Raw genomic sequence first — 56,526 nt, 5'->3', positions numbered from 1 at the left:
ACTCTCGGAGACGACGCCGACGACGCGGTCCTCGTCGTCGACCACGGGCAGTCCGCTGATGTCGTGCTCTGCGAGCAATTTCGCGACATCCTTGAAGGAGGTGGCCCACACCACGGCGACAACCTCGTCCGTCATCAGGTCTCCCACCTTGATGTGCTTCATGGAGGCACCTCCTGCCATCTATCGCCGCCCGGGGCGGCCCCGCAGTCTGGGGATTCGCAGTCAACTTTCCGCTGCGTCCGGCCACGGTGAGGAGGGCCGAACGGTCCTCTGTGGGGACCGTTCGGGGCACCTCCGGCCGGCGGACGAGGTCGGGAGAAGCCCCGTGAGGACCTTTGGCCCCGAACGTGGCCTTGAGAGCGGCTCTCTGGGAGAGGGGAGCCCGGCGCCGGCGTGGTACCTGCCCTGACTGGCTCGGCGAGGAGGAACCATGGAAGGGACCATCCGGTACCCGGACATCGGCTCGGTCATCGTCGGTGTCGACGGGTCCGATCACGCGCGCGCGGCAGCGCTGTGGGCGGCAGCGGAGGCGGCACGCCGCGACCGCCCGCTGCACATCGTCCACGGGGCTGACATCGACGGGAGGGCCCTGTACCTGTCGGCCGACACCATTGAACGGGTCCGTCATGCCGGTAGCGGACTGCTCCGGGAAACGGCCTCGGAGTGACGGGCAGCGGTCGCGCCGGTCAGGCGCTGGTACCGACCGAACCCTCCAGCGCCATCTGGACGCTCACGACGCCCTCGACCGCACGGATCGCCCGGGCGAGCAAGGGCACCAAGGCGCGGTCCGTGAGCGGACCGTGCAGGGTGACGACGCCGTCGAGCACCGAGAACTCGATGTGGGCGGGCAGTGGCAGCTCGCCGAGGACAAGCTGGCGGATCTCTTCCTCGATCTCCTCGTCGGGACGCAGGAACACCTTGAGCAGGTCGCTTCGGCTCACGACGCCTTCGAGCATGCCGACGCTGTTGACGACGGGCAGCCGTTTGACGCGCTTGCGTGCCATGATGCGCGCGGCCTCGGCGAGCGTGGCATCCGGGTGGACGGTGACGGCGGGGCTCGACATGAGTTCGCCGGCCAGGAGGGCGCCCGCCTTGGAGGCCTCGTCGAGCTGTTCGGGCAGCTTCGGGTCGTCCCGCCGGAACTCCTCCTTGGCAAGGAGGTCGGCTTCCGAGACGACACCCACCACGCGGCCCTCGCCCTCCAGTACCGGCAGGGCGCTGACCTTCCACTCGTGCATCAGTTCGACGATCTCCTTGTAGGAGGCCTCGCGGCCGATGGCGACCGCCGTGTGTGACATGACGTCGCTGACGGTGTACTGGGGTGCGGGCATGATCGGCTCCTCGGGCGGTGCGTCGCGTGCAGGGTTCAGACGGTGCTTCCGCTGCCGTGGGGGGCGTAGAGGTCGAGCAGGCGTATCCGTGCCGCCTGCAGGCGGTGTGCCAGGACCTGGGTCACCCAGTTCCCGACGGCGGAGCCGAGGGCCGGGTCGGCGTCCATCAGCATCCGGACGGTAACCGCGTCGAACTGGTAGGCGCGTACGGGCGTCATGGCCTCGGCGCCCAGGTGCCACTGGTGCGGTTTGATCATCCACGACCAGCCGACCAGTTCGCCGGAGCCGAGGCTCTCGACCACGGCGGCCTGCCGACCGGGAACGTGCAGGTCCAGCGCGACGACACCGGACTTCACGATCCAGAAGCGGTCGGCCAGACCACCCTCGTTGAACAGACGGGTGCCTTCGGCGAAGTTGACTTCCTGGGCGTGCTCCATGAGGCGGGCACGGTACTCCGGGGGCAGGGCGGTGATCTGGGTGGGCGGACGGGCGTGCATGGCGGCCTCCCTTCGTGTCCGTTCCCAGTCTGTGCGCGATGCGCGGGGGCGAGGAGGGCCGACCGGCCCCAGGCGCAGAACCGTACGGCCCATGTCCGGACGGAGCTCCGGACGGACGCTGGTGACGGAAGGCATCCTGCCGTCGGATCACGACGACAGGCCCGGTTCGGAAGCGGGTGCAGTCATGTACTGGAACGGTCACGGAATGAGTGGGTGGGGCTGGTTCGCCATGTCCCTCAGCTCGATTTTCCTGATACTGCTGATCATCGCGGTCGTGTTCCTTGTCCTGCAGACAGCCGGACGCGGCGCCGTGGGCCGCCAGGATCCGGCAGCGCCCTCCGCCGAGCAGCTCCTCGCCGAACGGTTCGCTCTCGGAGAGATCGACGACGAGGAATACGAACGGTGTCTGGCGGCGCTGCGCAGGCATGGCCCCGGCCGGACCGGCCGGTAGCGGCTCACCCCGGAGAGCTGTTGCGCGGGGCCGTCAGTACGGCCAGGACCAGTCCGCGATCTCCGGGAGGTCGCTCCCGTTGGCGCGGATCCAGTCGTGGTGGCGGATCCGCTGGTCGGCCATGGTCTGGCGCACGGCCCCGGAGTGTTCGGCCAGGCCGGGGACACGGTCGATGACGTCCATGACGAGCCGGTACCGGTCCAGGTCGTTGCGTACCACCATGTCGAACGGTGTGGTGGTGGTGCCCGACTCCTTGTAGCCGCGCACGTGCAGGTGCGGGTGCCCTGCCCGGCGATAGGCGAGCCGGTGGATCAGCCACGGGTAGCCGTGGTAGGCGAAGATCACGGGCGTGTCCCGGGTGAACAGGGCGTCGTACTCGACGTCCGTCATCCCGTGCGGGTGCTCCTCCCGCGGCATGAGCCGCGCGATGTCGACGACGTTGACGACCCGGACGGCCAGCGACGGCAGGTGCTCGCGGAGCAGCGCCGCCGCGGCGAGCACCTCCAGGGTCGGAACGTCACCCGCGCAGGCCAGCACCACGTCGGGCTCACGCGTGCCGTCGTCCGTCCCCGCCCAGTCCCAGATGCCGGCGCCGCGGGCGCAGTGGATCCGGGCCTCGTCCATCGGCAGCCAGTCGAAGCACGGCTGCTTGCCCGCGACGATCACGTTGACCTGGTCGCGGCTGCTCAGGACGTGGTCGGCTACCGTGAGCAGGGTGTTCGCGTCGGGCGGGAAGTAAGCGCGCACGACCTCAGGACTTTTGCTGAGGACGTGGTCGACGAACCCGGGGTCCTGGTGGGAGAAGCCGTTGTGGTCCTGGCGCCAGACGTGCGAGGTCAGGAGGTAGTTGAGGGAGGCGACGGGGGCCCGCCACGGCAGTGCACGGGCCGTCCTCAGCCACTTGACGTGCTGCGCGACCATCGAGTCGACGATGTGCGCGAAGGCCTCGTACGTGGAGAAGAGTCCGTGGCGGCCGGTGAGCAGGTACCCCTCCAGCCAGCCCTGGCAGGTGTGCTCGGAGAGGATCTCCATCACCCGGCCGCCGCGCGCCAGGTGCACGTCGGCGGGCTCGGTCGCCTCCTGCCACGCTTTGCCCGTGACGTCGAAGAGGTCATCGAGCCGGTTGGAGGCGGTTTCGTCGGGTCCGACGACGCGGAAGTCCCGCCTCTCCTCGGTCGCCTTCATCACGTCGGCGAGGAAGGACCCCAGGACTCGGGTGGGCTCGTGGAGCGAACTGCCGGGCTTGTCCACCGCGACCGCGTGGGCGTCGAGGTCCGGTAGCGGGAGTGGGCGCAGCAGCCGCCCACCGTTGGCGTGTGCTGTTGCGCCGAGGCGCAGGCCGCCCGGCGGAACGCAGGCCAACACCTGCGCTGTGGGACGCCCCTCGGAGTCGAAGAGTTCCTGCGGGCGGTACGAGCGCAGCCACCGCTCCAGCATCCTCAGGTGCTCGGGGTTCTCCCGTACGGCGGCCAGCGGGACCTGGTGCGCTCGCCAGGTGCCCTCGACGGGGTCACCGTCCACCCTGGCCGGCCCGGTCCAGCCCTTCGGGGTCCGCAGGACGATCACCGGCCACGGACGGCGGCCCGAATCGCCCTTCGCGGTACGGGTCTCGCGCCGGATCTCGGCGATGCGGTCCAGGGCCTCGTCCATTGCCTTGGCCATGGCCCGGTGGACACTGCGGGGGTCGTTGCCGGTGACGTGCAGCGGTTCGTGGCCGTAGCCGCGCAGGAGGGCGTCCAGCTCCGCTTGCGGGATCCGGGACAGGACGGTGGGGTTGGCGATCTTGTAGCCGTTGAGGTGCAGGATCGGCAGGACCGCGCCGTCGCGGACCGGGTCGAGGAACTTGTTCGAATGCCATGAGGCCGCGAGCGGTCCCGTCTCGGCCTCGCCGTCGCCGATGACGCACGCGACGAGCAGGCCGGGGTTGTCGAAGGCGGCGCCGTAGGCGTGCGCGAGCGAGTAGCCGAGTTCGCCGCCCTCGTGGATCGATCCCGGAGTCTCGGGCGCCACGTGGCTGGGGACCCCGCCGGGGAACGAGAACTGCCGGAACAGCTTCCGCATCCCTTCGGCGTCCCGGCTGACGTCCGGGTAGGTCTCGGTGTACGAGCCCTCCAGCCAGGAGTTCGCCAGCACGGCGGGCCCGCCGTGCCCCGGGCCCCAGATGCACAGGGCCTCTTGGGCCTGCTCCCTCACCACCCGGTTGAGGTGGGTGTGCACGAGGTTGAGGCCGGGGGAGGTGCCCCAGTGCCCGAGCAGCCGGGGCTTGATGTGCTCGGGCCGCAGCGGCTCGGCCAGCAACGGGTTGTCCATCAGGTAGATCTGGCCCACGGCCAGGTAGTTCGCGGCGCGCCAGTGGGCGTCGAGCTCGGGGATCGGGTACTTCGTCATCTCCGCTCCTTCGTGCGGCAGACCGAGGCGTGCGTCGACTGAGCCGATGCCACAACGGTGCTCCTGTCGGTAGTCGGCCGGCAGGGGAGTGTGGGCCCTCGCCGAGGGACCATCGGCCCCTTCTGGCGGCGCCGCGACGAAGACGACGCTGAAGGCCGACGGCGCCAGTGTCCCGTTCCGACGCCGGATCCCCGCTCGAACCACGCGCCCCGACCTGGGGCAGTACGGAGGACAGACCAGTGACCGAAACCATCGTGGTGGGAATCGACGGATCCCCGGAGAGCCTCGCCGCATCCGACTGGGCCGCACAGGAGGCCGTACGCCGCCACGCGCGCCTGCACTTGGTACACGCCTGGCTGTGGCAGCCCCTCGCCCACCCGTACATCCCCGACCGGCAGACCGAAAGCGACCGTGCCGACGAGGTCCTCCGCCGGGCCGAGACGGCGGTGACCGCGCAGCATCCGGATCTTCCGGTGTCCGCGTCCGTGGTCTCGGACGCCGCGGTTCCCGCGCTGCTGCGGCTCGCGGAGGAGGCCGGGATGCTGGTGATCGGCACGCGCGGCCACGGTGCGCTGCTCGGCTTCCTGCTGGGTTCGTACGGGCAGCAGATCATCGCCGCAGCCCCCTGCCCGGTGGTCTCGGTGCGCCGCACCGCCGCCGACGCCGGCCTGCCCCGGACCGGTGAGATCGTCGTCGGCCAGCAGGGCGGCGTGGACGAGAGCCGCGCGGTCCTCGGCTTCGCCTTCGAGGCGGCAGCGGCCCGGGGCGCGAGCCTGCGCGTGGTACGGGCCTGGAGCCTGCCGCCGGAGTACGCCTACAGCCCCGGCTCGATGTGGATCGCCGAGCGGTTCGGCGGGCTGGAGCCGTACGAGAAGGCAGCCATGGAACAGGCACTGGAACCGTGGCGCCAGAAGTTCCCGGACGTGCCGGTCACCGAGCAGGTCGAGATGGGCAGCGCGGGTGAGGTGTTGCTCTCTGCCGCCGCCGGCGCGGAACTTCTCGTCGTCGGCCGCCGCGTACGCCACTCCGCCGTCGGCACCCGGACCGGCTCCGTGGCCCACGCGGCCCTCCACCACGCACCTTGCCCTGTCGCAGTGGTCCCCCACGACTAGAGCCCCGTCGGTTCAGCGGTTTCACCAGGATGCTCGACCGGTCCTTCCACCGGCCCCACCGGCCCCGCCGGACCAGAGGGCGGCCGGTTTCGTCAGCCGTGACCGGTCACGTCCGCCAGTACGTACCCGCACGGGAATCGACGTGTACGAGATGCCGGCCGACGCGCACCACCTGATACCCCGTACCGGCCCAGGAGCCGGTGTCGCCGTCGTCGGCGGGCAGTGGGGTCCAGATCTCCAGGAAGGTACTGCCGTCCGTGTTGGTGCCCCACTCGATGAGGTTCGCACCCTCCCACCGGAAGGCGCCCGTGTCCTCGCCGGGCTCGCCCTTCAGGTGATGGAAGTGCACGCGCGAGCCGTCGAAGGACGTGGTGCCGGCAAAGCCCCGGCTGTCGGCGAAGTACGGACCTGCCTGCAGCCACACCACCTCGCGGTCTTCCACCAGGGGCCCGCCGTTCCGGCTGATGCCGCGCCGCAGCCACGCTCCCCGCTCGGGCACCGGGACGCCCGGCCCGCCCGCTGCCGGAAGGGCTCCGAGGGCGCCTGCCGGCTCAGGCATCGGCGGCGGCGGTGTCGTCCACGGCCAGCAGCGAGAGCTCGATGTTCCCGCGGACCGCCTGCGAGTAGGGGCAGACCGCGTCCGCCCGGTGGAGCAGGGGCAGCAGGTCGGCCGCCTTCCACCCCGGCAGGGAGACCGTGAGGCCGACCGCGAGACCATAGCCCGCGGGCGTGTCCGTGGCACCGAGCTGTACCTCGCACGCGACGCGCGCGGCCGATGCATCCGCCCCGAACTCGGCAGCGACCTCGGCCAGCGCAGACGTGAAACAGGCGGCGAACCCGGCCGCGAACAACTGCTCGGGGTTGGTGGTACCGGGCACCTTCTTGCGCGGCGGGGCCAGTCGGACGTCGAGGCGCCCGTCGTCGGTGACCACCGATCCGGTACGGCCCCCGTCGGCGTGTGCGGTCGTCCGGTAGAGGGTGCGGGTCAGCGGCACGGTCATGTGGTCAGCCCATCTGTGCGACGAGGGAACGCCGCCCGGGGCCGGACAGCGCTTCGGCGCCTGCCGGTGGGACGGCGCCTGGCGCGTCGTCGTGCATGACCGGGTACGGCGCGTCTCGTCCGGGGCCCGGGGACCGGGCCGCCGGACAATCTAGCACCGGGGCTCCCGCTCCCTCCGCGCCGCTCCGGGGACGGGGCCGTTGAACACCCCGCCGAGCAGGGTTGCGACGCCGTCGGCGCGCAGCGCCCGGCCGGTGGTTTTCGCCGTCCACGTCTCGCCCGGTGATCTCGCCGATGGCGTACACGTCTCCGGTGGTCCCCACCATCGTGATCATCATGACGACGGCCATCGCCGGTCCTCGTCGGTGCGGCCGCAGGGCCTGCTGCTCCGGCCGGCTCGGTAACGGGAGGCCGCCGAGTGGTCTCGGGCGGGCGTGTCACGGACCGGGTCCGGCCTCTGGTGAGGGATGTTCTCCCCGACGATCGGCGAGTGTGCGGAGGTGTCCCGATGGAGGCGAGCGATGGCGGGCGTGATCAGCCCGAGTCCACACCCCGGCGGCCGGCGGAGCCTCCGAAACGGCCGGCTCCTCTGAGGCGCTTGCCGGCTGCCGTGGGTTCCGTCGTCGCGTCGGGGCCGCCGCCGGGGCCGACGCGTCCGGAGTTCTGGCGCAGCCCGTTGCGGGGGCCGTGGCTGACGGCCGTGTTCGGGCTCGTCCTGCTGGTCGGGATCACGGTGCTGTTCGTGACGGGCCTGCTGTCGTACGCGGCGTACAACCCGGACCTGGCTCCGGTCAACGACCAGACGCCCGACAAGGGGTGGCTCGGCTTCTACCTCTTCTCCTGGCCGACCTCGCCGTACTGGCTCTACCGGCTGACCCAGGGCGTGCACGTGGTCCTGGGCGTCGTCCTCGTACCGGTGCTGCTGGCGAAACTGTGGTCGGTCATCCCCAAGCTGTTCGAGTGGCCGCCCGTGCGGTCGGTCAGCCACGGCCTGGAGCGCCTGTCCCTGCTCCTGCTGGTGGGCGGCGCCGGCGTCGAGTTCGTCACCGGCATCCTCAACGTGCAGCTGCACTACATCTTCCCGGGCTCCTTCTACGTCCTGCACTTCTACGGGGCATGGGTGTTCATCGGCGCCTTCGTGGTGCACGTGGCATCGCGTCTGCCGCGAGCGGTCCGCGCGGTGCGGGCCGGACCGGTGCAGCCGCAGGCCGGTACGGAGGAGGCGGCCGGGCTGGTCTCGCCTCGTCCGGCGCTCCCGACCATCTCCCGCCGGGGTGCCCTGGGCATGGTTGGCCTGGGGTCCCTGGCCCTGCTCGTGGTGACGGCCGGGCAGAGCGTGGGCGGGTGGTGGCGCCGGACCGCGCTGCTCGCCCCGCACGGCCAGGATCCCGGTTCCGGGCCCAACGGCTTCCAGATCAACAAGACCGCGGCATCCGTCGGCATCCGGCCCGGCGACATCGGCCCCGCCTGGCGGCTGACCGTACGGGGGCCGGGCCGTCAGGTCATCCTCACCCGGGAGGAACTGCTGGCCATGGAACAGCACGAAGCGGCCCTGCCCATTGCCTGCGTGGAGGGCTGGTCAACCCCCGACCAGCTGTGGAGCGGCGTACGGCTCACCGATCTGGCAGCCCTCGTCGGACAGGGCACGGACACCCCGCAGGCACTGGTGGAATCGGTGCAGCGGGGAGGGTCGTTCAGCTCGGTCGTCCTGAGGGACAACCAGGTACGCGATGTTCGCTCGCTCCTGGCCGTTCGCGTCAACGGTGCGGTCCTGTCCGAGGATCACGGCTACCCGGCCCGCGTGATCGTCCCCGGCGCTCCCGGCGTCCACAACACCAAGTGGGTCACCCGCCTCTCCTTCGGGGAGCCGGCATGAGCGGCACGACCGCCTTCCGTCGGAGCTACGGAGCCTCCCCGCTGCACCTGCTCCTCGTGCTCGCCTCCTTCGCCCTCGCCGCCTACGCGGGCGTGCGCCTGCTCAAGGGAGACAGCGTGGGCGTGGCGCTGTGGTTCGTGGGCGCGGCGCTCCTCCACGACCTCGTGCTCCTCCCCCTGTACTCGGTCACCGACCGGGCCGTGCAGCTGTTGTTCCGAGGGAGGGCGGGAGCGGGCGAGAGGTCGCCGAGGCCGAGCGTCAACCACGTACGGGTTCCGGCCTTCGTCTCGGGGCTTCTGCTGCTGGTCTGGTGGCCGCTGATCCTGCGCCGGGTCGGCCACTACACCGCTGCCACCGGGCTCCCGGCCGATGTTTTCCTGGGGCGCTGGCTGCTGATCACCGCTGCCCTGTTCGCCGGCTCGGCAGCGACCCTCCTCATCCGCACGTGGCATGAATCGGGGCCTCGACGACGAGCGGCTCGACGCCGGCGGCGAGCACGCAGTGCCACGAAGTGACGGCGCTCGCCGGCGGTCCACCGCCCGACCGCTGTCCGGCCCGGAGCCGCAGCACCCGCTACGGCCCAGGGGCAGGAGCTGTACGCCGCGCCGGCGCAGTCGCCGTACCCCGTCGCCGCGGTCGGTGACTTGAACTCCCTGCCGGTGGATGCGACCGGTCCCCACGGCTCGTTCACGGGCGGCGGCTACAAGGACGCCTGGCATGAGGTCCACCCCGCGAAAGACGGTTTCACCGCATCCCAGGACGCCAGCCGCACCAATGTGCCGTCCGAGCTGGACCACCGTTGACCCTCCCCTTACGTCAGGCTTGAGGCTGTATACCGACGAAAGGGCAGGTGGATGAGCTATTCCGTGGGCCAGGTCTCGGCCTTCGCCGAGGTGACGGTGCGTACGCTGCACCACTACGACAAGGCGGGGCTGCTCTCACCCAGCGGCCGCAGCCCCGCCGGCTACCGGCTCTACAGCGACACCGACCTGGCTCGTCTCCAGCAGATCCTCTTCTACCGTGAGCTCGGCTTCCCCCTCGATGAGATCGCCGCCATCCTCAAGGATCCGCAAGCGAACGCCGTGGAGCATCTGCGCTCCCGTCAGCGGCAGTTGAGTGAGGAGATCGCAAGGCTCCAACAGCTGGCCGAGGCGGCGGAACGGGCCATCGAGGTCCAGCAGACCGGGGTGTCCCTGACTCCTCAGGAACGCTTCGAGGTCTTCGGCGAGATCACCTTCGACCTGAGCTACGCCGCACAGGCGGAGGTGAAGTGGGCGCACTCGGAGGGACAGCACGAGGCGATGGCGCGCGCAGCCGCCCACACCAAGGAGGACTGGCGGCAGCTCATGGGCGAAGCCGCCGTCTGGCGCGGGGAGCTCCTCGCGGCCTTCGACGAGGGCGAGCCGAGTGACGGCCGACGGGCCATGGACCTCGCCGAGGAGCACCGCCTGCACATCTCACGCTGGTTCACCTCCTGCCCGCCCGACATGCACCGGCGCATCGCGGACGACTTCTGCGCCGACCCGCGCGCCTTCGCCCTGGTCGTACCTCCGTCACAACAACGCCCCGGCCTCGCCGCCTACATGTGCAGGTCCGTCCACGCCGACGCGGCCCGCCACGCAGGCGGCCGCACCCACTCCGAGGAGCACCGATGAAGATCCTGATCGCCGCGGCCGGATCGCGCGGCGACGTCGCACCCTATACGGGCCTGGGCGCCGGACTGCGCAGGGCCGGCTACGACGTCGCCCTCGCCACCACGGACGCGTTCGCGCCCCTGGTACGCAACGCCGGACTGGAATTCCGCAGCCTCCCCGCCGACACGCGGATGCGCGGCGGCGGTACGGGCAGACGTGAGCTGATGCGCACCGCGGCGGCGTTCGTCACCGAACTGGGCCAGGGGTTCGCCGACGCGATGGGCGACGGCACGGATCTGCTCCTGCTGTCGGCCACCACGGCCCCGCTCGGCTGGCACATCGCCGAAGCCACGGGCACACCGAGCCTCGGCGTGTACCTTCAACCCACCGCACCGACCGGCGACTTCCCGCCCGTCGTCACCGGCTCCCGATCACTGGGCCGCCTCGCCAACCGTGCAAGCGGACGCTTCGCCCTCCGCATGACCGACCGGATCTTCGAGCCGGCGGTCGCAGAGCTGCGCCACCGGCTCCGGCTGCCCCCGGCTTCTCCCTCCGAGATGCGCCGACGGCAGGAACAGGCGAACTGGCCCACCCTGTACGGCTTCAGCACGGCACTCGTGCCACGCCCCGGCGACTGGCGTTCCGGTCTGCAGGTCGTGGGCACCTGGTGGCCCCACCTCGACGCGGCCGAACGGCTGTCCGCGGACCTGGAGGACTTCCTCCGCGCCGGACCCCGGCCCGTCCTCATCGGCTTCGGGAGCATGGCGGCCGGCCAAGGGGAACGCCTGAGCGGGATCGCCGTACGAGCCCTGCGTCGCGCCGGGCTGCGCGGCATACTCCAGGGCGGCAGTGCCGGGCTCGCGGCCGACGCTGACGACGTCCTCACCATCGGGGACATACCGCACGCCCTGCTGTTCCCGCGGCTGGCCGCGGTGGTCCACCACGCCGGGGCCGGCACCTCGGCCGCCGCGTTGCGCGCCGGAGTCCCGGCGGTCACCGTGCCGGTGACCGCGGACCAGCCGTTCTGGGCCGGCCGACTCGCCGCCCTCGGAGCCGCCACCGCCCCGATTCCCTTCCGATCCCTCACCGTTGACGGGCTCGCCGACGCGCTCGACCACGTCGTGAACCGACAGGCATACACACGAGCAGCCACGAGAGCCGCGCAGCACATGGAGACCGAGGACGGCGCGGGCCAGGTCCTCAAGGCCATCCGGCAGCTGACCGGCGGCTGATGCCCGGTCGACGCCGGTCGGCAGACGGCCGCTGCGCAGGACCGCGCGCCGACGCCGGGCCCGGGGCGTTCTCCGGTATCCGCACATTCCGGTACGAGAGCGGGACGTTGTCGTCACGTCACCGGGCTGGACCGCGTGGCCGAAGAGTGGCTGAGTATGAACAGCCTCTTTGTCACGGGCCGTGTCCGTGGCAGGGAGACCTGTCAGGGCCGCCCGTCATGTGACCACAGGGGGATTTCGCGCCATGAGCAACGGCAGAGCTGAGCCGGACGTGCCTCGTCCGGAGAACGGCGAAGCGGCACACGCGCACGCGGAGGGCACGGACTCGCCCGCGACGGACCGTATCGGCGACCAGCACGCGTCGAGCATGTCCCACGGCACCACGCCGGGCGCCGAAGGAGGCTTCACCGACCCGACCCCGGTCCAGGACGGCATCATCGTCCAGGGCGGACGCAGGGCTTCCGGCTCCCACGACTCGGCGCGGGCGATCGGTCCGAAGCAGGACGACCCCCGGGCGGTCGGCGACGGCATCATCGTCCAGGGTGGGCGCACCGGGCACCCGGACAAGAAGGCGCGCCAGAAGCGTGCCAAGACGAAGATGAAGACCATGGCGCTGATCATCGGCGGCGTCCTGGTGGTTGCCGCGGGTGGGGCGTTCGCGGGCCGGCAGCTGGGCCATGACGCGGCCACCACCGTGCCGCAGGCGGCGGCGACGCCCACCGGTTCCGCGTCCGCCGGCGTGCCCGGCGCCCCTGCCCCTGCGGCTTCCTCCGGCAGCCCGGCACCCGTTCCCAGCGGGAGCGCCCCGGCCACGGAGGCGGACTCGGCGACACCCGCCGCCTCCACCCCGCCCGCCCGCAGCGGCAGCAGCGCCCCGCCGGTCCGTACGACGCAACCGGCGCAGCCGAGGCAGTCGAGCACGCCTGCTCCGGCCGCCGCGCCGGTGCTGTCGCTGCGTCCGACCAGCGTCCAGGAGTACTGCGCGAACGGCGGGTGGCCGAACACCCTGGTGGTCCGTAACAGCGGGGGTGGCGATCTGGACTGGTCGGTCGGCCAGCTGCCGCCCGGGGTCACCGTCAGCAAGGGCGGCGGGACCCTCGCCGCCGATGCCCAGCAGGTGATCACGCTGGGCGGTCGGGCCGAGCAGCAGCCCGCGAACGGCCGGTTCACGATCGGCTTCTCCAGCAACGGCGGCAGCGGCCAGGTGACCGTCCACTGCGCCTGACGAGCCGGTGCTCAGCATGGTGCCCGGTGACGGTCGTCGCCTTCCGGGAATTTCTTGGTGCAGTGGAGCCCGGCTGTTATCCGCCATTCCCGGCCGGCGCGTCTCAATCCGTTGCTGACTTCCACGCTTCAAGGCCGAAGCCGCAGGCCGTATCGCCACTTCATGGAAACGCCCAGGTCAGCCGCGCATGTAGCGCGTCGCCACACCTGGGCCCGGGAGGTGTGTGCACTGCCCATGCCGTCACCGGGCGGCTCCGGAGGGCTGTGAGTTTCCTGTGAAGCGAGGTGCTTCAGGGGGGCGGGGTGTGGGATGAGTGCCGACAAGTTCTATATTCGTACGAACCATCCACGCGCGGCCGGGCTGCGGTGATCAGGGGGACGACTGCGATGGCCGATACCGACATCGTTCCGGACGCCAGGACGGAGTCCCGGAGCACCCGCAACGCGCGCAGGAAGTCGCGCAACCGCCGCCGCATGGGCATGGGCATGGCGGTGATCGCCGTGGGCGGGGCCGCAGCCACCGCGTACGCCTTCACGCTGGGCGGCTCCTCCGACGCCGCCCGCGGCGATGCGAAGCTCGGGGCCTCGGGCGGTGCCGCCGGCGCGGCCGCCGCCGCGAAGGGTCCGGAGGAAGCCTGGGACGGCAAGGTCAAGGTACTGGGAGACGGCTCCACCTCGTACACCGGGCCGCAGCCGGGACAGCTCAAGCCCGAGAAGCTCAAGCCCGGCGAGAAGCCGCCGCAGTTCGTGGTGTTCTCCTGGGACGGCGCCCTGGAGGGCGACGACCACCTCTTCTCGCACTTCCGTCAGGTGGCCAAGGAGAACAAGGCCCACATGACCTTCTTCCTCACGGGCATCTACCTGCTGCCGGACAACAAGAAGATGCTCTACCGGCCGCCGCAGCACCCCCAGGGTTCGGCCGCCATCTCGTACCCGACCGTCCCGCACGTGAAGTCCACCCTGGGGCAGCTGCGGGGCGCCTGGGCCGACGGCGACGAGATCGGTTCGCACTTCAACGGGCACTTCTGCGGGTCCACGGGCGGCGGGGACTGGAGCCCCGCCGAATGGAAGAGCGAGATCGACCAGACGTACTCGTTCGTCAAGAACTGGAAGACCAACACCGGCTTCACCAAGGAAGCGCCCCTGCCCTTCGACCCGGACCGGGAAGTGGTCGGCGGGCGCGCGCCCTGTCTGGAGGGCCAGAAGAACCTCCTGACCGCGATCAAGCCGTACGGCTGGCGCTACGACGCGAGCTCCTCGGGCGACTTCCAGCTGTGGCCGTCCAAGCTGGACGGCATATGGAACTTCCCCCTCCAGCTCGTGCCGCTGCAGGGCAAGGAGGTGCAGGTCCTCTCCATGGACTTCAACTTCCTCTTCAACCAGTCGGGCGACAGCACCCAGGGCGACCCAGCGAAGTTCGCGGCGTGGCAGGCGCAGGTCAGGGCCTCGTACATGAACGGCTTCAACCGCGTCTACAACGGCAGCCGGGCGCCCATGTTCATCGGCAACCACTTCGAGGACTGGAACGGCGGCATCTACATGAAGGCCGTCGAGGACGTCATGAAGGACGTCTGCCCGCGCCAGGAGGTCCGCTGCGTGTCCTTCAAGGAGCTGTCGGACTGGCTCGACGTCCAGGACCCGAAGGTCCTGGCCCAGCTGCGCACGCTCGACCCGGCGCAGGCGCCGGACTGGACCGATCTGATCAAGTAGCGGCCCGGCCGGCCCGGCGGCCCGAGGCCGCCGGGCCGTTTGCTGTTCGCTCTACTTCACGGCCTTGATGTAGTCGGACCACAGGCGTACCGCCCGGTCGCTGCCCGGCGTGCCCGGGGCGTCGCCCCCGAGCCCGGTCAGCGGCAGCGGAACCAGGTCGGTCAGCGACATCCGGTAGACCACCACGGCCATGGACTCCTGATCGGTGCTGCCTACGAACCAGCCCGCCGTATTTGCGGCGGTGTTTCCGGTTTTGCCTGCCGCGCCGGGGTGTGCCTTGCCCACCGCCTTCGCCGACCCCTCGGTCACCGCGTCCTGCAGGGCGTCCGTCACCGCGGCGGCGGTCTTCGCCGTCACGGCCCGGGTCGCCTTCGGCGCGTCGAGCTGCACCGCGCTGCCGTTGCGGGTGGCCGAGCGCACCGAGTAGAGGTCGGTGTGCATGCCGTCGGCGGCGAAGGTCTGGTAGGCGCCGGCCATCCGGATCGCGCTGGGCGTCGAGTTCTCCCCGAGAGCGAATCCGGGTACCCGCGGCCCGAGGCTCGATTCGAGCAGCCCCGTGCGCTGGGCGAACGACTCCACCCGGTCGAGGCCGACATCGAGGCCGAGCTGGAGCATGGGGGTGTTGACGGAGTCGGCCACGGCCTGGCGCAAGGTCACCTGCCCCCAGTTGCGGCCTCCGTCGTTGCGCCCCTTCAGTACCTTGCCGCTGCGGTCCCAGTACGGGCCCTCGGGCGTCTGCACGGTCACCTGGTCGTTGCCGTCGTAGGGGGAGGAGGGGGAGACGGGCGTACGGGCCTTGCCGCGCGTGCGCGTCACCCCTTCGTCGAGCGCGGCGGCGTAGACGATCGGCGTGAACGCCGTGCCGACCGGGATCGTCGTCGCGTTCGACTCGTTGAAGCCCTGCTTCAGGTAGTCGGGGCCGCCGTACACGGCGAGCAGCCGCCCGTCGGGGGCGACGCTCGCCGCGCCGATCTTCGCGTGCTTGTCGGTGTCCGGGCGCCGCTCGGCATCGAAGTCCTTCTGCGCCTCCTGGACGGCGGCGGTCAGGGAGGTCATGCGGGCCCGGTCGAAGGTCGTGTAGATCTGGTAGCCGCCGAGGTCGAAATCGGACTCCTTGAGGTGGCCGGCCTTGACCGTGTACGCCTTGGCCATCTCGACCAGATAGCCGGTCTGCGCGCCGGGGATGCCGACGAGGGACGCGCTGGACGGCTCGGGGAACTTCGTGTAGGTGGCGCGCTCGGCGCGCGAGAGCTGGCCCGTCTCGACCATGCGGTCCAGGATCCAGCTCCAGCGCTCGACGGCCCGCTCGTGGTTCTCCTTGCTGAGGGTGGGGTCGAACAGCCCGGCACCCTTGAGGAGGGAGGCGAGGAAGGCGCCTTCGCTGGCGTTGAGCTGCGAGACGTCCTTGCCGTAGTACGCCTGGGACGCGCGCTGGATGCCGTACGTGCCGCGCCCGAACCAGCTGGTGTTCAGGTAGTCCTGCAGGATCTGCTGCTTGCTCTTCCGGTTGTCCAGCTTGACGGCCAGCAGGAGTTCGGTGAACTTCCGGGACAGGGTGCGGTCCTGGTTCAGGTAGGCGTTCTTCACGTACTGCTGCGTGATGGTGGACCCGCCCTGGGTCTCGCCGCCCGTCACTGCGGCGCGCACGGCGCGCAGGACGCCGGAGGGCGAAACTCCGGGATCCGAGTAGAAGCTCGCGTTCTCGGCCGCGAGCACGGCTCCCTGGACCTTGGGAGGCACCTTGTCCAGCGGCATCTCCTGGCGGCTGACCCAGCCCGTCCGGGCCATCGTGGAGCCGTCGGACCAGTAGTAGACATTGTCCTGTTGCGTGGCGAATGAGTTGAGGTCGTCGGGTATGTCCGTTACCGCGTACGCGATCGTGACGAAGCCCAACATGCCCAGGAACGCGGCCAGGCTGGCGCCCAGCCACTGGCGCCGCGAGGGTATCCACCGGCGCCAGCCGCTGCGGCCCGGTCTCGGGAACTCGGGGCGCATGCGCCGCAGCTGCTTGCGCGCCACGGCGAGGCCCGTGCGCACGGCCGGTTCGAGGGCGGGTGCGAGCGCGCCGAGCCGCCCGGCCGTTATTCGTGGCCCGCGCCGCGCCGCGGGCTTCGCCCGGCGGCCCGACGGGGCTTTGCCGCTGCCCAGCGAGGCCGCCAGTCGGCTCCGCGATTGCCGTCCAGCGGCCGTCTCCTGCCTGCCCACTCCGAATGCCCCCTTGCTGTGCTTCCCGCACACACTAGATGTATTTGCTGTGTGATCGGTGTGAGGGTGGCGCTATTCTGCGGCGACGCCCGGCGGCGGTCTCCGGTGATCAAGCGGAGGCGCGCGGCCCGGCGTGCGGGGCGACTCCCGGGGGGCGGCCGTGGACAAAGCGGAACGCAACTAAGTAGTCGCGTAGTTGTGCGAAGATTCCGTCCCCCGGTTCGTGCGGACCGGGTGACAAGGGGAAACAGAGTGATACCTAAGAGGTTCAGGCCCGTCGCCATTGCGGCCCTGACCGTGGTCGTGGCGTCCGGAAGCATGCTCGCGTACTCCGCGACCGCGGTTCCAGGACCCCGCGAGGCCGACCGTGCCACCGCCGACGCCTTCGCCCGTATAGCCAACGACGTGCTCTCCCAGCGTACGCAGGCACTGGTCGAGGACCAGGCGGGGCACCGCAATTCCGGTCAGACCTCCACGAAGACGCGCTTGTCGGCCAAGCTGAAGAAGGACGAGGACGCCTCGCTGGCGTCGCTGCGGTCCCGCAAGACGCGGCTGGCGGAGCTCGGCGAGGCCTACACGGATGCCAAGACCCGCGTCGTCGTGGACAAGGCCACGGTCGCCGGCGGCAAGGCCGTCGTCCAGGTCACCGAGCAGACCACGCTCACGTACAAGAAGCTCCGGGGGGACGAGCCGGATACCACGGACATCGGCACGAAGTACCAGCTGACGCTCACCAGCAAGCCGGGGGGTGCCTGGGAGCTGAACTCGATCACCTCCCAGGACAAGGGTCCCGTCGCGGTCAACGAGCCCGTGGCCGCCACGGTGAACGTCGTCAAGGACGACGGCAACCAGTACCCGGACGGCACGCCCGCGTCCACCAAGTACCCCGCCACGCCGAAGCCCAAGGCGAAGACCGGCGGCGCGTACGACTACTCCGCCATGGCGAAGTACGCGGAGAAGTACTGGAGCAGCTACAACCCGGCGTACCGCAAGTTCACCGGAGCCGGGGGCGACTGCACCAACTTCATCAGCCAGGCGCTGAAGGCGGGCGGCTGGAAGCCCGTTCCGGGCACGTCGACGGACTACCGCAACTGGTGGTACGACGGCAGCAAGCAGAGCGACTCGTGGGTCGGCGCGAACGAGTGGGCGTGGTTCACGCTGTCCAACCAGCGGGCCGCCAACCTCGCCAACGTCTACCAGGCGGACGTCGGCGACATCGTGCAGGTGGACTTCAACAAGGACGGGTCCAAGGACCACTCCATGATGGTGACGTACCGCAGCAGCGCAGGAATGCCGTACCTCACCTACCACTCCACCAACACGTTCCGGAAGTCGCTCGCGAGCATCATCGCGTCCTACCCGAACGCGACGTACTACGCGTACCGCACCTGACGGTGCCCTTCGGCTTCTCCTGCCGCGAGATCCTCGCGGCAGGAGAAGCCGGTCCACACCGCAGCACAACCCGTCACACGGTCCAGCGCAGCACCGCACCCAGGCCGCCCGCCGGTCCGGCCATGCCCGCCGGTACGACGAGGACCTCGCTGCCAGCCGCTGCCGCGGACCGCAGCAGGGCGTCGTCCGCACGGGCCTGCACGGGCTTGTCGACGCCCATCGCCTCCGCCTGGCCGCGCTGCACCGCGACCTCGTCCACGCCGGGCCCGATCCACACCTCGCGTGCAGGGTCCGAGCCCTCGGAGCCGAGCAGCAGGGTGGCCACCTGGTGGGTGCGTACGGCGTCCACGACCGCCGGCATGCCCTCGGCCGCCTCGCCCGGTCCGGTGTCCACGGTGGATTCGCGGTGCTCGCCGGGCCGGCCCCGCCCGGTGCGGAAGCGCTCCAAGGCGTTCTCCAGCCGCTCGCGGACGAACCTGTCGCGGACCTTTGCGATCTCGCGGTCGAGGGCGTCGTTCGACGCACCGGACGACCTGCCGCCGCCGTCGATCTCGGCGGTCACCGCCTGCATGCGCTCGGGCAGCCGGTCGTGGACGGCCCGGCGCACACGGGGATCACCGGTCAGCACCACCAGCTCGGCGCCGCTCCCGGGCCACTGCCGGGCCAGTTCCGCCGCGACGACGGCGGCCGTCTCGTTCCAGGCGTTCTCGACCTTGTTCCGGTAGTGCCACTCGTACCGGTCCTCGGGCATGCTGCGATGCCCGCGGCCCGGCGCCTCGCTGCCCAGGGCCACGCCCATGGCCTCCCGGCCGTGGGCGCCGCACAGCTCCAGATCGGCGCCCGTGCGGTCGATGTACGCCACCAGGCAGCTCGGCTCGTCGCCCCGCAGATCCGCCAGCGGTGCGATGTGCGGCAGGACCGACCAGGTCGCCCCGGTGGCCGCCGGAGCCTTCCCGAGCGGGATGTCGAGCACGACCTCGGCGCCCGCGGCGAACAGTGCCAGGCCCGGCGGCGCCCCGCCGGCGGGTTCCCCGGCGAGCCGGTTCGCCACGGCCCGGACGGTGTAGGCGTCGGCGCCCGCGTCGATCAACCGGGACGCGACCGCGCGCTCGCGGAGCGCCCGTACCCGCCGGGCGTCCTCGGTCGCGCGGGGGGTCTCGACGTACACCGAGGCCCAAGGCCCCGGCCGGGTGAAGAGCGGTTTGAGGAAGCCGAGCTCCATGACGTCCCCCAACGGGTTCAGGAAGGCTTGACGGAGGCGCTGCGACGGCAGCGCAGGGGCAACCCCCTCCTTCCAGGGTGCACCGGCCGCCGGGCCCGTGCCCGCCGGACGGCCCCGCCGCCCGCCCGCCCCGCCTCACGAGGCGGTACGCCTGGGCCGGGCGGGTGGATTCCGGGGCCCGAGCGGTACGGGGACGTGCAGGGGCGGGGAGGACGGCGGCCGTGACCGGAATCCAGTTGACCAGTTCAGCCTTCGCCGACCACACCGGGATCCCCCGCCGGTACACCGGTGAGGGGGAGAACACCTCACCGCCCCTGACCTGGACGGCCGCGCCCCGGGGCACGGCGGAGCTGCTGCTCCTGTGCGAGGACCCGGACGCCCCGACGGCCACGTTCCTGCACTGGCTGGTCACGGGCATCGACCCGTGGACCGGCGGGGTGGAGGAAGGCAGGGAGCCGCACGGCGGGAAGTCCTGGCCCAACGGGTTCGGACAGCCCGGCTGGGGCGGGCCGATGCCGCCACCGGGGCACGGGCCGCACCGCTACTTCTTCCGCCTGTACGCACTGTCGCAGCCGGTCCGTCTGCCCGACCGGCCCGGCGCGGACGCCGTGCACACCGCCGTGCAGGGCAAGGAGCTGGCGGGGGGCACCCTCGTCGGCACCTACCAGCGGTTCTAGACCCGGTCGGAGCTGTGGTCGGCGTACCGCAGCAGCGCCCCGACCCCCTCGTCCAGCCCGAGTTCGTCCTCCGGTACGACGACGAGTTCCGCAGAGGTGCCGACAAGGGCCCGCACCAGCGCCTCGCCGCCGGGTTCCTCGCGGGGCGCCCGTACTCCGAAGGAGACCAGCTCCTCCTCGGCCAGGGCGAGCTCGGTGGGCCGCGGGCCGGTCCACAGCCGTAGCGATGCGGCGGGCGGATGGTTCAGGAGCAGCGCCAGGACCTGGCCGCGCTGCAGGGCCGCGACGGTGGCCTCCAGCCCTTCCGTGGCGGGCCCGCCCAGGGCCCGGCGGCCGATGAAGATGTTCACCAGGTCCCGGTCGTGCTCCGCCAGCCGGCCGCGGAAGACGCCGGCGAGCTGCGGCTCCAGCAGGGCCCGTCCGGTGTCCGTCGGGGTGTGCCCCCCGACCCGCACGACCTTGCCGCGCACGGCGTGCGGCAGCCGGCGGACCAGGACGTTGCCCGCCCATTCGTCCCCGCCGACGACGACGGCGTCGGCGTGGGCGCGCCGCGCCCAGGAGTCCAGCCGGTGGCCCAGCCGGGCGGCATTGCGGTGCCAGGAGGCCACCTCCCCATCGAAGTGCAGCCGCTCACCCGGGGACACGGTGGAGGCCGGCCAGGTGCCGGACTCGGCCTCCACCCTCACCCACCCGTGCGTCTCGGCCGTCGGCAGCCCGCGGTAGTGCACCACCACCGCCAGGTAGGGGATCTCCGGCAGATGCTGGGCGACCAGCGGCATCGCATCCGGCAGGGTGCTGTAGCGGGCCGAGTCGCGGGCGGGCGGCTGGGGCAGCTCCCCGTCCAGGACGAGCGAGCCGTTGGCCGCGAAGACCGCCTGCCCGTGCATCCCGGGCACCTCCGCGTCCGCGCCGACGGCCTCCTCCAGTACGCCGAGCAGCGCCCGGTCCGCACCCTGCCGGGTCAGGTCCTCGCGCAGCCGGCGCCAGCGCAGCGCGAGGGCCCGGTCGGGCTGCTCGACGTCCCGCGAGGTGTCCAGGTACACCGAGGCGAACGGGCCGGACTCCGCGTACAGGGGTTCCAGGAACGACAGCCTCATTCCGCATCACCACTTGCGAGCGCCGGGCCGCCGGTGGATCCGGAGTCCAGAAGGGCGGGCAGGTCGGCGAACGAGCCGAGGACGTGGTCGGGGGTCCCGGTGGCGGCGCGGTGCGTCTCGGGGAGGTACTTGCCCGTCCTCACCAGGACGCCGGTGATGCCGGACCGCTGGGCGGCCAGCACGTCCGACTCGATGTCGTCGCCGATCATCAGCGTTTCGGACGCGTCGGCCCCGAGGTGGACGAGGGCGCTCGCGAAGAACGCCGGCGCCGGCTTGCCCGTCACCTCGGCCACGGTGCGAGAGGCCTTTTCGAGCCCTTCGAGGAAGGCCCCGGTGTCCAGGTCGAGGCCGCCCTCGGTGCGCCAGTAGAGATTGCGGTGCATGGACACCAGTCGGGCCCCGCGCTGCAGTTGCCGGAAGACGCGGTTGAGGGCCTCGTAGCCGAATTCGGGGCCCGCGCCGCCCAGCACGACCACGTCCGCGTCGCCCTCGTCGACGAGGGTGACTCCCGGCAGGTCGTCCCGTACGTCGCCGCTGTTCAGAAGGAGGCAGCGGGCGCCGGGGCAGTGCTCGCGCAGGTACGCGGCCGTGGCGGCGGGTGCGGTCAGGACGTCCGCGGCACCGACCGGGAAGCCCAGTCCGGCCAGGCGTGCGGCGATCGAGGCGCGGGTGCGGGAGGTGTTGTTGGTGACCAGTGCGAGACGGAGGCCTGCGGCGCGCAGCCGCTCCATGGCCTGGGCCGTTCCGGGCAGGGCCTTCCAGGAGACGGTGAGGACGCCGTCGATGTCGATCAGGACCGCTTGGATCCGCTCCATGGGTCCGACGGTAGCCCAAGGGATCCCCGGCGGCTTCAGGCTGCCCGCAGGCCCTCGTGGCCGGGGGAGTGGGCGATGCGGTAGCGGCGGCCCACCGTGGCCAGGGTCCGGTGGCGGCGGTCGGTGAAGGCGCCGTGGACCTCGTAGGTGCAGCAGGCCGCGGGACCGGAGGGGAGGTGCTCGGGCGGCAGCCGTACCTCGTAGGGTCCGCCGGCCCGGAATCCGCCCAGGTGCGTCACCGAGGGGCTGGTGGCGAGGCCGTCGTCCCGGAGCCGCGTCTCCGTGTACGCCAGCCCGTCGGTGTCCCGGCCCAGCCGGAACACGAGCGCCAGAGTGACCACAGTGCCGTCCGTGAGCTCGATGACCTCACGGTCCTCCGCGCAGTGGATCACGGTTTCACCGTCCTCCCCGGTCAGGAGGCCCACGTCCAGGAGTTCGAAGTCGGGTGCGGCCGGTTTGTCCTTCATGGCCGGCGCCTACCCCGGCTGACGCGCGGGAAACGGCTGCGGGGCCCGTTCGGTGCAGTCGGCCGGGTCAGCGGACTCCGGCCGGGGCGTGACGGTGCGGCTGTGTGGGTGTCGGCCGCCGCGTCGCGGTGTGCAGGGGCGGGCCGGGGCGTGAGGATGGGCTCGTTTCGTTCGTCTCCGCAGACAGGAGCTGTGCCGTGCTCGAACGCCAGCGACGCAGGAAAGCCACCGACGTCACCTTCGTCCTGCCGGCTGATGCGCCGCCGGGGCCGGTGAGCGTGGTCGGCTCGTTCAACGACTGGACGCCCGGTGCGCACGTTCTGGAGGCCCGGCCGGACGGGATGCGAGCCGTCACGGTGGCCCTGCCCGCGAAGAGCACCCATGCGTTCCGGTACCTGGCCGCGGGGGACTACTGGTTCGACGACGAGGCAGCGGACGGGCACGACGGCGTCAACAGCCGCCTCGAAACCTGACCGCGCGCTGCCTGCCGGGTGCGCATCGCCCGCCGCCACCGGGCCGGGCGGCGCAGCGGTCCGGTGTGCCGCTCCCGCGTACGGGCAGGCGCACCGGTGGCCGGGCGGACGCCCCCGGGGAGCGGAGCATGCGGCTCGCTTCCCCTCGCCCCTTGCGGGCGGGCCGCCCCGGCGACGAAGGAGGGATCGGTCATGGGCGACGGTGAACACGCCCCACGCGTCGTGGTGGGTGTCGACGGCTCCCCGGACTCGTACGATGCGCTGCGGTGGGCGGTACGCCACGCGCAGCTGATCGGAGCGGCCGTCGAGGCGATCGCCGCCTACGACCTGCCCCTCGGGGCGGGGTGGCCGGCTCCCGCCGTGGACGCCGATTTCGACGAGGCGGAGACACGACGGGCCGTGGCCGAGGAGATCCGGAGAGTCGTCGGCCGGGACAGCCCCGTGCCCCTGGAGCAGCACATGGTGCGGGGCAACCCGGCCGACGTGCTGCTCGGTGCGTCCGACGGCGCCGAACTGCTCGTCGTGGGCAGCAGGGGACGGGGTGGGTTCGCCCGCCTCCTGCTGGGCTCGGTGAGCCAGCAGTGCGCCCTCCACGCGGCCTGCCCCGTGGTCATCGTCCGGCCGCACGGCGGTTCCGCGGACGAGCTTTCCTAGGCTTGGTTTCCGGGTGTGCCTGCCTGGGCCGTGCTTGCCTGGGCGCGCGGACGCATGCCCCGCTCAGCGCTCCCGCCCCGTGCCTCCCTCGTCCTGGGCTCCGCCGCTGCGCGGGCTCACCCAGCGCCTGCGCCCCGTCCGCGCGTCCGGCGCGGCGGCGGGCCGGTCGAGGCGGCTGGCCTCGTCGGTGTCCGCAGCGGCCGTCCGCTCTTCGTCGCGGCGCGGCGGGGTGCGCCGCCCGGTCCGCGGTGAGCCGTGCCCGTCGTGCGGAGGTACGCCTCCGGCGCCGCCCTGCTCGTCCATGGCTGCCTCCTCGTCCTCCGGATCCACTGCCGGGCGGCTGCCCGCCCCCGGACGTCCGAAACCCGGCGGTCCACCGCCGCGAACGCCGGCGCCTCCGTGAGCCTGCCGATCCGCCGAACGGGTGATGGCGGGGCGCGGCCCCGCCGCAGCCCGGTTGGCGGACCGCACCCCGTGTCCGGCGCCTGCCCCGTTCCTGACGTGCTACGGCCCCGTTCGGCCCGTGCGCGGCACGGGAGGCGCAAAAGCCGATCGGCGGAGGAAAACGCTTGGACCGTGTCGGCGCCCCTGCGCGACACTGCGACGGATGGCCTTTCAGGTCCGACGACACTGGGTGTGGGATGGGATCATCTGAACCACGGGAGGGCGCGCCGGGCTCGGGCCCCGTGCTCCTCGCACTTCGTTATTACGGACGGGAGCTGGCCCGCTTACGGTGGCTGACCGTACCCGCGATGCTGCTCCCGGCGCTGGGCAACATCGGCATCTTCTACATCGCGCCCCTGCTCGTCGCGAAGCTCGTCGGCCGCATCGCCGCGGAGGGGAGCGGCGCCGGCGGCACGGGTCCGATGCTGCCCGCCGTCCTCGGCTTCGCCGGGGTCCTGCTGGCCGGGGAGGCGCTGTGGCGCATCGGGCTGCACTGCCTGAACCGGCTCGACGCCCGCGGCATGGAGCGCCTGTACGTGATCGGCATGGACGAGCTGCTCGCCAAGGACGCGGCGTTCTTCCACGACAACTTCGCCGGTTCGCTGACCAAGCGGGTCCTGAGCTTCGCCTCCCGCTTCGAGGAGTTCGTCGACACGCTGACGTTCTCGGTCATGGGCAGCTTCGTACCGCTGGTGTTCGCATCGGTGGTGCTGTGGCAGTACGAACCGCTCCTCGTGGCCGGGCTCCTGGTGATGATCGCCGTGACGGCGGTGGGCGTCAGGCCGCTGATCCGCCGGCGCCAGGCGCTCGTCGCCCGGCGCGAGGAGGCGATCGCCCGGGTGTCGGGCCACGTCGCGGACAGCCTGATGAACATGGACACGGTCCGGGCGTTCGCCGCCGAGGAACGCGAGGCGGCCGAGCACCGGTCCCGTGTCGCGGAGTCGCGGCGGCTCATGCTGCGTTCGTGGGACTACGGCAATCTGCGCATCGACACGCTGGTCGCGCCGATGTCCGTGCTGACCAACGCGCTGGGGCTGCTGCTCGCGCTGGCTCTCGGCGCGGGAGAGCACGGTGTGGAGACCGTGATCGTCGCCTTCACCTACTACGCCAACGCGACGCGGATCATGTTCGAGTTCAACCAGATCTACCGCCGTCTGGAGAGTTCGCTGACGGAGGCCGCGCAGTTCACGGAACTGCTGATGAAACCGTCGACCGTGCTCGACCCGGTACGCCCTGAACCGCTGCTGTCCCGGGCGGCCTCCGACGTGCGCTTCGAGAACGTGACCTTCGCCCATGCGGGCGCGGAGCCGCTCTTCGAGCGCCTCGACCTGGCGGTGCCCAGCGGGACGAAGATCGGACTCGTCGGCCGGTCGGGCGGCGGCAAGACCACGCTCACCCGGCTGCTGCTGCGGATGACGGACATCGACGGGGGCCGCATCCTGATCGGGGGGCAGGACATCAGCAAGGTGTCCCAGGCCGACCTGCGCAGTCTCATCGCGTACGTGCCGCAGGACCCGGCCATGTTCCACCGCACGCTGCGGGACAACATCGCCTTCGCCCGGCCCGACGCCACCGACGCCGAGATCCGCCGCGCGGCAGAGGCGGCGCACGTCACGGAGTTCGCCGACGCGCTCCCGGACGGCTTCGACACCATGGTGGGCGAGCGCGGCGTGAAGCTGTCCGGCGGGCAGCGCCAGCGCGTCGCCCTCGCCCGGGCGATCCTGCGCGACGCGCCGATCCTGCTGCTCGACGAGGCGACCAGCGCCCTGGACTCCGAGAGCGAGATCCTCGTCCAGGACGCGCTGTGGCGGCTCATGGACGGGCGGACGGCGCTCGTGGTGGCGCACCGGCTGAGCACGGTCGCCACCATGGACCGGCTGGTCGTCCTCGACCGCGGACGGATCGTCGAGCAGGGCACGCACCGGGAACTGCTCGCCGCCGAGGGCGCCTACGCGAAGCTGTGGCAACACCAGTCGGGCGGCTTCCTCGACGGCTCCCCGGCCTCGGCCGACCTGCACTGAGCCCGAGGCGCCGGCGGGCGGCACCCGCCCGCCGGACCCGGACCCCTTCAGCCCACGAGTACACCGGGGTTGAGGATGCCGTGCGGATCGAGCGCCCCCTTCGCCGCCCGCAGTGCGAGGGCGAAGGGCTCGGGGCGCTGGCGGTCGTAGGCCGGGCGGTGGTCCCGGCCGACGGCGTGGTGGTGGGTGATGGTGGCCCGGTGGCGGTGCAGCACCTCGGCCGCGACGGCCTTGAGCTCGTCCCACAGGCTGTCCTCGTCACCGGGGCGGCCCGCGGCGAGGACGGTGAAGTAGGGCGCCGCTCCGTCCGGATATACGTGCGTCAGGCGGCAGTTGACGGTGGCGGGATGTCCGGTGGCCTTGAGGGCCGCGTCGCCGACCTCGGCCCGCACCGCGTCGATCAGGCCGGGGATCCGGTCCCAGGTCGCCGCCGTCTCGAAGGTCTCCGCGACGGCGCCCATCCTGGCCAGGCCGTCGCGGAGGTAGGGCATCCGCAGGAAGGCCGAGCGCCAGGCGCTCACGGCGGCGTCGCCGCCGGCCGGGGCCCCGTCCGGGCGCACGGCCGCGCCGCGGCGCCCGCCGTGCGCGCGGGCCAGGCCCACGGCCCGTTCCAGCCGGGCGGTCACCGGTTCGTCCGCTGACTCGAACCCCAGGACCAGCACGGCGCTGCCGTCCTGCGCCGCGCCCGACAGAGCGGCCTCGCCGGCGTCCAGTAGACGGCAGTTGGCGGGGGAGAGGTCGGACTGCGCGATGGCGCGCACCGCGCGGAGCGCATCGTGGAAGCCGGTGAAGGCGACTGCGGCGGACGCCTTGTGGCGAGGGCGTTCCTGGAGGCGGACCCATGCCTCGGTGATGACGCCGAGCGCCCCTTCGGAGCCGAGGAACAGGCGGTCGGGCGAGGGGCCGGCCCCGGACGCGGGCAGCCGCCACGAGCTGCTCGTGCCGGCCGGGGTGACGACGCGCAGGGACTGCACGAAGTCGTCGATGTGCGTGCGGCCGGTGGCGTAGTGGCCGCCGGCCCGGGTGGCGAGCCAGCCCCCGAGGGTGGAGAACTCGAAGCTCTGCGGGAAGTGCCGCAGGGTGAGGCCGTGGGGCCGCAGCTGATCCTCCAGGCCCGGCCCGAGTGTCCCGGCCTGGACGCGGGCGGCCCGGCCCTCGGTGTCGACCTCCAGGACGCGGCCCATGGCGGTCAGGTCGAGGGACATCACCGCGCGGTGGGCGTCGCCGCGGTACTCCACGCCCCCGGTGACCGAGGAGCCCCCGCCGTACGGGACGACGGCGACCCGCCGGTCGCCGGCCCAGTCCAGCAGGTCGGCGACGCCCCGCTCGTCCCTCGGGCGGGCGACGAGATCGGGGATGCGGCCGGGGCGCCCGCGCAGGGCGCGCACCACATCGCGGTACGCCTTGCCCATGGCGTGGGCGGCGCGGTCCGCGGAGTCGGCGGTGACCAGGTGGGCAAGGCTGGGCGGGGGTTCGACGGCAGGGCTCCCGATGCCCAGGTCGCGGACGCGCGGTACGGGCAGGGGGCGGCTGAGCGTGCCCGGGATCAGGGCGCCCATCGCGACGCATTCGGCGTCGGAGGGATGTGCGTCCGTCCAGCCCCAGCCCCACCAGGAGCGGGTGCGGGACGTCGGCTGCGGGGTGGTGTCGGCCATGGAGGTGCTCCGGAGGTCCGAGGAATTTACCTGTAGGTAAATTACCTACTGATAATATCTGCGCATGGCAACCCCGTCCTCGAAAGCCGGCACCAAGGGAGTCCCGCGGCACCACCGCCGGCAGCAGATGCTGGACGCCGCCACGGAGGAGTTCGGCACCCGCGGCTACGCGGCCGCGTCGCTCCCCGCGATCGCCGCACGCGTGGGCGTCACCAAGACGCTGCTCCACCAGTACTGCGGCACGAAAGAGGACCTGTACATCGCCTGCCTGGTCCCCGTCGGGGACCGGCTCCTGGACGCCGTCCGTACCGCGATGGGCCCGGACGGGACCGCCCCGCACACGCCCCTGCGCGTACTCCACGCCGTCTTCACCGCCCTGGAAGGGCAGCGGGAGGCGTGGTTCGTGCTGTACGACACCTCCCTTCCGCCGGGCGGTGAGGCCGTGCGCCGGGCAGCGGAGTACCGGTCGGCCATCGACCGGCTCGCCGAGGGCGGGACCGCCGAACTGCTGCGCGCGGCCGGATCCGACGACCCACTGGACGCCGACGCGCTCAAGTACGTCTGGCGGGACCTGGTCGCCACCCTCGTCCGCTGGTGGGTCAAACACCCCGAGCAGACCCCGGAGGCCATGACGCAGCGCTGCGCCAGCCTCTTCGCGGCCGCCGCCACGCTCACTTCGGACGGCCGCTGACGACAGGCGGGGTTGTGGCGCACCGGGCCTGCCCCCGATAGTGGGGAGCGGCCGGGGCTCCCCACGGAGCTCCCCACGCGCAAAGACCGGGGCAACTCCCTTCCTGCATCGGGGCAGCGATGAAACGCGTGCTTTCCCTCCTCAGCTCGATCGTCCTCGGCGCCGCCCTGACGGTCGCCGCGGGCAGCCCTGCAGCCGCCGACGCCTACGACTGCCGTACCTGGTACAAGTCGAGCACCACCGCCGCCGGTACGTGTACGGGCGGGACCGGCGAGTTCCGTGTCTACACCCGGTGCGACCGGTTCCTCGCGCAGGACTACACCGTGTACGACCCCACGTGGGACCGGGTCGGTGCCACGAGCACCGCCACCTGTTACAGCGGCGGCAAACCCTACGGCGCCGGGATCCAGGTGCGTTGATCCGGTCGACACGTTCGCCGGCGGACCGGACATCGCCCGGCCCGTTTCCCGGCGGTCACAGGTCCTTGGCGGGCCAGTCGAGCAGCCGTGCACCGATGACGGCGGTCTGGAGCGTGTAGCGGTGCACCGGGTCGACGGGGCTGGAGCCGGTGAGCTGCCGGATGCGCTCCAGGCGGTAGGCGAAGGCCCGCACGCTCAGATTCAGCCGCCTGGCCGCCTCGGTGGCGTTGCAGCCGGAGTCGAAGTACGCGGTCAGGGTGTCGAGCATCAGGGAGGGCCCGCCCCGGGCCTGCCGCAGCGGCCCCAGCACGCTGCGCACGAGGTCGGCCATGGCCTGCCGGTCCCGGGTCAGTACGGGGAAGACCAGGAGGTCGGCGGCCCGCAGCACGGGTCGGTCGAGGTTCATGCGTTCGGCGAGGTCCAGGGCGTTCAGGGCCTCTTCGTACGAGTGGACGACGCCACCGGCTCCGGGATGCGGGCGGCCGATGGCGACCCGGCCGCCCTCCGCAGCGGCGTGCGCCTGCTTCGCGAAGTACATGAGGACGTCCTCCTGGTCGGCCGGAGCCACGCAGACGAGCCGTCCGTCCTTGGTGGTGAGCAGGATCCGGCGGCTGCCGAAGCGGCCGACGAGCGCCCGCTCCACCCGGCGGACGGCAGGGTGCGCGTCGTCGTACGCCTGCGGTCCGGCGGTGACGGCGACCGCGTACGCGTGCGAGAGCAGCAGGCCGAACCGCTCGGCCCGCTCGGCGAGGCGTCCCGGGTCGCTGCGGCCGTGGAGCAGATCGTCGATGAACTCGCGGCGGGCCGCCTCCTCCTGGCGCACGGCCAGCAACTGAGCCCGCTCGTGCCCCTCCGCCAGGGCGTCGACGACCTGCTCGACCGTGGAGAGGACCAGGTCGAGGGAAGCGTGCGGCAGGCCCGCGCAGGCCGCGCGGGTCGCGGCCAAGTGGCTCCGGACCAGGGCGCGCAGCCCCTGTCCGGCCTCCGCGGCCCGTTCCCCCGCGGCGCGGCACGAGGCCAGTTCGTCGCGGGTGAGCCGGCGTCCGCCGACGCAGACCTCGGCCAGGATCCGGTTATAGGCGTCGACATCGTCCTCGGGTATGTCCCGGCCGGCCACGGGGTCTCCTCGATCTTGACGGGCTGATACCGCCTTCTTGACGGCAGGGCGTCAACAGTGGCAGACCGCGGAATCCAGCCGTGACCCGGCATCAGGAAACCGTAAAGACTGCAGGGTCACGGCAATGTGAACGGATGTGCCCACTGGGCAGGATGGATGTGGGGGAACACGGGGGATGGTTCCGATGCCGGGTGGCGGAAACGCGCCCGGCACCGGCCCCCCTGCGCCCGGCCCGACGAGCGGCCGGGGACGAAAGGGGGTCGCAAGGATGCGCGAGTTCGCCGATGCCGCGCGCGGCCTCCCCGCCGGAGCCTTCTCCTTCGCGCCGGCCGTGGTCATCGTGTACTGGATCCTCGCGGAATGCGGCGCCGTCGAGCACGACGCGTGGGAATCCGGCACGGGAGCGTCGGCACTCGGGCCCCCGGGCGTCCGGCTGAGCGTTGCCGTGTCGGTGCTCATCACCGCCGTCGTCCTGCTCGCGGTGGCGGTCCTCGTCGCCCGCGCCGTCACCAGGCCCTCGGCACGCCCGCTCCGCCGCGTGTTCCGGCCCGGCGACCCGCCGCCCTCGCGCCAGGACTTCATCGGCCTGACCGCAGTGGTCCGCACCGGCCGGGTGGACGCCGTGTTCGGGCAGGCCGAGGTGACCGCCGCCGACGGGTCGACCGCCGTTGTGCAGGTCCGCCAGTTCGGCGCCGAGCCGCTGACCTACGGCAGCACCGCGCTGCTCTACGCGTACGACGAACCCGGCGAGTTCTTCTGGGCCGCGCCGTACGACGCGGCGCTCGACCCCCGTACCACCGGCTGAACCCTCTCCGTTCCAGGCCGTCACCGCACCTTCACCGCAAGGACTTCACCATGGATGCCATCTCCCTGGGCATCGGCGTGGTCATCGCCGTTGCCCTGCTCATCGCGGCCGTGTTGCTCTTCGCCCTCAGCCGGCTCTTCCGCAAGGTCGAACAGGGCAAGGCGCTGATCGTCTCGAAGATGCGGAAGGTCGACGTGACCTTCACCGGGCAGGTCGTCCTGCCCGTGCTGCACAAGGCCGAGTACATGGACATATCGGTGAAGACGATCGAGATCCGCCGCACCGGGCGGGAGGGCCTGATCTGCCAGGACAACATCCGCGCCGACATCCACATCAGCTTCTTCGTCCGGGTCAACAAGACCGTCGAGGACGTCATCAAGGTCGCCCAGGCCATCGGCACGCACCGGGCGAGCGACCCGGCGGCCATCCAGGACTTCTTCGCCGCCAAGTTCTCCGAGGCGCTCAAGACGGTCGGCAAGCAGCTCGACTTCGTCGACCTCTACACCAAGCGCGAGGAGTTCCGGGACCGCATCATCCAGGTCATCGGCACGGACCTGAACGGCTACCACCTCGACGACGCCGCCATCGACTTCCTCGAACAGACCCCGATGACGCAGCTGGACGCCGCGAACATCCTCGACGCCCAGGGCATCCGCAAGATCACGGAACTGACGACCGTCGAACACGTGCGCACGAACGAGTTCCAGCGTACGGAGGAGAAGGAGATCACCCGGCAGAACGTGGATGCCCGGGAGACGATCCTGGAACTGGAGCGGCGGCAGTCGGAGGCCGAGATCAAGCAGCGGCGCGAGGTCGAGACGCTGCGGGCCCGCGAGGAGGCCGCGACGGCCAAGGTGCAGGAGGAGGAACGCCTGGGAGCCCAGGGCGCGTTCCTCAGGACCGAGGAGCTCCTCGGGGTGCAGCGCGAGAACCAGGAGCGCGAGATCACGGTCGCCCAGAAGAACCGCGAGCGGGTCATCGCCGTCGAGAACGAGCGGATCGAGAAGGACCGCATGCTCGAAGTCATCGCGCGCGAGCGGGAGACCGCGCTCTCGTCGATCGCCAAGGACAAGGAGGTGGAGGCGGAGCGCCGCGAGGTCGCCGACGTGGTCCGGGAGCGGATCGCGGTGGACCGTACGGTCGCCGAGCAGGAGGAGTCCATCAAGAGGCTGCGGATGGTCGAGGAGGCCGAGCGCACCCGGCAGGCGATCGTCATCGCCGCGGAGGCCGAGGCCCAGGAGCGCCTGGTCAAGGACATCAAGGCGGCGGAGGCTGCGGAGGCGGCAGCCAGGCACCACGCTGCGCAGCAGCTCACGCTCGCCGAGGCCCGGCTGAAGTCCGCCGACTTCGACGCCCGCGCCAGACTGCGGCTCGCCGAGGGCGCCCAGGCCGAGACGGCGGCAGCCGGACTGGCGGCGGTGCAGGTACGGGAGAAGGAGGCCGACGCGATCGAGAAGACCGGCCGCGCGGAGGCGCAGGCCACCCAGGCACGGCTGACGGCACAAGCCGAGGGTACGAAGGCGCAGGCGATCGCGGATGCGGCGGTGATCGGGGAGAAGCTGAAGGCCGAGGCGGCCGGGCTCACGGAGAAGGCCGCCGCGATGGCCGCGCTGGACGAGGCCTCGCGCGGGCACGAGGAGTACCGGCTGCGGCTGGCGGCGGAGAAGGAGATCCGGCTGGCCGGGCTCGACGTGCAGCGGCAGGTCGCCGAGGCGCAGGCCATGGTGGTCGCGGCCGGGCTGGAGAAGGCCGACATTGACATCGTCGGCGGCGACTCGGTCTTCTTCGACCGCCTGGTCTCCTCGATCTCCCTGGGCAAGGGCGTGGACGCGTTCGTCCGGCACTCCGACACCGCACAGGCGCTGGCCCGGCCCTGGCTGGACGGTACGTCCGACTTCACCCAGGACGTCACGCGCGTCCTCGGCTCGGTCTCGACCGCGGACGTGCAGAACCTGACGGCGTCCGCGCTGCTGATGAAGCTGATGCAGGGCGGCGGGGCGCAGTCCGGACAGGTGGGCGAGCTCCTGGACACGGCCGGTCGGCCGGGACCCGCCGACAAGCCGCTCGCGAAGCCCGACGCCGGCCTCAACGGGGCGGCCAAGGCCTGAGCAGCCCAGGCGTCCGAGGGGCCGGCGGCCGGGCGGCCGCGGCCCCTGCGCACCCCGGCGGCCGAGGCCGCAGACACCGTACGCATCCGCAGGGAGCCAGACCATGACCGGCACGATGTCCGCCCTGGACGCGGGCACCTACGAGGTGCTGCGGGACCGCCTCGCCGCACAGTCCGCCGAGCTGGCCCGCAGGGCCGAGGCCCTCAACACCCGCCGGACCGGCGAGTTCGGCTCCACCGGCCTCGCCCTGGCCGGCTCCGGCCGCATCCGCACCGACCACGACAGCGTGCCCCGCGACATCGTGGCCGTCGGCGACACCCTCCTCTTCGGCCACACCCTGCTGCCCGGCCCGAGGCCCGGGACCACCGTCGCCGACGTGTTCGCCCTGTACGACCGCGACCTCGCCCCGCTGCCCGCCGACGCCGTCCCCGGACTGCTCGACGACCCCGAGTTCGTCCGGGAGTTCGCAGCCCTCCACCGCTACTACCGCGGGACCCGGCTGCTCCGGCTCCGCCGCACCGACGGCAGACTCCTCGCCGTCTTCCGGACCGGGGAGAACAGCGAGGACATCCGGGTCCTGCGCTGGGCCCTGGACCCGGACGGGACCGTCACCTTCCTGGACGCCCACGGCGAGCGCGACCACGTCCACCCGCCGGCCCACGACTTCGAGTGGACCACCACCACCCGCGCGGACCACGTCCCGGGCCGCCACCCGCACGTCTCCGTCGACGGCGAGGTCTTCGTCGCCACCGTCGGCGGCACCCTCACCGTCAAGGCCGAGAACGACACCGAGACCGGCGAGGGCATCCACTCGGAGCCGGTCGACGAGCCGCTCCAGTCCCTCGCCGACGCGAGCATCGATCACGCCCGCGTGGGCCCGCTGATCCTGCTGCGCATCCGCCCGTACAAGGAGGAGACGCCCCGCCACCTGGTCTTCAACCGCACGACCGGGACCGTCGTCCGCCTCGACGGCATGGGGCAGGCCGCCCGCCGGCTCCCCGAGGACCAGGGGATCGTCTTCCCCGGCGGCTACCACCTCGCCGCCGGCCCCTCGAAGACCTTCGAAACCCCCACCGACGGGCTGGAGTTCGAGCAGGCCGTACGCGCCCCCAACGGAGAGGACGTCCTGTACGTCTTCCACGCCCGCGCCGAGGGCCGCAGCCTGCTCCTCCCGTACAACCTGATCCGCCGGGAGATCGCCGCACCGCTGGCCTGCCAGGGGTACGCCCTCCTCGAAGACGGTGCACTGCTGGTGCTGCGCACCGACTCCGAGGAGCCGACCCGGGTGCACCCGCTCCAGCGGTGGACCTCCCCGTTCGTCTCCGACACCCACGCCGCCGCCCGGCCCGTCGGCAGCGGCGCCCTGGCCCGGGTCGGCAACGCCGACCTGGTGCGCGGCATCTCCGACTGCCTGGCCGTCGCCCACGGGTCGGCCGGGCCGGCTCCGACCGCCGCCGGGTACGAGGCGCTCGTCGCGGCCTGTGTACGGACCGCCGACCGCTACCACTGGCTGGGGGACGGCGACCTGGGGGACCTGCGCGCCGCCCTGGACGAGGTCCGGGCCACCGCCGAGCAGGTCCTCGCCGAGCTCGGCACCGTGCGGACCCTCACCCGGCAGGCCGCGGACGCGCTGGCGGAGGCCGCGGACAGGACCGCCTCGCTGGTGCGCCGCACCCGCGGCGAGGCACCCCGCACCACCGGCGACTGGGTGGACCGGCTGACGGCGCTGCGCCGCGCGCAGGGGCGCCTGCTCGCCCTCAAGGAGATGCGGTACGCGGACACCGGCCGCATCGACGCCCTCGCCGCCGACGCCGGATCCGAGGTCGCGTCCTTCGCCGGGCGGGCCGTGGCCTTCCTGGCGCGCGAGGACGCCTTCGCCGCCCACCACGAGGACATCGGGCAGCTCACCGAGCAGGCCGGTGCGATGGCCACCGCCGCCGACGCCGCCCCGGTCGCAGCCCGGCTCGACGCGCACACCGAGAGCCTGGCCACCGTCACCGAGGTCGTCGCCGGCCTGGACACCGGGGACGCCACCGTACGCACGTCCATCCTGGAGCGGATCGCCGAGGTGCTCGGCGCGGTCAACCGGGCTCGCGCCACCCTGGACGCCCGCCGCCGCGAGCTGCTCGCACAAGAGGGCGAGGCCGAGTTCGCAGCCGAGTCCGCGCTGCTCGGCCAGGAGACCACCGGGGCACTCGCCGCCGCCGGCACCCCGGAGGCGTGCGACGAACAGCTGTCCCGGCTGCTGGTGCGGCTGGAGGGCCTGGAGTCCCGGTTCGCCGACTCCGACACCTTCCTCGACCGGATCTCCATCCGGCGCACCGAGGTGTACGAGGCGTTCTCGGCCCGCAAGCAGAACCTGCTGGACGACCGGGCCCGGCGCGCCGAGCGGCTGGCGGACTCGGCCGCCCGGGTCCTGGAGACCGTGAACCGGCGGGCTGCGGTCCTCGCCGACGCCGACGCGGTCAGTACGTTCTTCGCCACCGACCCGATGGTCGCGAAGGTCCGCCGCACCGCCGGCGAACTGCGGGACCTGGGAGAGCGCACCCGGGCCGAGGAGCTCGACGGCCGGCTGAAGGCCGCCCGGCAGGACGCCGCCCGGTCCCTGCGCGACCGGTCCGAGCTGTACGCGGACGGCGGCCGGACCTTCCGCCTCGGCCGGCACCGTTTCGCGGTCAACACCCAGCCCCTGGAACTCACCCTGGTCCCGCAGGGCGACGGCCTGGCCTTCGCCCTGACCGGCACCGACTACCGCTCCCCGGTCACCGATCCGCGGTTCGCGGCCACCCGCCGCCACTGGGGCCAGTCGCTGCCCTCCGAGAACGCGGACGTCTACCGCGCCGAGTACCTCGCCGTACGGCTGCTCACCGAGCACGGCCCGGCCGCGCTGGCCCGGGCCGACCTGCCCGCCCTGGTACGGCGGGCCGCCGAGGCCGCTTACGACGAGGGCTACGAGCGCGGCGTCCACGACCACGACGCGACCGTGATCCTGACCGTCCTGCTGCAACTGCACGAGAAGGCGGGCCTGCTGCGCCACCCGCCGCAGGCCCGCGCCGAGGCGCAGCTCTTCTGGGCGCAGCGCACGACCGGCGCGGAACGGGAGACCTGGACCCGGCGCGCGGCCTCGCTCGCCAGGGTCCGGGCGGCCTTCGGGCCGACCCCGGCGATCACCGCGTTCCGGACGGAGCTGGCCGAGGCCATCGGGGGCGGCCCGCAGTCCGCCGTGTACCTCTTCGAGGAGCTGGCCGGCGCCCCCGAAGGGTTCGTCACCAGCGCGGCCGTGCGTACCCTCCTCGGCGACTTCCGCCGGGCCGCGGGCACATCGGCCTATGCGGAAGACCTCGCCGCCCTGACCGCACCGGCCGACCGGCACCAGCTCGTGGAGGCCTGGCTCACCGCCTACACCGCCGCGAGCGGCGCGCCGGCCGACCCCGGGGACCTCGCGGAGGCGGTGGCCGTCGAGCTCTGCCCGGACCTGCCCCGCTACGCGTCGGATGCGGCTCTGACCGGGACGGCCGAGGGCCTGCTCGGCCGCCACCCCCGCATCACCGGCCGGACTCTCACCATCCGCATCGACGAACTCCTCTCCCGTACCACCGACTTCGCCGGCTCCGTGGTCCCCGGCTTCCGCGCCTACCAGCGCACCCGCACCGCCCTGCTCGCGGCCGAGCGGACGCGGCTGCGGCTGGACGAGTACCGCCCCAAGGTCCTGCCCACCTTCGTCCGGGGCCGCCTCGTGGACGAGGTCTGCCTGCCGCTCATCGGCGACAGCCTGGCCAAACAGCTCGGCACCACGGGCGAGACCAAGCGGACCGACAGCAGCGGCCTGCTGCTGCTCGTCTCACCGCCCGGCTACGGCAAGACGACCTTGATGGAGTACGTCGCCGACCGGCTCGGCCTGGTCCTGGTCAAGGTCAGCGGTCCGGCTTTGGGCAAGGCCGTCACCTCCCTCGACCCGGCCGAGGCCCCGAATGCGACCGCCCGCCACGAGGTCGAAAAGATCAACTTCGCGCTGGAGGCGGGCAACAACACGCTCCTCCACATCGACGACATCCAGCACACCTCGCCGGAACTGCTCCAGAAGTTCATCCCCCTCTGCGACGCCACCCGCCGGATGGAGGGCGTCCGGAACGGCGAACCGCGCACCTACGACCTGCGCGGCAAGCGGTTCGCCGTCTGCATGGCGGGCAACCCCCACACCGAGTCCGGGCAGCGCTTCGAGATCCCCGACATGCTCGCCAACCGGGCCGACGTCTGGAACCTCGGCGACGTCCTCACCGGCAAGGAGGAGGCCTTCGCCGTCAGCTTCGTGGAGAACGCCCTGGCCTCGAACCCGGTCCTCGCTCCGCTCGCCTCCCGCGACCGCACGGACCTCGACCTCCTCCTCCGGCTGGCCTCCGCCGACCCCTCCGCCCGGGCGGACCGCCTGGCCCACCCGTACGCCCCGGCGGAGCTCGGCCGGATCACCGCCGTCCTGCGGCACCTGGTGACGGCCCGCAGGGCCGTCCTCGCCGTCAACACGGCGTACATCGCCTCGGCGGCCCAGAGCGACGCCACCCGCACCGAGCCCCCGTTCCGGCTCCAGGGTTCGTACCGCAACATGAACAAGATCGCAGCCCGGATCGACCCGGCCATGAACGACGCCGAACTCGCCGCGCTCATCGACGACCACTACACGAGCGAGGCCCGGACCCTGACCGGCGGAGCCGAGGCCGACCTCCTCAAACTCGGCGAACTCCGCGGCACGCTCACCCCTGACCAGGCAGACCGCTGGGCCGCGGTCAAGGCCGCCTGGGTACGCACCCGCAGCCTCGGCGGCCCCGACACCGACCCCCTCTCCCGCGCGGTCGCCGCACTCGGCCTCCTGGCGGACCGGGTCGCTTCGGTCGAAGCCGCCATCACCCGGGCCGGCGGTCCCCGCCTCACCGGCTCCGACACCACGGCCCGTCATGCGGTCCGGAGGTCCGAGACGTGACGGGCCGTCCGCTCACACGGGACCGGGGCCTCCACCGGTGTGCGCCGCCGTCGTGCGCCGCCCGGCGCCCGGGCCCGGTGCCTTCGCGCGGGTCACTGCCCGCCGACGCCGGACGGCCGAGGCCACGAGCACCAGGAGGACCGCGATCCCGTATGCGGTCGCGCCCAGTGCCGCCTGGTAGCGGAGGACCGGGCCGAGGACGTACACGGCCGCGCCCGCGAGGGCGACACCCAGCCATTCCCAGCGTCCGTCGAGCGCCACGAGCGCGATCAGAAGCAGGGCGTACCAGGAGTAGCCGGGCGTGAGGAGGGCGAAGGCCCAGCCGGTGACCAGGAGCGCGCCGCTCCACGGGCGTTGGGGGTCGCCGCGCCGCATCACGTACAGGGACACGCCCGCCATGGCGGCGACGAGCACCGGGAACGCCCAGCTGTCGGGCAGGACGAGGCGCAGCAGCGCGTAGCGGGAGCCGGCGGAGGGGTCGTCGTAGCCCTCCTCGTCCACGTAGCCGCCGAGGTAGCCGAAGACGGAGTCGTGCGAGAGCAGGACGTACGGGAGGTAGGCGAGCACGGTGAACGCCGCGGCGGGCACCAGCACGGCAGCCGCGTCGCGGACCCGGCGCACCCCGGACAGCGCGCCGGGCAGGACGATCGCGGGCATGAGCTTGGTGGCGACGGCGGCGCCCAGGACCAGGCCTCCCACCGCCCGGCGGCCGGGGCCGTGCGCCGCGACGAGCCCGAGGCCGATCACGGCGAACAGCACGCCCAGAACGTCCACGTGCGCGTTGTTCACGGCCTCGACCGGCACGGCCGGGCACCAGGCCCAGTAGGCCGCTGTACGGAGGTCCCGGCCCCGGCGGCGCAGGACCAGCAGGAGCGCACCGGCCGTGCCGAGGGACAACAGGCCGGCGCCCACCTGGAGCGGCTTGTGCCGGGCCCCCTCCGGGGAGAGCCGGTCGACCGCCAGGAAGTACGCCTCCGCGACGGGCGGGTAGATCGTGTGCACGGCAGGCCGGTTGATCCGGGTGCAGTGCGCGACGGTCCCGCCGCCGGGGATGCGCGCCCGGTCCGGGCCCGCGCAGGCGGCCCCCGTGGGGAAGAGCCACGGGTCCCGCAACCGGGCCGGCCCCGGGTCCTGCGGGGCGTGGTCGTAGGGGGAGATGCCGGCCGACTGGACCCGGCCGTCCCAGGCGTAGCGGTACGAGTCGGTGCTGGTCCGGGGAGGCGCCACCAGCCCCGTCACGGTGACGGCGACCGCCCCGGCCAGGAGCAGGGGCACGACGTGGGCGGCCGGAACCCGGCGCAGGGCGAGCAGCGCGCAGGCGAACAACGCCCAGCAGGCCGCGTACCCCCGCAGCAGCCCTGCGGGGTCCGTGAAGTAGCCGTCGTACCGGACGGTCAGGACGAGGGCGGCGGTCAGGGCGGCGAGGGCCGTGGCGGTGAGGACGGTGCGCGGGTTCACCTCCGCAGCCTTCCAGGAACGGGCCCCCGCATGCGGTCCGGAAACCCGCACGTCCGCATTCCGTAAGGTGTTCCACCCGCCCACACGGGCACTGCCGGGGGTGTCATGGGGCCATGCGCTTCACTCCGCCCCAAGACCCGCCGATCACCTTCAAGGCCCGGCTGCACGACGCCCGCACCGCGACGGTGATCGGCCGCGTGCTCGGGCTCGCCATCGTCGTCTGTTTCACCACCGGCGTGCTCAGCCACTACCTCCAGCACCCGTCGGCCTGGCTCGCCGACCGGCTGCCGAGCCGCCCCTACTGGGGCTACCGGCTCTCCCAGGGCCTGCACGTGGCCTCCGGCATCGCCGCGATCCCGCTGCTCCTGGCCAAGCTGTGGGCGGTCTACCCGCGGCTCTTCGCGTGGCCGCCGGTGCGGTCCGTCCGGCACGCACTGGAACGCCTCTCGGTGGCCGTGCTCGTCGCCGCCGGGATCTTCGAGCTGTTCACCGGACTGCTGAACACCTTCCAGTGGTACCCCTGGCCGTTCAACTTCGTGCCCGTGCACTACGCCGTCGCCTGGCTCCTGCTGGGCGCGATGCTCCTCCACATCGCCGTCCAATGGCCGCACATACGCGACCACTTCACCCGCCGCTCGCCCGGCACCCTGGCCCTTCCCGCAGCCGACGGACCGGACCGCAGGCAGCTGCTGGCGGCCGTCGCGGCAGGGGTCGGCGCGGTCACGCTGACCACGGCCGGGCAGTCCGTCACCGCACTGGGTCCGCTGGACCTGTTCGCCCCGCGCAGCCCGGCTCACGGACCGCAGGGACCGCCCGTGAACCGCACGGCCGCCGCGGCACGCGTCACCGAGGCGTCCTTGGCCGACTGGCGGCTGACCGTTGCCGGGCCGCGCCCGTACGCCCTCACCCTGGAGGAACTGCGCGCACTCCCACAGCACGAGGTGACCCTGCCCATCGCCTGCGTCGAGGGCTGGAGCAAGTCCGCCCGGTGGACGGGAGTACGGGTACGGGACCTGCTGGAACGCGCCGGAGGAGGACCGGGCGCGCACTGCCGGGTGGTGTCGCTGGAAGCGTTCGGCGCGTACCGGGTGATGGAGCTGGGCCGCCTGTACGCGCAGGACCCGCGCACCCTGCTGGCGCTGCGCCTGAACGGCGAGGTGCTGTCCCTGGACCACGGCCACCCGGCGCGGATCATCGCCCCGAACCGGCCGGGCGTGCTCCAGACCAAGTGGGTCGGCCGACTGGAGGTGGCGTGATGGCGTACCGGTACGTACTGGGGGGCCTCGGCCTGACGGTGATGGCCTTCGGCGGCTCCCTGCTGCTGCAGCAGCCCGAGCCGGCGCGGATCGCGCTGTGGCTCGCGGGCGGAGTCCTCGTACACGACGGGCTCATCGCACCGCTGGTGCTCGCCATCGGCGCACTCGCCGCGGCGACGGGCCTGCACCTGCGCGGGGTCCCGCGCGCCGCGCTGGTCGTCGCGGGCTCGCTGACGGCGATCGCCCTGCCGCCGCTCCTGCGCCCGGACGGCGTGGCCAACGCGACGGTGCTGCCGCTGGACTACCTGCGGAACTGGCTGCTGGCGATGACGGCGGTCGCCGTGATCACGGCCGGGTACCTCGGAGCACGCGCATGCGTGCGCGGGGCGGCCCGGCGGCGCTGAGCAGCGGAGACAGCGGAGGGGGCTGACGCCGGACCGGCGTCAGCCCCCTTTTTTCTGTGTCGCCCCGTCAGCGCTGCAGGCCCACGAAACTGCGGCCCGCCGCCTGCCAGGGCACCGACCGGGTCCAGCCGGCGTCCGCGGCTTCGGCGCACAGCGCGCGGGTGCCGAGGCGGGCCCACCAGAAGGGCGCCCCGCGGCCGCCGCGGCCGTCGTCGACGTGCACCTCGACGCGCTCGTCGACATCGGCGGTGGCCACCTCGACCAGCAGGGAACCACCCGGTGCGGCGAGCCGGGCGGCGCGGCGCAGCAGGGCGGCCGGGTCGCCGCCGATGCCGATGTTGCCGTCGATGAGCAGGACCGTGCTCCAGCGGCCTTCGCCGGGCAGCGGATCGAAGACCGACCGGCACAGGGCGCTGCCGCCGGCCCGCATCGTCAGGGCCACCGCCTCGGGGGTGACGTCCACGCCGAGCGCCCGGTGCCCGCGTGCGGCGAGGGAGGCGACGAGGCGCCCCGGGCCGCAGCCGATGTCCAGGACGGACCCCGTGCAGCGGGCCAGGACGGTCGCGTCGGCCTCGTCGGGCTCGGCGCACCAGCGCTCCACGTCCAGCGGCAGCAGCCAGCCGTCCGAGCGCCGCAGGTAGAGCGGCCCCTGGCCGGTGCGCAGCGCGTCGGCGTAGGGATCGGCCCGCCAGGCCAGGGCCGGTTCGGTGAGCTGGGCGGTCATCCGGTCACCGCGCAGAGCCCGGAGTGCAGGGCGGCGAAGCGGGTGCCGGGCGCCGCGGCCGCGACCCGCTCCGCGTCGGCAGGGGTGTCCACGTCGCACAGCTCGGGCAGGTCCCGTACCACCCGCCCGGAAGCGGTCAGCCGGCTGCGCTGCGCCTCGCCCGTGACGGGCAGGGACATGGGGACGCCGAGGAGCAGGGCAGGGTCGGGCTCGGCCAGGCCGAGCGCCCAGAACCCGCCGTCGTCGGCGGGGCCGAACCAGGCGTCCGTCCCGCTGAAGTCGAGGCCCCGCGCCAGGAGTTCCCGGGTGACCTGGGGCGTGTCCATGCCGACGAGCAGGGCCGGTCCGTCGGCCTGGGCGAAGGCCGCCGCCAGCCGGACGTCGAGCCCGCCCGCGCACTGCGGGACGACCTCGATGCCGGCGGGCAGCCAGGGACCGGGCTGCCCGTCGAGGACCAGGACACGCCGCCGGGCCGGGGTGGCGAGTACCGCGTCGAGGGTGTCCTGGAGCGCGGCGCGGGCCAGGACCGCGGCCTGCTCGGGTGTGAAGTGGGGGGTGAGGCGGGTCTTGACCCGTCCTGCGACGGGGGACTTGGCGATGACGAGGAGGGTGCTCATGCGCGGACCCCCTCGGTCGGGGCGGTCCGGCTGCCCGGCGGTTCGGCGAGCACCTTGCGCATGTCCCGCACGGCGTGCCAGGTGCCCCGCCAGGTGCCGGTGACCTTGGACTTCCCGGAGCGGGGCAGGTACGGGACGTCCGTCTCGGCCACCCGCCAGCCGGCGTCGGCGGCACGTACGACCATCTGGAGCGGGTAGCCGCTGCGCCGGTCGGTCAGCTCCAGGCCGAGCAGGGCCTCGCGGCGCGCGACCCGCATCGGTCCCAGGTCGTGCAGCCGCAGTCCGGTGCGGCTCCGCAGCATCCGCGCCAGCGCGAGGTTCCCGGCGCGGGCGTGCGCGGGCCATGCGCCGCGCCCCTGCGGGCGGCGCCGGCCGAGCAGCAGATCGGCCTCCCCGGCGGCGACCCGCGCGGCCATGGGGGCGAGCAGCCCGGGGTCCATGGAGGCGTCGCAGTCGCAGAAGCACACGAGGTCGGCGCGCGCCGCGAGGAGCCCGGCGTGGCAGGCGGCACCGAAACCGCGCCGGCTCTCGTGCACGACGGTGGCGCCGAGGCTCCGGGCGATGTCCGCCGAGCCGTCGGTGGACCCGTTGTCGACGACGATGGCCCGCCACCCGGCCGGTACCCGGGCCAACACCCAGGGGAGCGCCTCCGCCTCGTCGAGGCACGGCAGTACGAGGTCCGCGCGGGGCGGAGTACAAGCAGATGAAGTCACCCTCCACACCGTAGGAACCAGGTACGGGGAAAAGTGGTTTCGAGACCTTACGAAACGCGGACGCCATCCTGGGTGGACGCACCATCCGGCGTCCCCGCGCCCCCGCGCGCGCCGACCACCCCGAGCCACCGCCCTGGCGGACCGCAGGGCGGGGCGGCCGCCGGGGCGCGGGGGCGCCGGGCCCGGGCAGGCCGGGCGGGAGGCTCGGGCCGGGCAGGGCGCACCGAGCCGGCTCGTGCGGGAACCGCCCGGGCACGTGCAGGCCGCCCCGGCGGGCCAGGCCAGGCCCGGCCGGGGACGCCGACGGGGTCAGGGTGAGGGGGCGCCCGGATCCGGCCCTGGGGGACCGGCGTGGACGTGACGGGCCTATGGGCGTCCGACGAGTCCGCTCTCCCGCGGAGTCCGGGCGTCCGCCCCGGCCGCCAGTTCGGCCATGCCCACGGCGAACGGCACCACCGGGAGCCAGCCCAGTTCGCGGCGCAGGCGCGCCGAGTCGGCGGTGATGTGCCGTACGTCGCCCAGCCGGTACTCGCCGGTGACGACCGGGTCCGGGCCCGCGCACGCGGCGGCCAGCGCCGCGGCCATGTCGCCGACGGTCCGGGGATCACCGCTGCCCACGTTGTACGCGGCGAAGCCCGTGGTCCCCGCCGTTCCCGTCAGGGCCTCCAGCGCCACCACGTTGGCCGCGGCCACGTCCCGCACGTGGACGAAGTCCCGGCGCTGGCCGCCGTCCTCGAAGACGTGCGGCGCCTCGCCCCGCGCGAGCGCGGACCGGAACAGCGCGGCCACCCCCGCGTACGGCGTGTCGCGGGGCATCCCCGGCCCGTAGACGTTGTGGTAGCGCAGCGAGAGGACGCGCCCGCCGGTGGCCCGGGCCCACGAGGCCGCCAGGTGTTCCTGGGCGAGCTTGGTGGTGGCGTAGACGTTCCTGGGGTCCATCGGCGCGTCCTCCGAGACCAGCCCGGGGGCGAGGTCGGCGCCGCAGTCCGGGCAGCGCGGCTCGAACCGGCCGGCGGCCAGATCGGCCTCGGCGCGCGGGCCGGGCCGGACCACACCGTGCGCGGGGCACTCGTAGCGGCCCTCGCCGTAGACGACCATCGACCCGGCGAGCAGCAGGCGCCGCACGCCCGCCTGCGCCATCTCGGCCAACAGCACCGCGGTGCCCAGGTCGTTGGCCGACACGTAGCCGGGCGCGTCCCCGAAGTCCTTGCCCAGGCCGACCTTGGCCGCTTGGTGGCAGACCGCCTCCACTCCTGCCAGCGCCTCCCGTACGGCCACCGGATCCCGTACGTCCCGTCCGTCCTCCGCCAGGTCGAAGACCACCGGCTCGTGCCCGCGGCCGATCAGCTCGTCGACGATGTGCGAGCCGATGAAGCCCGCTCCTCCAGTCACAAGTACACGCATGTCCCGAAGCTATGCCGTGGGCGGCCCGCCGACGCGTTGGGCGGGCCGCACGTCACGGATCCGTAAGACGGATCCGCACGGAGAAGAGGGACGGAACGACCCTCCAGGCACTCCGCACGGGCGCCGACGAGCAGGTCAGCGGTCAGCGGTCAGCAGCACAGGACGGGGACCCGCTGGACGGCGTTGTTGCCGAAGCCGCCACGGTTCCACGGCTGATCGGGGGGCTGGGTGCGGCCCGTGGCGTCCGTGGCCCTGACCGCCAGCGTGTGGCTGCCCGGGGTGGCCGTCCACTGCGCGCGCCAGGCCTGCCAGGCCCCCGGGTGGGTGCCGGGCGGGGTGACCTCGGCGTCGGCCCACGTCAGACCGCCGTCGGGGCTGAACTCCACCCGTACGACCGGCCCGTACCCCGACCAGGCGCGCCCCTCCAGCCGTACGGGCCCGGGGTGCACGACCCGCGTGCGGGACATGAAGTCCGGGAATCCCGGCGGGACGAGCAGGGCGCGCGGCGCGATCCGGGTGACCGGTTCGCCGGGCTCGTCCGGGGTGTGCCGGAAGCGGTAGGCGACCGACTGCTGGAAGCCGGTGAACGGGCGGTCGACGAGAGAGATGTCGCGCAGCCATTTCACGTGGGCCATGCCGTACCAGCCGGGCACGACCAGCCGCAGCGGGTACCCGTGCTGCGGCGGCAGGGGCCGGCCGTTCATGGTGTGGGCGATCAGGACGTCCTCGCCGGCCGGCAGCGCCAGGCTGCGCCGGTAGTCCTGCTCGACGCCCCGCTCCACGCCGTGGTCGGCGCCGGTGAACACGGCCTCGACGGCTTCGGGCCGTACGCCGGCAGCGTCGAGCACCGCGCGCAGGGGTACGCCCGTCCAGTCGGCGGTGCCCACGGCCTCGACCAGCCAGGGCTGGCTCACGGGCCTGGGCGAGAGCCGGGCCCGGCCGTTTCCCGCGCACTCCATCGTGACCCTGCAGGTGACGGACGGGAGTGCGCGCAGGGCCGCCAGGTCCAGGCTGAGCGGCGTGCGCACGTGCCCCCCGACGGACAGCCGCCACACCGCGCCGTCCGCTTCGGGTATGTCGTAGTGGACCAGTACGTAGTGCAGCCCGGGCGGCGTGACCTCGTAGCGCAGCGCCTCCAGCGGCAGCCCGTGGTTGCGGGCCGCGAGCGCCAGCTCGTCCGCGCCGATGCCCTCACCGGCATCCGCGACGCGGCCGGGGGCGCTGACGTCGTTCAGCGACGGCGGCTCCATACCCCCATGGTCGCGTACGGCGCCCGGCCCGGCACGTCATGGGCGGTTTCGGCCGGTGCGGAGCAGCGTGCCCGTCACGGGGACACGGCGATGCGGCGCACGGGCCCCGCCGGTAATCCGGTCGACGCCCTGATCCGGATGGCGTTGGCTGGCCGCATGACCGAGCTGCGCACCGACCGTCTCCTGCTCCGCCGGTGGCGGGAGTCCGACCTCGAACCGTGGGCGGCATTGAACGCCGATCCCGAAGTCCGGGAACACCTGGGGGAGCTGCTGACACGTGAGCAGAGCGATGCCGCGGCGGCGCTCATGCAGGCCGACTTCGACCGGCGGGGGTTCGGATGGTGGGCGCTGGAAGCGCGGGAGACCGGCGAGTTCATCGGCCGCGTCGGACTGGACGAGGTCGATGGGGACCTGCCGTTCGCGGGGGTGGACATCGGGTGGCGGCTGGTGCGTCCGGCGTGGGGCCGCGGCTATGCCACCGAGGCGGCCCTGGCTTGCCTGGCCTTCGGCTTCGAGGTCCTCGGGCTGCCGGAGATCGTCGCGTCGACGACCGCCGGCAACGTTCGTTCCCAGGCGGTGATGCGCCGGATCGGCATGACCCGGGACGCGGCCGACGACTTCGTGGATCCCAGCGTGCCCGAAGGGCCGCTTCGCCGGTGTGTGCTGTACCGGATCGGCGCGGAGAGGTTCGCGGCGGACACGGAGGCAGCCGAGGCCGCAGCCGAGGCCGGCTGACCCGTCTGCCCGGGCGCGTCCGGCATATCCGTACATCCGGCGCATCCGGCGCATCCGGTCCATCATGGAGGGGCGGCCGGACCGTCGTACGGCCGCTCCGCGTACCGGGGCGCGTGCGCCGGCCGGGAGGTGATCCGATGGACATGGACGACTCGCGCAGGGCCTGGGCCACGATGATCGGCGTCCTCGCCGTGATCCTCGCCAACCTCACGGCGATCATCCTGATGAACACCGTCGGAAAGTGAACCGCACTGGTTCACGGGCTCAGGCGGGCTGCGGGGTGAGGCGCTTGAGGCCCTTGCGGTCGTAGTACGTGGTCATGGCGAAGCCGAACAGCAGGGCGAGGACGGTGCCGATCGCGATCATGACCCAGGAGCGGGCGAGTCCCGCATCGCCGCGGGCGCTGAAGTAGAGGATGGCGCGCACCCCGTCGCTGAGCTGCCGCATGGGCTCGAAGTGGGACAGGAAGCGGTAGAAGCCCGGGACGGCCTGGAGCGGCACGGTTGCGCCCGACGAGGGCAGGCCGAGGACGATGAACACGAACATCGACACCAGCTGGCCGATCCCGCCGAACGCCGCGTTGATGGCCTGCACGCCCAGGCCGACGGCGAGCGCCGCGCAGTAGGAGTAGAACCACAGCAGGGGCAGGTGGGACGCGTCCATGCCCAGGACGGCAACGCAGGCGACGAGCACCAGCGAGACGCTGAGCAGCGTGATCCCCGCGGTCATCGCCATCTTCAGCAGGAGCGTCTGTGTGCGGCTGATCGGCACCGTCGGGCGGCGGGTGTGCCAGGGGCCGATCTCGTTGTCCGCGTAGCCGAGGGCGGTGTCGACGCCGTTGCTGATGACGTTGCCGCCCATGAACCCGGCCAGCACGAGCAGCAGGGTGTAGTAGAAGGCGGTCAGGCCGAGACCGCTGTCGGCGCCGATCGGGTGGCCGACCTGGGTGACGACGTTCACCGGGTCCGCGAGCAGCAGCTTCACGGCGGGGCTCGCCTGCGGACCGGCCGCTGCCGTGAGCCGTCCGCCGATGCTCTGGGACGCCTGGTGCGCGGCCTTGGTCGTGGTCTGACTCGCGAGGGAGGAGCCGAGGCTGCCCTTGCCCGGGTTGGTGAGCACCAGGAGCGTCGGCTGCCGGGTGGCCCCCGGTGTGGTGAGGGCGGTGACGGTGTCCGTGAAGTCTGCCGGGACGACCAGGGCCCCGTAGACCTTGCCGGAGTCGAGCTGCTGCTGGGCCTGGGCCCGGGTGAGCACGCGCCAGTCGGCCTTGCCGCCCCCGGTGTCGGCGGCGATGGCGGTCGTGACCTGGGCACCCAGGTTCTCCCTCTGCCCGGCCGGCGGCCTGCCGGTGTCGTCGTTGACGAGGGCGATGGGCAGATCGCGCAGGTCCCGGTTGGGGTTGACGATGCCACCCATGTACAGCAGGGACAGCAGCAGGGCGAGCAGCCCCGTGAGGACCGTGGGCACCAGCCACAGCCGGGGGTGGCGCAGCAGCGTCGCGGCAGTGGCCTGAGGGGCGGCGGGCTCGGCCATGGTTCTCCATGGGTTCCGGGCGCGGCCGTGCGAGGGCCGCACAGCGGGCGGGAACGGCCGAACGGGGTGAGGGCGTGCCGACCGTACGAGAGGTCAGCATGAGGCCCGCACCGGCTCGGGCCCTCGCACGCCTCGCGCTCCTCCCCCCGTTGCAGTACGGGGACCGCACCGCGCCGCGCCCGGTGGCGTCAGCGGGCCGCGCCGAAGTCCTGCGTCCAGTAGGAGCCCGGCTGTGCGAGGCCGACGCCGATCTCCTTGAACGAGCAGTTGAGGATGTTCTCCCTGTGCCCGGGGCTGTTCATCCAGCCGGTCATGACCTGCTCGGGCGTGCTGTAGCCGTAGGCGACGTTCTCGCCGTAGGTCATCCAGGTGTAGCCGGACCGGGTGATGCGCTGGCCCGGGTCCGAACCGTCGGAGCCGGTGTGCGACATGTTGGCGTGCGCGGCCATGTCCTTGCTGTGGTTCAGCGCTGCAGTCGTCAGCTTCGCGTTGACGGTGAGGGCCGGGCACCCGACCTTGGCGCGCTCCTGGTTGACGAGGGCCACCACTTCGGCCGCCGGGCCGGAGGGCGCGGTGCTCGGGGGCGTCGGGTTCGCCGAGGTGACCGGAGTCTTCGGCCGGGCCGGGGCCGGCTGCGCGGGCTTTGCCGTCGCGGAGGGCTTGGCCGCTGCCGTCGTCGGCGCCGTCGTCTGCGGAATCGGGGTGGTCTCCCCAGCCGGCGTGGCGGTCCCGATCGGCGTGTCCGTCGGTCCCGACTGGATCTGGATCGACTCGCTGGGGGAGGGGGCGATGTGGGAGTGGTGCATCGTGTGCTTCCCAGAGGCCCTCGCCGAGCCCGCCTCCTGGGAGTGCAGGCATGCCATGGCGGCCGTGGGTATCCCCACGATGCCGAGGGTGACTGCGGCGATCGATATCTTCTTGTACTGCGTTCTCTTGCGGTGCTTGTGCATGCGTGACCTCACGTGGTTTCTGCGATGCGTCCTGCGCCTGAGCTGCTGGAGCGCCGGGGCCGCCATTCTTAGAAGCCCCGGAAGGGGCTGGCAAGTCTCGCCGCCGGTCCACGCGGCAGCGCCGGACACCGGGCTTGAAATGGGAGGACAGCCGTGCTGGCCGTGAGGCCGCCGGCCCGCACGGACGGATGACGTCCCCTCAGGCGAGCCTGTGACGTGGAAAGATGCCGCAGATCGCCCCGGTCCCCGAATTACCTATTTCGGCGAAGAGGGGGAATGTCGATTCCAATGGGACAAATATCGATATGTCGGTGAGGCGCGAGTGGACGTAATGCTTCCGTGATCCCTCGGGCCACCGTGATGCATGTCACTGTTTCGGGCGGGAACCGGCCGCCGTCCGCACGGTGCTGCTCGGGCTTGGGTTCGGGCTCGGGCTCGGACTCGGGCGGGCGCGGGGAGCGTGGGCGCGGGGCCGGCGCCGAGTGGCGTGCCGTCGGACCCGGCCCCCGTCACCGGTGCCCTCCGGGCGTCAGTACACGTCGCGGCCGTACCGCCGGTCGGCGGCGAGCTGCTTCAGATATGCGGCGGCCTCGTCCTCGTCCAGGCCGCCGTGAGCCATGGCCGTGCTGCGCAGCGCCCGGTCCACGTCCTTGGCCATCCGGCTCGCGTCGCCGCACACGTAGAAATGGGCGCCGTCCTGGAGCCAGGACCACAACTGGGCGCCGTGTTCGCGCATCCGGTCCTGGACGTAGACCTTGGACCGCTGGTCACGGGAGAACGCCAGGTCGAGGCGGCTGAGCGTGCCGTGCCGGTGGAGCTCCTCCAGCTCCTCGCGGTAGTAGAAGTCGGTGGCACGGCGCTGTTCGCCGAAGAACAGCCAGTTGCCGCCCCGGTGGCCGAGGGCGCGGCGGTGTTCGAGGAAGGCCATGAACGGGGCGATGCCGGTGCCCGGGCCGATCATCACGGCCGGGGTGTCCGGGTCGGCGGGCGGCCGGAAGTGTGCCGAGCGCTGCACGAACAGCGGTACGGGGCTGCCCGGTTCGGCGTCGGCGAGGAAGGTGGACGCGACGCCTTTGCGGGGGTGGCGGCCCGGACCCTCGTACCGCAGGACCGAGACGGTCAGGCTGACCTCGCGCGGGTTGACGAGGGGGCTGGAGGAGATGGAGTAGAGGCGCGGCTGGAGACGTCTGAGGCGCTCGGCCCACTCCTGGGCACCGATGCGGACCGGGAACTCGGCGAGGATGTCCACCAGTTGCCGCCCCCAGGTCCAGCGGGAGAGGCCGTCCTTGTTGTCGGGGCGGGTCAACTGCCTGAGCGTGCGGTCGCCGGTGTGCTCGGTGACGAAGCGCAGGAGGTCGGGTGTGACGCGGGTGATGTCCAGGTGCCGGTGCAGTGCACGGGCGAAGGGCATGGGGCCGTGTCCGGGTACGGCGACCTCGGCGTCGGCCGGCAGGCCCGTCACGGCCAGCCATTCCGCCACCAGGTCGGGGCAGTTGGCCGGCTGGACGCCGAGGGCGTCCCCCGCCTCGTACGACGGGCCGTCCTCGCCCAGGTCGAAGGTGAACCGCCGGACCTCCTTGCCGGCGCCGGGCAGGCTCAGGAGCCGGTTGCCGGACAGCCGCGCGGGGTGGGGGGAGTCCTTGCCCGCCGCGGGCGAGGGCCGGGGCTTCGCGGCGGCCGCCACCGGGTCCGGGGCGGCGGCCAGGGCGTCCCGCAGCTGCTCCGTCCACCGGCCGGCGGCCTCCTCGTAGTCGGGCTCGCAGTCCACGCGGGGCAGGATGCGGCGGGCTCCGAGCTCTTCGAGACGCCGGTCGAGCCGGCGGCCGTGTCCGCAGAAGGCGTCGTAGCTGGAGTCTCCGAGCGCGAGCACCGCGAACCGGACGTCCTCCAGCCGCGGTGCGTCGGCCGCGCCGAGGGCCTCCCAGAACCCGGCGCCGTTGTCCGGTGCGTCGCCGTCGCCGAAGGTGCTCGTGACGACCAGCAGGTCCGTGCCGGGCGTGAGCGAGTCGGGGAGGCGCTCGGCCATGCTGTGCACGGCCGCGGGGAAGCCGCTCGCGGTGAGTTCGCTCCCGAGGGCGGCGGCGAGACTCTCGGCGTTCCCCGTCTGGGAGGCCCACAGGACCACCGTCCGCCGGGTCGGCGTGTCCGGTGCGGCGGTGGCGGCTGCCGGGGCGGCGGCGGTCGTCGCCGCGAGGGCGGTCGCGGTGCGCGAGTACGTGCCGGCGAGCACCCCGTCGACCCAGAGCGCGTGCCCGGCCTCGAAGGGGGCGCCCGCCGGCAGCAGCGGGACGTCCGTGCCGGGCGGGGAGGAGGCGAGCCCGGCCAGGAATCCGGCGAGGTACTGGCGCTCCCGGCCGGAGAGGGCGGGCGGCTCGTTCCCGTTCAGCCCGAACAGCGAGGCAAGGACGGTGACGGCGCCCGCCGTCGGGGCGGTCACGGGATGCGTCAGGGTCGTCGTGGTACTGCCCGGTCCGGTCCCGCCGGCCGAAGCGCCGCCGAGGCTGGCACCGGCACCGGCACCGGCACCGGCACCGGCACCGGCACCGGCACCGGCGGCGGGGCGGACCACGGGAATCGGAACCGGGACCCGTGTCCTGGTCAGCGTGACGGCACACATCTTGAACTCGGGCTGGAAGGAGAGGGGGTCGACGGCGTCGTTCGTGACGGCGTTGACACTGAGGTATTCGCCGAACAGGTCGTTCCAGTGGAACGGGGCGAAGCAGTTCCCGGGCCGGACCCGGTCGGTGACGACGGCCGGGAGCACGGCCCGCCCGCGCCGCGAGGCCACCTCCACCCCGTCGTCCTCCGCGATGCCCAGGGCGGCGGCGTCCTGCGGGTGGATCTCCACGAACGGTCCGGGGGCGAGCTTGTTCAGCTTCGCGACCTTGCCGGTCTTGGTCAGGGTGTGCCACTGGTGCTGTAGGCGGCCGGTGTTGAGGACGAACGGGTAGTCGTCGTCGGGGAGTTCGGCGGCCGGGAGGTGCGGGCGGGCGAAGAAGGACGCCCGCCCGGAGGGGGTAGGGAAGACCAGGCGCGGACGGCTGCCGTCCGGCCGCTCGGCCAGGGTCTGGCTGACGCCGTCGTTGAGGTAGCGGACCGGGTTGCGGTCCGGTCCGCCCGGCGCGGCCGGCCACTGCACCGGGCCGGTGCGCAGCCGCTCGTACGTGACACCCCGCAGGTCCCAGCCGGTTTTCGGGTTCCATGCCTGCCGCAGCTCCTCGAAGACCTCCTCGGCGCAGCTGTACGTGAACGCCTCCGCGAAGCCCATCTCGCATGCGACGCGGGCGATCAGCTGCCAGTCGGGCAGGGCCTGGCCGGGCGGGTCGGCGGCCCCCCGGACCAGGGTGAGGCTGCGCTCGGAATTGATCATCACACCGTCCGACTCGGCCCACAGGGTGGCGGGGAGCACGATGTCGGCGTAGGCGTTGGTCTCGGTCTCCGCGAACACGTCCTGTGTGATGACCAGTTCGGCGGTCTCCAGGGCCTTGATGACGGTGCTGCGGTTGGCCACGGAGGCAACCGGGTTGGTGCAGATGATCCAGCACGCCTTGATCTCGCCGGCCGTCATCTGCTCGAACATCTCGACGGTGCCGCGCCCGACGTCGGTGCGCAGGGTGCCGGCCGGCACGCCCCACAGCTCCTCGGTGAACCGCCGGTCCTCGTCGACGAGGACCGAGCGCTGACCGGGCAGTCCCGGCCCCATGTAGCCCATCTCGCGGCCGCCCATGGCGTTGGGCTGGCCGGTCAGGGAGAAGGGGCCGCTGCCGGGGCGGCATATCGCCCCGGTGGCCAGGTGCAGGTTGACCAGGGCGTTGGTGTTCCAGGTGCCGTGGGTGGACTGGTTGAGGCCCATGGTCCAGCAGCTCATCCACTCGCCCGCCTCCCCGATCCACCGGGCGGCCAGCCGGATGTCCGCCTCCGGTATGCCGGTGATCCCGGCGACCTTCGCGGGCGGGTAGTCCCGCAGGAAGGCGGGCATGTCCTCCCAGCCCTCTGTGTGCTCGGCGATGAAGGCCGGCTCGGTCCAGCCGCCCTCGACCAGCAGGTGCAGCAGGCCGTTGAGGAGGGCCAGGTCGGTGCCGGGCCGTATCTGCAGGAACAGGTCCGCCTTGTCGGCGGTGGCGTTGCGCCGGGGGTCGACGACGATCAGCTTCGCGCCGGACGCCTTGACCCGGTCCATCATCCGCAGGAAGAGGATGGGGTGGCAGTCGGCCATGTTGGCGCCGATGACGAAGAAGGTGTCGGCGCGCTCGAAGTCCTCGTACGATCCGGGCGGTCCGTCGGCGCCGAGCGAGAGCTTGTAGCCGCTGCCGGCGCTCGCCATGCACAGCCGGGAGTTCGACTCGATCCGGTGGGTGCGCAAGAACCCCTTGGCCAGCTTGTTGGCCAGGTACTGGGCCTCCAGGGACATCTGGCCGGAGACGTAGAGGGCGAGGGCGTCGGGGCCGTGTGCGTCGAGGACCGCCCGGAGGCGGTGGGCCGTTCGGGTGATGGCCGTGTCCACGTCCACGGCGGTGGGCTCGGCGCCCCGCTCGCCGCGCATCAGGGCGGTCCGGAGCCGGCCGGGCGCGGCCAGCATGTCCGCGTGGGTGGCGCCCTTGGTGCACAGCCGGCCGGCGTTGGCCGGGTGCTGTCTGTCGCCGCTGACCTTGGCCACCGTCCGGCGGCCGTCGCCGTCCCGGGCGATGTCCAGCACGACGCCGCAGCCGACGCCGCAGTAGGAGCAGACCGTCCGTATGTGTCCGGTCGCCGCTTCCGCCTCGGACACAGGAGACCCCCTCGGAGAACACCGGCCGATGCCCCAGATCCCCGGGCGCCGCGGCCGTGTGCAGGTCGATCCCGTGGGACCCAAGGTAGAAAGTCCCTGTTGCACGCATGTGACGGGCGGTGCCGCCCAGGGGTTACAAGCGGCTGTGCCGACGCCGCCACGGGCCGTGAGGCGCGCTTTCGCGCAAGCACAGCGGGCCGCGGCCCGCGGCCCGCGGAGCACGCTCGCCCGACGGCGGTGCGCCCTCGCGGGGCCGGTCATCCGTGCCAGATCTTCTCGTACGCCTCCCGGTAGCCCCGGGGGTCCCAGGAGGTGGCGCCCGCGCTGTTGTCGGCGGTGGAGATGTGGACCGGGGCGACGTAGCCGCTGGCCGGCCGGCCGGCGAAGGCGCGGTTGAATTCGTCGACGATCTGCCAGCCCTGCTGCGAGAGCGGTTCCGGGACGGTGGCGGCCTGGTACTGCTTGCTGTTGATGCGCCGGAAGGCGGAGGAGTCGCCATCGCCGGCGCCGATGTTGAAGGGCGGGCCGGCGCCGGGCTTCCCGGCCGCACGGAAGGCCGGGGCGGCATCGTCGAAGTACAGGTCGTTGATGGCGACGGAGTGGGTCCACTTGTCCCGGAGGCGGGAGAGCAGCGAGGACACCTCCTGGGGGGTGCGCCGGCTCGCGTCCGGAATCGGGATGTTCTTGTGGGCCAGGACCTTCACACCGGGACAGTCGGCCAGCCGCTGCTCGATCAGCTTCGACTTCGTGCCGGCGAACGGGATCGAGTCGTCGGTGAAGACGACGACTCCGGCGGAGCCGTCGGCCCGGGCGATGACCCAGTCCGCACTGGCCTTCGCCACTTCCTCCACCTTCGTCGTGATGTTCGTGAAGAGCCGCGGATCCGTGCTCGGGCCGGGGGCGCTGACCGCGTGCCAGCCGATGAGCGGGATGCCCGCCTGCTCGGCGCGCGCCACCTGCTGCGAGGTCAGCCGGGGATCGAAGCCGCCGATGACGATGCCCGACGGCTTGAGGGTGACGGCCTGGCTGAGCGCTGCCTGGATGCCGGCCGGGGTGCCCTCCCCGTCGATCACCCGGACCTTCCAGCCGATGGCCTGCGCGGCCTCCTTGATGCCCTTCGCGACTCCGGCGACGCCCGGATTGGTCATGGTCTGCGCCACGTAGACGATCGTCTTTCCGGGGACCGCCGCGGGGCCGGCGGTGGGGCCGTTCCAGGAGGTGTCGGTGCTCTCGGCACGCTGAACGGCCGCCTTCGCCTCCTGTAGGACGGCCGGGCAGTCGGCGGCCGAGGGGCCGGCTGCCTTCGACGGGCCGCCTCCGCAGCCGGTGACGGCGGTGGCGGCCGCTGCCAGCAGGGCTGCGGCCGCGATGGCGCTCTTGTGGTTCCGGTACACGGTGCTCCTGACGCTGTGTGCGCTGCGAGTGGTCTACGGGGCGCCGTCCGCCGTCGTGGCGGGCCCTGCCGCGGGCGGCCCGCCGGCCGGGGCGGGGTCCGTGCGCAGCTGTCGGCGGGACGAGTAGCCGGCCAGCCCGACCGCGATGAGCAGAGTGGCGCCGTTGAACAGCGGCGTCGCCCAGAACTGGGCGCCGAGCTGCCCGATCCCGGCGAGCCCGACGGCGAGTACGGCCACGGCCACCAGCGTTCCCAGGGCGTTGGCACGGCCCGGTTTGATCGCCGTGGACCCGAGCAGGGCACCGACGAAGGCGGGCAGCAGATAGTCCAGTCCGACACTCGGGTTGCCGATCTGCTGTTGCGCGGCGAGCAGCACCCCGGCGAAGCCGACGACCGTGCCCGACGAGGCGAAGGCGTACACGCAGTACCTGCGGGTGGGAATGCCGATGATCTCGGCGGCGCGGGGGTTGGAGCCGATGACGTACAGGTAGCGGCCGAACGGCAGCCGCTCCAGCACCACCCAGAGGACGAGGACGAGGCCGAGGACGTAGTAGGCGGGAACCGGCAGGCCAAGGAAACGGGAGTCGTAGAGGCCGGTGAAGGCGGCCGGAAGACCGTCGGAGCCGGGGACGATCCGGCCCCCTCCGGTGATCCAGCCCGTGACGGCGTACATCATGCTGCCGGTGCCGAGCGTGGCGATGAGGGAGTCGATGCGGGCGAACTCGACGATGACCCCGTTCACGGCGCCGGCCAGGGCCATGCCCGCGACGACCGCGAGGCAGGCGAGCGGCCAGGGCCAGCCCCCGTCGACGATGAGGTACAGCACCAGGACGTGCGCCAGGCCCAGGCCGTAACCGATGGACAGGTCGAAATTGCCGCTCGCGATGGGGACCGTCACCCCGAGGGCCAGGATGGCCGGGATCGACTGGTTGGAGAGGATCGAGGAGACGTTGTCCTGCGTGGGGAAGGTGTCAGGCAGGACCAGGGAGAAGACCAGGAAGAGCATGACGGTCAGGGTCAGGAGGCCGTACGTGCCGATGAAATGCCCGTGCCGGTGACCCTGCAGGCGCCGGCGCGGGGACGAGGGGCTCACCGGCCCTCCGCGGGTCCGGTGATCGCGGGCAGGGCCGAGGCGGTGCGGGTGAGTTCGGTGACGCTCAGGGCTTCGCCCGACAGCTCGGCCACGACGCTTCCGCGCCCGAACACCAGCGCGCGGTGGCACACGCCGGCGACCTCCTCGAAGTCGCTGGAGATGAGCAGGACCGCTCCCAGGCCGGCGGCCAGGGCCTCGTCGAGGAGCCGGTGGATCGATGCCTTGGCTCCGACGTCCACTCCGGCCGTCGGTTCTTCGAGGATCAGCAGACGACGGTTCACCCGGAGTCCGCGGCCGAGCAGCACCTTCTGCTGGTTGCCGCCGGACAGGGTGGCGATCGGCACCTCGCTGTCGCGGGGGCGCACCGAGAACCGCTCGATCAGGGCGGCGGCCTCAGCGCGTTCGCGCCTCGGAGCGATCCAGTGCCACGCCGGCACGCCGGCCGACCGGGGATCGGCCAGGAAGTTCTCCCGTACGGTCAGTTCCGCGGCGACCCCCTCCTCCTGCCGGTTGCCGGCCACGAAGCCGACTCCGGA

49 protein-coding genes and 1 riboswitch (2 of these 50 cut by a window edge) are annotated in these 56,526 nt (G+C 72.7%); of the genes, 23 read left to right on the top strand and 26 right to left on the bottom strand.

The genetic code is table 11. From position 1 onward, the window contains the following. On the bottom strand, positions 1–162 hold the start of the coding sequence (locus tag ABTY04_RS09915) for a CBS domain-containing protein (RefSeq protein ID WP_352212840.1). 516 nt of this gene lie to the left of the window's left edge; only the first 162 of its 678 coding nucleotides appear in the window; its start codon is at positions 160–162; the stop codon falls past the left edge of the window. Positions 163–430: 268 nt separating this feature from the next. On the opposite strand from ABTY04_RS09915, the gene ABTY04_RS09910 reads away from it, so the two are divergent. Then, the gene (locus ABTY04_RS09910) at positions 431–667 is read left to right on the top strand and encodes a universal stress protein (protein WP_352212839.1); all 237 of its coding nucleotides are present in this window, start codon (positions 431–433) and stop codon (positions 665–667) included. Between the two features lie 19 nt (positions 668–686). On the opposite strand, the gene ABTY04_RS09905 is transcribed toward ABTY04_RS09910, so the two are convergent. Together ABTY04_RS09905 and ABTY04_RS09900 are read right to left on the bottom strand one after the other, a co-directional pair. Then, positions 687–1,331 (bottom strand): CBS domain-containing protein, encoded by a 645-nt coding sequence (locus ABTY04_RS09905; protein WP_352212838.1) that lies wholly within the window; start codon positions 1,329–1,331, stop codon positions 687–689. 35 nt (positions 1,332–1,366) lie between these two features. Further along, positions 1,367–1,828, bottom strand: a complete 462-nt coding sequence (locus ABTY04_RS09900; protein WP_352212837.1) for a Crp/Fnr family transcriptional regulator — start codon at positions 1,826–1,828, stop codon at positions 1,367–1,369. 121 nt (positions 1,829–1,949) lie between these two features. Here ABTY04_RS09900 and ABTY04_RS09895 point away from each other — a divergent pair, with 121 nt between their 5' ends. Then, positions 1,950–2,279, top strand: a complete 330-nt coding sequence (locus tag ABTY04_RS09895) for an SHOCT domain-containing protein (protein ID WP_352212836.1) — start codon at positions 1,950–1,952, stop codon at positions 2,277–2,279. Positions 2,280–2,312: 33 nt separating this feature from the next. Here ABTY04_RS09895 and ABTY04_RS09890 read toward each other — a convergent pair whose 3' ends face one another. After that, positions 2,313–4,667 carry a phosphoketolase family protein gene (locus ABTY04_RS09890; protein ID WP_352212835.1) on the bottom strand — a complete coding sequence of 785 codons (2,355 nt, stop codon included), beginning with the start codon at positions 4,665–4,667 and terminating at the stop codon, positions 2,313–2,315. Between the two features lie 239 nt (positions 4,668–4,906). Between ABTY04_RS09890 and ABTY04_RS09885 the strand changes: the two genes are divergently transcribed. Further along, a complete protein-coding gene (locus ABTY04_RS09885; protein ID WP_352212834.1) occupies positions 4,907–5,779 on the top strand; it encodes a universal stress protein in 873 nt (290 codons plus the stop codon). A gap of 106 nt (positions 5,780–5,885) precedes the next feature. Here ABTY04_RS09885 and ABTY04_RS09880 read toward each other — a convergent pair whose 3' ends face one another. Both ABTY04_RS09880 and ABTY04_RS09875 read right to left on the bottom strand, forming a co-directional pair. Beyond that, complete coding sequence (locus ABTY04_RS09880; RefSeq protein WP_352212833.1) at positions 5,886–6,338, bottom strand: hypothetical protein; 453 nt, start codon at positions 6,336–6,338, stop codon at positions 5,886–5,888. Next, entirely contained in the window at positions 6,331–6,780 is a 450-nt protein-coding gene (locus ABTY04_RS09875) for an Ohr family peroxiredoxin (RefSeq protein WP_352212832.1), read from the bottom strand. The genes ABTY04_RS09880 and ABTY04_RS09875 overlap by 8 nt, the downstream gene beginning before the upstream one ends. A gap of 80 nt (positions 6,781–6,860) precedes the next feature. Next, positions 6,861–6,923: riboswitch (guanidine-III (ykkC-III) riboswitch) on the bottom strand. Positions 6,924–7,377: 454 nt separating this feature from the next. Here ABTY04_RS09875 and ABTY04_RS09870 point away from each other — a divergent pair. From ABTY04_RS09870 to ABTY04_RS09840, 7 genes are all read left to right on the top strand, one after another. Continuing rightward, positions 7,378–8,655 (top strand): molybdopterin-dependent oxidoreductase, encoded by a 1,278-nt coding sequence (locus ABTY04_RS09870; RefSeq protein WP_502996598.1) that lies wholly within the window; start codon positions 7,378–7,380, stop codon positions 8,653–8,655. Continuing rightward, complete coding sequence (locus ABTY04_RS09865) at positions 8,652–9,170, top strand: hypothetical protein (RefSeq protein WP_352212831.1); 519 nt, start codon at positions 8,652–8,654, stop codon at positions 9,168–9,170. The genes ABTY04_RS09870 and ABTY04_RS09865 overlap by 4 nt, the downstream gene beginning before the upstream one ends. Positions 9,171–9,299: 129 nt before the next feature. After that, the gene (locus ABTY04_RS09860) at positions 9,300–9,458 is read left to right on the top strand and encodes a hypothetical protein (protein WP_352212830.1); all 159 of its coding nucleotides are present in this window, start codon (positions 9,300–9,302) and stop codon (positions 9,456–9,458) included. Positions 9,459–9,509: 51 nt separating this feature from the next. Continuing rightward, positions 9,510–10,310, top strand: coding sequence for a MerR family transcriptional regulator (locus ABTY04_RS09855; protein ID WP_352212829.1), 801 nt, complete (start codon positions 9,510–9,512; stop codon positions 10,308–10,310). Next, entirely contained in the window at positions 10,307–11,521 is a 1,215-nt protein-coding gene (locus ABTY04_RS09850) for a glycosyltransferase (RefSeq protein WP_352212828.1), read from the top strand. Before ABTY04_RS09855 ends, ABTY04_RS09850 begins: the two co-directional genes overlap by 4 nt. 244 nt (positions 11,522–11,765) lie before the next feature. Then, positions 11,766–12,746 carry a hypothetical protein gene (locus ABTY04_RS09845; RefSeq protein ID WP_352212827.1) on the top strand — a complete coding sequence of 327 codons (981 nt, stop codon included), beginning with the start codon at positions 11,766–11,768 and terminating at the stop codon, positions 12,744–12,746. Positions 12,747–13,219: 473 nt separating this feature from the next. Then, entirely contained in the window at positions 13,220–14,455 is a 1,236-nt protein-coding gene (locus tag ABTY04_RS09840) for a polysaccharide deacetylase family protein (protein ID WP_352212870.1), read from the top strand. Positions 14,456–14,506: 51 nt separating this feature from the next. On the opposite strand, the gene ABTY04_RS09835 is transcribed toward ABTY04_RS09840, so the two are convergent. Beyond that, complete coding sequence (locus ABTY04_RS09835) at positions 14,507–16,450, bottom strand: transglycosylase domain-containing protein (protein ID WP_502996603.1); 1,944 nt, start codon at positions 16,448–16,450, stop codon at positions 14,507–14,509. A gap of 462 nt (positions 16,451–16,912) precedes the next feature. Here ABTY04_RS09835 and ABTY04_RS09830 point away from each other — a divergent pair, with 462 nt between their 5' ends. Then, entirely contained in the window at positions 16,913–18,052 is a 1,140-nt protein-coding gene (locus ABTY04_RS09830) for an amidase domain-containing protein (RefSeq protein WP_352212826.1), read from the top strand. 73 nt (positions 18,053–18,125) lie between these two features. On the opposite strand, the gene ABTY04_RS09825 is transcribed toward ABTY04_RS09830, so the two are convergent. Continuing rightward, the gene (locus ABTY04_RS09825; RefSeq protein ID WP_352212825.1) at positions 18,126–19,274 is read right to left on the bottom strand and encodes a baeRF2 domain-containing protein; all 1,149 of its coding nucleotides are present in this window, start codon (positions 19,272–19,274) and stop codon (positions 18,126–18,128) included. Positions 19,275–19,495: 221 nt separating this feature from the next. Between ABTY04_RS09825 and ABTY04_RS09820 the strand changes: the two genes are divergently transcribed. Further along, positions 19,496–19,951, top strand: coding sequence for a YbhB/YbcL family Raf kinase inhibitor-like protein (locus ABTY04_RS09820; protein ID WP_352212824.1), 456 nt, complete (start codon positions 19,496–19,498; stop codon positions 19,949–19,951). Here the strand turns inward: ABTY04_RS09820 and ABTY04_RS09815 are convergent. The 3 genes from ABTY04_RS09815 to ABTY04_RS09805 are packed head-to-tail and all read right to left on the bottom strand — an operon-like array spanning position 19,948 to position 22,330. Continuing rightward, positions 19,948–21,048, bottom strand: coding sequence for a baeRF2 domain-containing protein (locus ABTY04_RS09815; RefSeq protein WP_352212823.1), 1,101 nt, complete (start codon positions 21,046–21,048; stop codon positions 19,948–19,950). The genes ABTY04_RS09820 and ABTY04_RS09815 overlap by 4 nt on opposite strands. Next, a complete protein-coding gene (locus ABTY04_RS09810) occupies positions 21,045–21,863 on the bottom strand; it encodes an HAD-IIA family hydrolase (protein WP_352212822.1) in 819 nt (272 codons plus the stop codon). Before ABTY04_RS09810 ends, ABTY04_RS09815 begins: the two co-directional genes overlap by 4 nt. Positions 21,864–21,898: 35 nt before the next feature. Beyond that, positions 21,899–22,330: a hypothetical protein gene (locus ABTY04_RS09805; RefSeq protein WP_352212821.1), complete on the bottom strand. Its 432-nt coding sequence runs from the start codon at positions 22,328–22,330 to the stop codon at positions 21,899–21,901. Positions 22,331–22,527: 197 nt separating this feature from the next. On the opposite strand from ABTY04_RS09805, the gene ABTY04_RS09800 reads away from it, so the two are divergent. After that, positions 22,528–22,803 carry an isoamylase early set domain-containing protein gene (locus ABTY04_RS09800; RefSeq protein WP_352212820.1) on the top strand — a complete coding sequence of 92 codons (276 nt, stop codon included), beginning with the start codon at positions 22,528–22,530 and terminating at the stop codon, positions 22,801–22,803. 192 nt (positions 22,804–22,995) lie between these two features. Then, entirely contained in the window at positions 22,996–23,457 is a 462-nt protein-coding gene (locus ABTY04_RS09795; protein WP_352212819.1) for a universal stress protein, read from the top strand. A 63-nt stretch (positions 23,458–23,520) separates the two neighbouring features. Here ABTY04_RS09795 and ABTY04_RS09790 read toward each other — a convergent pair whose 3' ends face one another. Continuing rightward, positions 23,521–23,760, bottom strand: coding sequence for a hypothetical protein (locus ABTY04_RS09790; RefSeq protein ID WP_352212818.1), 240 nt, complete (start codon positions 23,758–23,760; stop codon positions 23,521–23,523). Positions 23,761–24,098: 338 nt separating this feature from the next. On the opposite strand from ABTY04_RS09790, the gene ABTY04_RS09785 reads away from it, so the two are divergent. Further along, entirely contained in the window at positions 24,099–25,922 is a 1,824-nt protein-coding gene (locus ABTY04_RS09785; protein ID WP_352212817.1) for an ABC transporter ATP-binding protein, read from the top strand. A gap of 47 nt (positions 25,923–25,969) precedes the next feature. Here ABTY04_RS09785 and ABTY04_RS09780 read toward each other — a convergent pair whose 3' ends face one another. Further along, the gene (locus tag ABTY04_RS09780) at positions 25,970–27,577 is read right to left on the bottom strand and encodes an FAD-binding oxidoreductase (RefSeq protein ID WP_352212816.1); all 1,608 of its coding nucleotides are present in this window, start codon (positions 27,575–27,577) and stop codon (positions 25,970–25,972) included. A gap of 64 nt (positions 27,578–27,641) precedes the next feature. Between ABTY04_RS09780 and ABTY04_RS09775 the strand changes: the two genes are divergently transcribed. After that, positions 27,642–28,268, top strand: coding sequence for a TetR/AcrR family transcriptional regulator (locus ABTY04_RS09775; RefSeq protein WP_352212815.1), 627 nt, complete (start codon positions 27,642–27,644; stop codon positions 28,266–28,268). 119 nt (positions 28,269–28,387) lie between these two features. Beyond that, complete coding sequence (locus ABTY04_RS09770) at positions 28,388–28,687, top strand: hypothetical protein (RefSeq protein ID WP_352212814.1); 300 nt, start codon at positions 28,388–28,390, stop codon at positions 28,685–28,687. Between the two features lie 55 nt (positions 28,688–28,742). Here ABTY04_RS09770 and ABTY04_RS09765 read toward each other — a convergent pair whose 3' ends face one another. Next, positions 28,743–29,804: a PucR family transcriptional regulator gene (locus tag ABTY04_RS09765; RefSeq protein WP_352212813.1), complete on the bottom strand. Its 1,062-nt coding sequence runs from the start codon at positions 29,802–29,804 to the stop codon at positions 28,743–28,745. A gap of 268 nt (positions 29,805–30,072) precedes the next feature. On the opposite strand from ABTY04_RS09765, the gene ABTY04_RS09760 reads away from it, so the two are divergent. From ABTY04_RS09760 to ABTY04_RS09750, 3 genes are all read left to right on the top strand, one after another. Next, positions 30,073–30,609, top strand: coding sequence for a hypothetical protein (locus tag ABTY04_RS09760; RefSeq protein WP_352212812.1), 537 nt, complete (start codon positions 30,073–30,075; stop codon positions 30,607–30,609). 50 nt (positions 30,610–30,659) lie between these two features. After that, the gene (locus ABTY04_RS09755) at positions 30,660–32,717 is read left to right on the top strand and encodes a flotillin family protein (protein WP_352212811.1); all 2,058 of its coding nucleotides are present in this window, start codon (positions 30,660–30,662) and stop codon (positions 32,715–32,717) included. Positions 32,718–32,820: 103 nt separating this feature from the next. Next, positions 32,821–37,692: a DNA repair ATPase gene (locus ABTY04_RS09750; protein ID WP_352212810.1), complete on the top strand. Its 4,872-nt coding sequence runs from the start codon at positions 32,821–32,823 to the stop codon at positions 37,690–37,692. A 12-nt stretch (positions 37,693–37,704) separates the two neighbouring features. Here the strand turns inward: ABTY04_RS09750 and ABTY04_RS09745 are convergent, their stop codons facing one another. Next, complete coding sequence (locus ABTY04_RS09745) at positions 37,705–39,150, bottom strand: glycosyltransferase 87 family protein (protein ID WP_352212809.1); 1,446 nt, start codon at positions 39,148–39,150, stop codon at positions 37,705–37,707. Between the two features lie 113 nt (positions 39,151–39,263). Here ABTY04_RS09745 and ABTY04_RS09740 point away from each other — a divergent pair, with 113 nt between their 5' ends. Together ABTY04_RS09740 and ABTY04_RS09735 are read left to right on the top strand one after the other, a co-directional pair. Beyond that, positions 39,264–40,406 carry a molybdopterin-dependent oxidoreductase gene (locus tag ABTY04_RS09740; RefSeq protein ID WP_352212808.1) on the top strand — a complete coding sequence of 381 codons (1,143 nt, stop codon included), beginning with the start codon at positions 39,264–39,266 and terminating at the stop codon, positions 40,404–40,406. Continuing rightward, positions 40,406–40,810 carry a hypothetical protein gene (locus ABTY04_RS09735; protein WP_352212807.1) on the top strand — a complete coding sequence of 135 codons (405 nt, stop codon included), beginning with the start codon at positions 40,406–40,408 and terminating at the stop codon, positions 40,808–40,810. The genes ABTY04_RS09740 and ABTY04_RS09735 overlap by 1 nt, the downstream gene beginning before the upstream one ends. A gap of 67 nt (positions 40,811–40,877) precedes the next feature. Here ABTY04_RS09735 and ABTY04_RS09730 read toward each other — a convergent pair whose 3' ends face one another. The 5 genes from ABTY04_RS09730 to ABTY04_RS09710 all read right to left on the bottom strand — a co-directional run bounded on the left by ABTY04_RS09730 (position 40,878) and on the right by ABTY04_RS09710 (position 45,518). Continuing rightward, a complete protein-coding gene (locus tag ABTY04_RS09730; protein WP_352212806.1) occupies positions 40,878–41,534 on the bottom strand; it encodes a class I SAM-dependent methyltransferase in 657 nt (218 codons plus the stop codon). Next, positions 41,531–42,151 carry a TIGR04282 family arsenosugar biosynthesis glycosyltransferase gene (locus ABTY04_RS09725; protein ID WP_352212805.1) on the bottom strand — a complete coding sequence of 207 codons (621 nt, stop codon included), beginning with the start codon at positions 42,149–42,151 and terminating at the stop codon, positions 41,531–41,533. Before ABTY04_RS09725 ends, ABTY04_RS09730 begins: the two co-directional genes overlap by 4 nt. Next, the gene (locus tag ABTY04_RS09720; protein ID WP_352212804.1) at positions 42,148–42,864 is read right to left on the bottom strand and encodes a glycosyltransferase family 2 protein; all 717 of its coding nucleotides are present in this window, start codon (positions 42,862–42,864) and stop codon (positions 42,148–42,150) included. The genes ABTY04_RS09725 and ABTY04_RS09720 overlap by 4 nt, the downstream gene beginning before the upstream one ends. A gap of 366 nt (positions 42,865–43,230) precedes the next feature. Beyond that, positions 43,231–44,268 carry an NAD-dependent epimerase/dehydratase family protein gene (locus tag ABTY04_RS09715; RefSeq protein ID WP_352212803.1) on the bottom strand — a complete coding sequence of 346 codons (1,038 nt, stop codon included), beginning with the start codon at positions 44,266–44,268 and terminating at the stop codon, positions 43,231–43,233. Positions 44,269–44,417: 149 nt separating this feature from the next. Then, positions 44,418–45,518 (bottom strand): sulfite oxidase, encoded by a 1,101-nt coding sequence (locus ABTY04_RS09710; RefSeq protein WP_352212802.1) that lies wholly within the window; start codon positions 45,516–45,518, stop codon positions 44,418–44,420. Positions 45,519–45,674: 156 nt separating this feature from the next. On the opposite strand from ABTY04_RS09710, the gene ABTY04_RS09705 reads away from it, so the two are divergent. Beyond that, positions 45,675–46,253 carry a GNAT family N-acetyltransferase gene (locus tag ABTY04_RS09705; protein WP_352212801.1) on the top strand — a complete coding sequence of 193 codons (579 nt, stop codon included), beginning with the start codon at positions 45,675–45,677 and terminating at the stop codon, positions 46,251–46,253. A 264-nt stretch (positions 46,254–46,517) separates the two neighbouring features. Here ABTY04_RS09705 and ABTY04_RS09700 read toward each other — a convergent pair whose 3' ends face one another. From ABTY04_RS09700 to ABTY04_RS09675, 6 genes are all read right to left on the bottom strand, one after another. Continuing rightward, the gene (locus ABTY04_RS09700) at positions 46,518–47,786 is read right to left on the bottom strand and encodes a YhgE/Pip domain-containing protein (protein ID WP_352212800.1); all 1,269 of its coding nucleotides are present in this window, start codon (positions 47,784–47,786) and stop codon (positions 46,518–46,520) included. A gap of 188 nt (positions 47,787–47,974) precedes the next feature. Beyond that, on the bottom strand, positions 47,975–48,736 hold the full coding sequence (locus tag ABTY04_RS09695) for a CAP domain-containing protein (RefSeq protein WP_352212799.1): 762 nt from the start codon (positions 48,734–48,736) through the stop codon (positions 47,975–47,977). A 529-nt stretch (positions 48,737–49,265) separates the two neighbouring features. Then, positions 49,266–53,504: a bifunctional nitrate reductase/sulfite reductase flavoprotein subunit alpha gene (locus tag ABTY04_RS09690; RefSeq protein WP_352212798.1), complete on the bottom strand. Its 4,239-nt coding sequence runs from the start codon at positions 53,502–53,504 to the stop codon at positions 49,266–49,268. A gap of 257 nt (positions 53,505–53,761) precedes the next feature. Further along, positions 53,762–54,898, bottom strand: a complete 1,137-nt coding sequence (locus ABTY04_RS09685) for a substrate-binding domain-containing protein (RefSeq protein WP_502996597.1) — start codon at positions 54,896–54,898, stop codon at positions 53,762–53,764. 33 nt (positions 54,899–54,931) lie between these two features. Next, complete coding sequence (locus ABTY04_RS09680; protein WP_352212797.1) at positions 54,932–55,990, bottom strand: ABC transporter permease; 1,059 nt, start codon at positions 55,988–55,990, stop codon at positions 54,932–54,934. Continuing rightward, positions 55,987–56,526: the 3' end of a sugar ABC transporter ATP-binding protein gene (locus tag ABTY04_RS09675; protein WP_352212796.1), read on the bottom strand. It continues 1,032 nt past the right edge of the window; 540 of the gene's 1,572 nt are visible here — the last part of the coding sequence; the start codon falls outside the window, past its right edge; it ends in the stop codon at positions 55,987–55,989. Before ABTY04_RS09675 ends, ABTY04_RS09680 begins: the two co-directional genes overlap by 4 nt.

This window comes from Streptomyces sp. NPDC097981 (genome assembly GCF_040302565.1).
GTDB lineage: Bacteria > Actinomycetota > Actinomycetes > Streptomycetales > Streptomycetaceae > Streptomyces.
Note: the sequence above shows the minus strand (reverse complement) of the source record. Positions and strands in the feature narration are given on the sequence as shown.

Coding starts and splice junctions, on each gene's coding strand:
- ABTY04_RS09910 (WP_352212839.1), top strand. CDS start 431: ATGGAAGGGACCATCCGGTACCCGGACATCGGCTCGGTCATCGTCGGT.
- ABTY04_RS09905 (WP_352212838.1), bottom strand. CDS start 1,331: ATGCCCGCACCCCAGTACACCGTCAGCGACGTCATGTCACACACGGCG.
- ABTY04_RS09900 (WP_352212837.1), bottom strand. CDS start 1,828: ATGCACGCCCGTCCGCCCACCCAGATCACCGCCCTGCCCCCGGAGTAC.
- ABTY04_RS09890 (WP_352212835.1), bottom strand. CDS start 4,667: ATGACGAAGTACCCGATCCCCGAGCTCGACGCCCACTGGCGCGCCGCG.
- ABTY04_RS09880 (WP_352212833.1), bottom strand. CDS start 6,338: ATGCCTGAGCCGGCAGGCGCCCTCGGAGCCCTTCCGGCAGCGGGCGGG.
- ABTY04_RS09875 (WP_352212832.1), bottom strand. CDS start 6,780: ATGACCGTGCCGCTGACCCGCACCCTCTACCGGACGACCGCACACGCC.
- ABTY04_RS09865 (WP_352212831.1), top strand. CDS start 8,652: ATGAGCGGCACGACCGCCTTCCGTCGGAGCTACGGAGCCTCCCCGCTG.
- ABTY04_RS09855 (WP_352212829.1), top strand. CDS start 9,510: ATGAGCTATTCCGTGGGCCAGGTCTCGGCCTTCGCCGAGGTGACGGTG.
- ABTY04_RS09850 (WP_352212828.1), top strand. CDS start 10,307: ATGAAGATCCTGATCGCCGCGGCCGGATCGCGCGGCGACGTCGCACCC.
- ABTY04_RS09845 (WP_352212827.1), top strand. CDS start 11,766: ATGAGCAACGGCAGAGCTGAGCCGGACGTGCCTCGTCCGGAGAACGGC.
- ABTY04_RS09840 (WP_352212870.1), top strand. CDS start 13,220: ATGGGCATGGGCATGGCGGTGATCGCCGTGGGCGGGGCCGCAGCCACC.
- ABTY04_RS09835 (WP_502996603.1), bottom strand. CDS start 16,450: ATGCGCCCCGAGTTCCCGAGACCGGGCCGCAGCGGCTGGCGCCGGTGG.
- ABTY04_RS09825 (WP_352212825.1), bottom strand. CDS start 19,274: ATGGAGCTCGGCTTCCTCAAACCGCTCTTCACCCGGCCGGGGCCTTGG.
- ABTY04_RS09815 (WP_352212823.1), bottom strand. CDS start 21,048: ATGAGGCTGTCGTTCCTGGAACCCCTGTACGCGGAGTCCGGCCCGTTC.
- ABTY04_RS09810 (WP_352212822.1), bottom strand. CDS start 21,863: ATGGAGCGGATCCAAGCGGTCCTGATCGACATCGACGGCGTCCTCACC.
- ABTY04_RS09805 (WP_352212821.1), bottom strand. CDS start 22,330: ATGAAGGACAAACCGGCCGCACCCGACTTCGAACTCCTGGACGTGGGC.
- ABTY04_RS09795 (WP_352212819.1), top strand. CDS start 22,996: ATGGGCGACGGTGAACACGCCCCACGCGTCGTGGTGGGTGTCGACGGC.
- ABTY04_RS09790 (WP_352212818.1), bottom strand. CDS start 23,760: ATGGACGAGCAGGGCGGCGCCGGAGGCGTACCTCCGCACGACGGGCAC.
- ABTY04_RS09785 (WP_352212817.1), top strand. CDS start 24,099: ATGGGATCATCTGAACCACGGGAGGGCGCGCCGGGCTCGGGCCCCGTG.
- ABTY04_RS09780 (WP_352212816.1), bottom strand. CDS start 27,577: ATGGCCGACACCACCCCGCAGCCGACGTCCCGCACCCGCTCCTGGTGG.
- ABTY04_RS09775 (WP_352212815.1), top strand. CDS start 27,642: ATGGCAACCCCGTCCTCGAAAGCCGGCACCAAGGGAGTCCCGCGGCAC.
- ABTY04_RS09770 (WP_352212814.1), top strand. CDS start 28,388: ATGAAACGCGTGCTTTCCCTCCTCAGCTCGATCGTCCTCGGCGCCGCC.
- ABTY04_RS09760 (WP_352212812.1), top strand. CDS start 30,073: ATGCGCGAGTTCGCCGATGCCGCGCGCGGCCTCCCCGCCGGAGCCTTC.
- ABTY04_RS09755 (WP_352212811.1), top strand. CDS start 30,660: ATGGATGCCATCTCCCTGGGCATCGGCGTGGTCATCGCCGTTGCCCTG.
- ABTY04_RS09750 (WP_352212810.1), top strand. CDS start 32,821: ATGACCGGCACGATGTCCGCCCTGGACGCGGGCACCTACGAGGTGCTG.
- ABTY04_RS09740 (WP_352212808.1), top strand. CDS start 39,264: ATGCGCTTCACTCCGCCCCAAGACCCGCCGATCACCTTCAAGGCCCGG.
- ABTY04_RS09735 (WP_352212807.1), top strand. CDS start 40,406: ATGGCGTACCGGTACGTACTGGGGGGCCTCGGCCTGACGGTGATGGCC.
- ABTY04_RS09730 (WP_352212806.1), bottom strand. CDS start 41,534: ATGACCGCCCAGCTCACCGAACCGGCCCTGGCCTGGCGGGCCGATCCC.
- ABTY04_RS09725 (WP_352212805.1), bottom strand. CDS start 42,151: ATGAGCACCCTCCTCGTCATCGCCAAGTCCCCCGTCGCAGGACGGGTC.
- ABTY04_RS09715 (WP_352212803.1), bottom strand. CDS start 44,268: ATGCGTGTACTTGTGACTGGAGGAGCGGGCTTCATCGGCTCGCACATC.
- ABTY04_RS09710 (WP_352212802.1), bottom strand. CDS start 45,518: ATGGAGCCGCCGTCGCTGAACGACGTCAGCGCCCCCGGCCGCGTCGCG.
- ABTY04_RS09705 (WP_352212801.1), top strand. CDS start 45,675: ATGACCGAGCTGCGCACCGACCGTCTCCTGCTCCGCCGGTGGCGGGAG.
- ABTY04_RS09700 (WP_352212800.1), bottom strand. CDS start 47,786: ATGGCCGAGCCCGCCGCCCCTCAGGCCACTGCCGCGACGCTGCTGCGC.
- ABTY04_RS09695 (WP_352212799.1), bottom strand. CDS start 48,736: ATGCACAAGCACCGCAAGAGAACGCAGTACAAGAAGATATCGATCGCC.